General features: G+C 44.3%; 59 protein-coding genes (1 of these 59 only partly in view). 30 read left to right on the top strand and 29 right to left on the bottom strand.

Annotated elements, in window-relative coordinates; all coding sequences use genetic code 11:
• The 5 genes from MHI30_RS10265 to MHI30_RS10245 form a co-directional block, all read left to right on the top strand.
• Positions 1-41: the final stretch of a right-handed parallel beta-helix repeat-containing protein gene (locus MHI30_RS10265; RefSeq protein WP_065643178.1), read on the top strand. The gene continues 1,366 nt to the left of window position 1, outside the view; the window shows 41 of its 1,407 coding nt (coding positions 1,367-1,407); its start codon lies off the left edge, out of view; the stop codon is at positions 39-41.
• Between the two features lie 414 nt (positions 42-455).
• Entirely contained in the window at positions 456-857 is a 402-nt protein-coding gene (locus MHI30_RS10260; RefSeq protein ID WP_011198022.1) for an RrF2 family transcriptional regulator, read from the top strand.
• 104 nt (positions 858-961) lie between these two features.
• Entirely contained in the window at positions 962-1,852 is an 891-nt protein-coding gene (locus MHI30_RS10255; RefSeq protein ID WP_075754623.1) for a class I SAM-dependent methyltransferase, read from the top strand.
• Between the two features lie 48 nt (positions 1,853-1,900).
• Positions 1,901-2,818, top strand: a complete 918-nt coding sequence (locus tag MHI30_RS10250; protein ID WP_075754621.1) for an NAD(P)/FAD-dependent oxidoreductase — start codon at positions 1,901-1,903, stop codon at positions 2,816-2,818.
• 699 nt (positions 2,819-3,517) lie between these two features.
• Entirely contained in the window at positions 3,518-4,660 is a 1,143-nt protein-coding gene (locus MHI30_RS10245) for a choline esterase (protein WP_075754619.1), read from the top strand.
• 348 nt (positions 4,661-5,008) lie between these two features.
• Here the strand turns inward: MHI30_RS10245 and MHI30_RS10240 are convergent, their stop codons facing one another.
• From MHI30_RS10240 to MHI30_RS10225, 4 genes are all read right to left on the bottom strand, one after another.
• The gene (locus MHI30_RS10240) at positions 5,009-5,515 is read right to left on the bottom strand and encodes a GNAT family N-acetyltransferase (protein ID WP_075754617.1); all 507 of its coding nucleotides are present in this window, start codon (positions 5,513-5,515) and stop codon (positions 5,009-5,011) included.
• A gap of 26 nt (positions 5,516-5,541) precedes the next feature.
• Positions 5,542-5,799: a YnfE family protein gene (locus tag MHI30_RS10235; RefSeq protein ID WP_075754615.1), complete on the bottom strand. Its 258-nt coding sequence runs from the start codon at positions 5,797-5,799 to the stop codon at positions 5,542-5,544.
• 98 nt (positions 5,800-5,897) lie between these two features.
• Positions 5,898-7,445 (bottom strand): cellulase family glycosylhydrolase, encoded by a 1,548-nt coding sequence (locus tag MHI30_RS10230; protein ID WP_075754720.1) that lies wholly within the window; start codon positions 7,443-7,445, stop codon positions 5,898-5,900.
• Between the two features lie 427 nt (positions 7,446-7,872).
• Entirely contained in the window at positions 7,873-8,244 is a 372-nt protein-coding gene (locus tag MHI30_RS10225; RefSeq protein WP_020451642.1) for a DUF1360 domain-containing protein, read from the bottom strand.
• Between the two features lie 165 nt (positions 8,245-8,409).
• Here MHI30_RS10225 and ric point away from each other — a divergent pair, with 165 nt between their 5' ends.
• A complete protein-coding gene (gene ric, locus MHI30_RS10220; protein WP_065643182.1) occupies positions 8,410-9,123 on the top strand; it encodes an iron-sulfur cluster repair di-iron protein in 714 nt (237 codons plus the stop codon).
• Positions 9,124-9,167: 44 nt separating this feature from the next.
• Here ric and MHI30_RS10215 read toward each other — a convergent pair whose 3' ends face one another.
• The 3 genes from MHI30_RS10215 to MHI30_RS10205 form a co-directional block, all read right to left on the bottom strand.
• A complete protein-coding gene (locus MHI30_RS10215) occupies positions 9,168-11,522 on the bottom strand; it encodes a nitric-oxide reductase large subunit (RefSeq protein ID WP_075754613.1) in 2,355 nt (784 codons plus the stop codon).
• A gap of 155 nt (positions 11,523-11,677) precedes the next feature.
• Complete coding sequence (locus tag MHI30_RS10210) at positions 11,678-12,427, bottom strand: Crp/Fnr family transcriptional regulator (protein WP_237562724.1); 750 nt, start codon at positions 12,425-12,427, stop codon at positions 11,678-11,680.
• Complete coding sequence (locus MHI30_RS10205) at positions 12,390-12,629, bottom strand: DUF2164 domain-containing protein (protein WP_020451638.1); 240 nt, start codon at positions 12,627-12,629, stop codon at positions 12,390-12,392. Before MHI30_RS10205 ends, MHI30_RS10210 begins: the two co-directional genes overlap by 38 nt.
• A 219-nt stretch (positions 12,630-12,848) precedes the next feature.
• Between MHI30_RS10205 and MHI30_RS10200 the strand changes: the two genes are divergently transcribed.
• Both MHI30_RS10200 and MHI30_RS10195 read left to right on the top strand, forming a co-directional pair.
• Positions 12,849-14,033 (top strand): nitrate/nitrite transporter, encoded by a 1,185-nt coding sequence (locus MHI30_RS10200; RefSeq protein WP_075754609.1) that lies wholly within the window; start codon positions 12,849-12,851, stop codon positions 14,031-14,033.
• Positions 14,034-14,179: 146 nt separating this feature from the next.
• Positions 14,180-14,893 carry a Crp/Fnr family transcriptional regulator gene (locus MHI30_RS10195; protein ID WP_075754607.1) on the top strand — a complete coding sequence of 238 codons (714 nt, stop codon included), beginning with the start codon at positions 14,180-14,182 and terminating at the stop codon, positions 14,891-14,893.
• Positions 14,894-14,938: 45 nt separating this feature from the next.
• Here the strand turns inward: MHI30_RS10195 and MHI30_RS10190 are convergent, their stop codons facing one another.
• The gene (locus tag MHI30_RS10190; RefSeq protein WP_075754605.1) at positions 14,939-15,661 is read right to left on the bottom strand and encodes a YwiC-like family protein; all 723 of its coding nucleotides are present in this window, start codon (positions 15,659-15,661) and stop codon (positions 14,939-14,941) included.
• Positions 15,662-15,810: 149 nt separating this feature from the next.
• On the opposite strand from MHI30_RS10190, the gene MHI30_RS10185 reads away from it, so the two are divergent.
• The 9 genes from MHI30_RS10185 to MHI30_RS10145 all read left to right on the top strand — a co-directional run bounded on the left by MHI30_RS10185 (position 15,811) and on the right by MHI30_RS10145 (position 26,081).
• Positions 15,811-16,278: a transcriptional regulator gene (locus tag MHI30_RS10185; protein WP_075754603.1), complete on the top strand. Its 468-nt coding sequence runs from the start codon at positions 15,811-15,813 to the stop codon at positions 16,276-16,278.
• Positions 16,279-16,390: 112 nt separating this feature from the next.
• The gene (locus MHI30_RS10180; RefSeq protein WP_075754601.1) at positions 16,391-17,494 is read left to right on the top strand and encodes a TIGR04053 family radical SAM/SPASM domain-containing protein; all 1,104 of its coding nucleotides are present in this window, start codon (positions 16,391-16,393) and stop codon (positions 17,492-17,494) included.
• An 88-nt stretch (positions 17,495-17,582) separates the two neighbouring features.
• Complete coding sequence (locus MHI30_RS10175) at positions 17,583-17,825, top strand: DUF1858 domain-containing protein (protein WP_075754718.1); 243 nt, start codon at positions 17,583-17,585, stop codon at positions 17,823-17,825.
• Positions 17,822-19,063, top strand: coding sequence for a DUF438 domain-containing protein (locus MHI30_RS10170; RefSeq protein ID WP_075754599.1), 1,242 nt, complete (start codon positions 17,822-17,824; stop codon positions 19,061-19,063). The genes MHI30_RS10175 and MHI30_RS10170 overlap by 4 nt, the downstream gene beginning before the upstream one ends.
• Before the next feature lie 173 nt (positions 19,064-19,236).
• Positions 19,237-22,923: a nitrate reductase subunit alpha gene (locus MHI30_RS10165; RefSeq protein WP_075754597.1), complete on the top strand. Its 3,687-nt coding sequence runs from the start codon at positions 19,237-19,239 to the stop codon at positions 22,921-22,923.
• A complete protein-coding gene (gene narH, locus MHI30_RS10160) occupies positions 22,913-24,382 on the top strand; it encodes a nitrate reductase subunit beta (protein WP_020451629.1) in 1,470 nt (489 codons plus the stop codon). Before MHI30_RS10165 ends, narH begins: the two co-directional genes overlap by 11 nt.
• A 17-nt stretch (positions 24,383-24,399) precedes the next feature.
• Positions 24,400-24,942 (top strand): nitrate reductase molybdenum cofactor assembly chaperone, encoded by a 543-nt coding sequence (gene narJ, locus MHI30_RS10155; RefSeq protein ID WP_020451628.1) that lies wholly within the window; start codon positions 24,400-24,402, stop codon positions 24,940-24,942.
• Positions 24,939-25,625 (top strand): respiratory nitrate reductase subunit gamma, encoded by a 687-nt coding sequence (narI, locus tag MHI30_RS10150; protein ID WP_075754596.1) that lies wholly within the window; start codon positions 24,939-24,941, stop codon positions 25,623-25,625. The genes narJ and narI overlap by 4 nt, the downstream gene beginning before the upstream one ends.
• 111 nt (positions 25,626-25,736) lie before the next feature.
• On the top strand, positions 25,737-26,081 hold the full coding sequence (locus MHI30_RS10145) for a transporter (RefSeq protein WP_075754594.1): 345 nt from the start codon (positions 25,737-25,739) through the stop codon (positions 26,079-26,081).
• A 44-nt stretch (positions 26,082-26,125) separates the two neighbouring features.
• On the opposite strand, the gene MHI30_RS10140 is transcribed toward MHI30_RS10145, so the two are convergent.
• Positions 26,126-27,538, bottom strand: a complete 1,413-nt coding sequence (locus MHI30_RS10140) for an alanine/glycine:cation symporter family protein (protein ID WP_075754592.1) — start codon at positions 27,536-27,538, stop codon at positions 26,126-26,128.
• Between the two features lie 328 nt (positions 27,539-27,866).
• Here MHI30_RS10140 and MHI30_RS10135 point away from each other — a divergent pair, with 328 nt between their 5' ends.
• From MHI30_RS10135 to MHI30_RS10125, 3 genes are all read left to right on the top strand, one after another.
• Positions 27,867-28,211: a hypothetical protein gene (locus MHI30_RS10135; protein WP_075754590.1), complete on the top strand. Its 345-nt coding sequence runs from the start codon at positions 27,867-27,869 to the stop codon at positions 28,209-28,211.
• 29 nt (positions 28,212-28,240) lie between these two features.
• Positions 28,241-28,366 (top strand): hypothetical protein, encoded by a 126-nt coding sequence (locus tag MHI30_RS10130; RefSeq protein ID WP_020451622.1) that lies wholly within the window; start codon positions 28,241-28,243, stop codon positions 28,364-28,366.
• 309 nt (positions 28,367-28,675) lie between these two features.
• Positions 28,676-29,458 (top strand): (S)-acetoin forming diacetyl reductase, encoded by a 783-nt coding sequence (locus MHI30_RS10125; RefSeq protein WP_075754588.1) that lies wholly within the window; start codon positions 28,676-28,678, stop codon positions 29,456-29,458.
• Between the two features lie 217 nt (positions 29,459-29,675).
• On the opposite strand, the gene MHI30_RS10120 is transcribed toward MHI30_RS10125, so the two are convergent.
• From MHI30_RS10120 to MHI30_RS10105, 4 genes are all read right to left on the bottom strand, one after another.
• The gene (locus tag MHI30_RS10120) at positions 29,676-31,082 is read right to left on the bottom strand and encodes a sugar porter family MFS transporter (protein ID WP_075754586.1); all 1,407 of its coding nucleotides are present in this window, start codon (positions 31,080-31,082) and stop codon (positions 29,676-29,678) included.
• A 279-nt stretch (positions 31,083-31,361) separates the two neighbouring features.
• Complete coding sequence (gene araA / locus MHI30_RS10115) at positions 31,362-32,786, bottom strand: L-arabinose isomerase (RefSeq protein ID WP_075754584.1); 1,425 nt, start codon at positions 32,784-32,786, stop codon at positions 31,362-31,364.
• A 42-nt stretch (positions 32,787-32,828) separates the two neighbouring features.
• Positions 32,829-33,524, bottom strand: coding sequence for an L-ribulose-5-phosphate 4-epimerase (locus MHI30_RS10110; RefSeq protein ID WP_059231093.1), 696 nt, complete (start codon positions 33,522-33,524; stop codon positions 32,829-32,831).
• A 24-nt stretch (positions 33,525-33,548) separates the two neighbouring features.
• Entirely contained in the window at positions 33,549-35,156 is a 1,608-nt protein-coding gene (locus MHI30_RS10105; protein ID WP_075754582.1) for an FGGY-family carbohydrate kinase, read from the bottom strand.
• 353 nt (positions 35,157-35,509) lie between these two features.
• Here MHI30_RS10105 and MHI30_RS10100 point away from each other — a divergent pair, with 353 nt between their 5' ends.
• Positions 35,510-36,601, top strand: coding sequence for a GntR family transcriptional regulator (locus tag MHI30_RS10100; RefSeq protein ID WP_075754580.1), 1,092 nt, complete (start codon positions 35,510-35,512; stop codon positions 36,599-36,601).
• Positions 36,602-36,884: 283 nt separating this feature from the next.
• On the opposite strand, the gene parC is transcribed toward MHI30_RS10100, so the two are convergent.
• The 3 genes from parC to MHI30_RS10085 all read right to left on the bottom strand — a co-directional run bounded on the left by parC (position 36,885) and on the right by MHI30_RS10085 (position 42,017).
• The gene (parC, locus tag MHI30_RS10095) at positions 36,885-39,308 is read right to left on the bottom strand and encodes a DNA topoisomerase IV subunit A (RefSeq protein WP_075754578.1); all 2,424 of its coding nucleotides are present in this window, start codon (positions 39,306-39,308) and stop codon (positions 36,885-36,887) included.
• 4 nt (positions 39,309-39,312) lie between these two features.
• Positions 39,313-41,280 (bottom strand): DNA topoisomerase IV subunit B, encoded by a 1,968-nt coding sequence (gene parE, locus MHI30_RS10090; protein WP_075754576.1) that lies wholly within the window; start codon positions 41,278-41,280, stop codon positions 39,313-39,315.
• A 323-nt stretch (positions 41,281-41,603) separates the two neighbouring features.
• Positions 41,604-42,017 (bottom strand): CoA-binding protein, encoded by a 414-nt coding sequence (locus MHI30_RS10085; RefSeq protein ID WP_075754574.1) that lies wholly within the window; start codon positions 42,015-42,017, stop codon positions 41,604-41,606.
• 178 nt (positions 42,018-42,195) lie between these two features.
• Here MHI30_RS10085 and plsY point away from each other — a divergent pair, with 178 nt between their 5' ends.
• The 4 genes from plsY (at position 42,196) to MHI30_RS10065 (ending at position 45,314) form a co-directional block, all read left to right on the top strand.
• The gene (plsY, locus tag MHI30_RS10080) at positions 42,196-42,789 is read left to right on the top strand and encodes a glycerol-3-phosphate 1-O-acyltransferase PlsY (RefSeq protein WP_025809960.1); all 594 of its coding nucleotides are present in this window, start codon (positions 42,196-42,198) and stop codon (positions 42,787-42,789) included.
• A 102-nt stretch (positions 42,790-42,891) separates the two neighbouring features.
• Entirely contained in the window at positions 42,892-43,179 is a 288-nt protein-coding gene (locus tag MHI30_RS10075; protein WP_020451611.1) for a HesB/YadR/YfhF family protein, read from the top strand.
• 285 nt (positions 43,180-43,464) lie between these two features.
• The gene (locus MHI30_RS10070; protein ID WP_075754572.1) at positions 43,465-44,496 is read left to right on the top strand and encodes a YdcF family protein; all 1,032 of its coding nucleotides are present in this window, start codon (positions 43,465-43,467) and stop codon (positions 44,494-44,496) included.
• Positions 44,497-44,951: 455 nt separating this feature from the next.
• Positions 44,952-45,314, top strand: coding sequence for a YxeA family protein (locus MHI30_RS10065; protein ID WP_075754570.1), 363 nt, complete (start codon positions 44,952-44,954; stop codon positions 45,312-45,314).
• A gap of 191 nt (positions 45,315-45,505) precedes the next feature.
• Here MHI30_RS10065 and MHI30_RS10060 read toward each other — a convergent pair whose 3' ends face one another.
• From MHI30_RS10060 to acnA, 7 genes are all read right to left on the bottom strand, one after another.
• Complete coding sequence (locus MHI30_RS10060) at positions 45,506-45,841, bottom strand: hypothetical protein (protein ID WP_059231077.1); 336 nt, start codon at positions 45,839-45,841, stop codon at positions 45,506-45,508.
• Positions 45,841-46,257 (bottom strand): YbgC/FadM family acyl-CoA thioesterase, encoded by a 417-nt coding sequence (locus MHI30_RS10055; protein ID WP_020451607.1) that lies wholly within the window; start codon positions 46,255-46,257, stop codon positions 45,841-45,843. The genes MHI30_RS10060 and MHI30_RS10055 overlap by 1 nt, the downstream gene beginning before the upstream one ends.
• 104 nt (positions 46,258-46,361) lie before the next feature.
• Entirely contained in the window at positions 46,362-46,598 is a 237-nt protein-coding gene (gene tlp, locus MHI30_RS10050; RefSeq protein ID WP_075754568.1) for a small acid-soluble spore protein Tlp, read from the bottom strand.
• Positions 46,599-46,623: 25 nt separating this feature from the next.
• Entirely contained in the window at positions 46,624-46,767 is a 144-nt protein-coding gene (locus MHI30_RS10045; protein ID WP_003182261.1) for an acid-soluble spore protein N, read from the bottom strand.
• A gap of 68 nt (positions 46,768-46,835) precedes the next feature.
• Positions 46,836-46,961 carry an FbpB family small basic protein gene (locus MHI30_RS10040; protein ID WP_065643189.1) on the bottom strand — a complete coding sequence of 42 codons (126 nt, stop codon included), beginning with the start codon at positions 46,959-46,961 and terminating at the stop codon, positions 46,836-46,838.
• Positions 46,962-47,032: 71 nt separating this feature from the next.
• Positions 47,033-47,539, bottom strand: coding sequence for a redoxin domain-containing protein (locus tag MHI30_RS10035; protein ID WP_075754566.1), 507 nt, complete (start codon positions 47,537-47,539; stop codon positions 47,033-47,035).
• A gap of 69 nt (positions 47,540-47,608) precedes the next feature.
• Positions 47,609-50,335: an aconitate hydratase AcnA gene (gene acnA / locus MHI30_RS10030; protein ID WP_059231069.1), complete on the bottom strand. Its 2,727-nt coding sequence runs from the start codon at positions 50,333-50,335 to the stop codon at positions 47,609-47,611.
• A gap of 234 nt (positions 50,336-50,569) precedes the next feature.
• Between acnA and sspO the strand changes: the two genes are divergently transcribed.
• From sspO to MHI30_RS10010, 4 genes are all read left to right on the top strand, one after another.
• On the top strand, positions 50,570-50,716 hold the full coding sequence (gene sspO / locus MHI30_RS10025; RefSeq protein WP_020451603.1) for a small acid-soluble spore protein O: 147 nt from the start codon (positions 50,570-50,572) through the stop codon (positions 50,714-50,716).
• Between the two features lie 41 nt (positions 50,717-50,757).
• Positions 50,758-50,904, top strand: coding sequence for a small acid-soluble spore protein P (locus tag MHI30_RS10020; RefSeq protein WP_003182250.1), 147 nt, complete (start codon positions 50,758-50,760; stop codon positions 50,902-50,904).
• 134 nt (positions 50,905-51,038) lie between these two features.
• Positions 51,039-51,446 (top strand): Hsp20/alpha crystallin family protein, encoded by a 408-nt coding sequence (locus MHI30_RS10015; RefSeq protein WP_075754564.1) that lies wholly within the window; start codon positions 51,039-51,041, stop codon positions 51,444-51,446.
• A gap of 204 nt (positions 51,447-51,650) precedes the next feature.
• Entirely contained in the window at positions 51,651-52,079 is a 429-nt protein-coding gene (locus MHI30_RS10010; protein ID WP_059231064.1) for a DUF2621 family protein, read from the top strand.
• A 35-nt stretch (positions 52,080-52,114) separates the two neighbouring features.
• Here MHI30_RS10010 and MHI30_RS10005 read toward each other — a convergent pair whose 3' ends face one another.
• The 3 genes from MHI30_RS10005 to MHI30_RS09995 all read right to left on the bottom strand — a co-directional run bounded on the left by MHI30_RS10005 (position 52,115) and on the right by MHI30_RS09995 (position 53,844).
• A complete protein-coding gene (locus MHI30_RS10005) occupies positions 52,115-52,609 on the bottom strand; it encodes a cytochrome c biogenesis protein CcdC (protein WP_116758574.1) in 495 nt (164 codons plus the stop codon).
• A 72-nt stretch (positions 52,610-52,681) separates the two neighbouring features.
• Entirely contained in the window at positions 52,682-53,053 is a 372-nt protein-coding gene (locus MHI30_RS10000; RefSeq protein ID WP_020451599.1) for a response regulator, read from the bottom strand.
• An 83-nt stretch (positions 53,054-53,136) separates the two neighbouring features.
• Positions 53,137-53,844, bottom strand: a complete 708-nt coding sequence (locus MHI30_RS09995; RefSeq protein ID WP_059231061.1) for a cytochrome c biogenesis protein CcdA — start codon at positions 53,842-53,844, stop codon at positions 53,137-53,139.
• A 242-nt stretch (positions 53,845-54,086) separates the two neighbouring features.
• Here MHI30_RS09995 and MHI30_RS09990 point away from each other — a divergent pair, with 242 nt between their 5' ends.
• Positions 54,087-54,248, top strand: coding sequence for an aspartyl-phosphate phosphatase Spo0E family protein (locus MHI30_RS09990; RefSeq protein ID WP_154495889.1), 162 nt, complete (start codon positions 54,087-54,089; stop codon positions 54,246-54,248).
• Positions 54,249-54,328: 80 nt separating this feature from the next.
• On the opposite strand, the gene MHI30_RS09985 is transcribed toward MHI30_RS09990, so the two are convergent.
• The 3 genes from MHI30_RS09985 to tkt all read right to left on the bottom strand — a co-directional run bounded on the left by MHI30_RS09985 (position 54,329) and on the right by tkt (position 57,227).
• Entirely contained in the window at positions 54,329-54,547 is a 219-nt protein-coding gene (locus MHI30_RS09985) for a YneF family protein (protein WP_003182236.1), read from the bottom strand.
• An 84-nt stretch (positions 54,548-54,631) separates the two neighbouring features.
• Complete coding sequence (gene sirA, locus MHI30_RS09980; RefSeq protein WP_003182234.1) at positions 54,632-55,069, bottom strand: sporulation inhibitor of replication protein SirA; 438 nt, start codon at positions 55,067-55,069, stop codon at positions 54,632-54,634.
• A gap of 154 nt (positions 55,070-55,223) precedes the next feature.
• Positions 55,224-57,227, bottom strand: coding sequence for a transketolase (gene tkt / locus MHI30_RS09975; RefSeq protein ID WP_059231057.1), 2,004 nt, complete (start codon positions 57,225-57,227; stop codon positions 55,224-55,226).
• Between the last annotated feature and the right edge of the window lie 97 nt (positions 57,228-57,324).

The raw sequence follows: 57,324 nt of genomic DNA, 5'->3' as shown, positions 1-57,324 counted from the left end.
CATTAGATCCTGATTCACCGGCTTGCTCTGTGATTGAGTAAAGTGCGAAACACCGAACATGCTAAAAGAATTCCCCATACCCCAAAGCTGCTTTCACAGCGTAGCTTTGGGGATTTTTAAACTGCAAAATTAATCTATGGATTGCCTTCTGAATACAGCCAAAAGAGCGGATGAATGTTAGAAAGATACCCGTTCACTAATTTCTTTAATGTCAAACAAGAGAAGATTTTTTCTCACTAGTTGACCCCGAATCATTGTTTCATGTGATAGCCTTTTCAGCTACCTGAAAATCTGGAGTTCCCTTTTATGAATGTTGTACGTAGATCGGGCTTCGGTTGTTTCTTTCCTTTTGATCCTGCAGAAGTGTGGAAAAAAGTATGAAAAACTTGACATTGCCTAAATATAAAAGCTATCATGGATAAGTAAAGTCTATGATTGAGGTGAAAAACTGCGCTATGAAGTATTCGAAAGCAACGAACTATGCCCTTCACACTATGCTCTTTCTTGCAGCAGGCGCCCCAAATACATTTGTCGGTGTACAGCAGTTGGCAGAACGGCAAGAGGTATCGCCCACGTATTTATCGAAAATTTTAACGAAGCTGGCCAAGGCGGGAATGATTGAATCCGCTTCAGGCGCCAATGGCGGATATAGGCTAAAGCGGAATTGGGAAGACATTTCGTTTCTTGATATTATTCACGCAATTGAAGGTACAGCCTCCTTGTTCGATTGCAACTTGAACCATGGATCAGAATGTGTGATTCAGAAGGTGATGGTATCTGCAGAAGATGAAATGGAGAATTATTTGAGACAACAAAAAATATCTGACCTTGCCAAAAAAATAACTGTTGAGTTGTGAACCGCAGTTATTTTTTTAAGACTATCAAAGATATAAAGTGTCTTTAAAGTCTGTTAAGCCTTAATCATTGATTTTACAGCAAAAAATGAAAGGAGTTATGGATCTTGATAAACGAATTTTTTAAAGAAACCGTTTGGGAAGAAGCTTGGAAGGAAGATCAGCAGACAGCGGTTAACAAAATGAAAAAAGCCGGAATGGATAAAGTACACCATTTTGACCTTAGAGCAAAGTCATTCAATGAGCAAGCGTTTAACGAAGAAGGGAGGAAAAGGACAAAACGGATTATGAAATGGCTGGAAGGGCAGGGGGCGACATTTAAAGATACCTCTATTTTAGATATTGGAGCAGCCTCGGGCGGATTTACAGTGCCATTTGCAGAGAGAGGGGCCGAAGTTACCGCCGTGGAGCCTAGTCTTCCTTTAGTCGAGCTGATGAAAGAAAATATAACAGGAATAACAAACGGGAAGGTTAAGATTGTAGCTGAGCCTTTCGAAGACATAGATATCCAAGCAAAGGGATGGGGAAATGCTTTTGATTTTGTATTTGTCTCCATGTGCCCGGCTATTGCTGATTGGGAGAGCGTAAAGAAGGTGCTGAGCTGCGCACGGCAGTTTTGCTATATCAGTCTGTCAGCCGGCTCTCGGGAGCACAGTCTTCTGAATGAGATTTGGCCGCTGGTTTCAGATCAGCCCCTTAAAAATGAACATTCGGAGATGGCCTATTTGCTCCATTTATTGTTTCTAAAAGGTTATACCTATGAATCACTCGTAACCCGGGAAATGAAAACGAGGGAGGTATCCAGGGAAACGGCGCTCAATGAGGTTATGGACTGGTTGAGAATGTTTGGTTTGCCTGCGGACGATCGCAACCGGAAAATCACCGCCGCTTATTTGGAACGGACTTATCCAAACGACAAGGTGGAAATCCGACAGGGCGGCCGTTTTGGAAAAGTTCTGATCCGATTACAGAATCAGAACATGTACATGAATTCATGACGACACAGCAATTATAGATATTAAAGATCTATGGAGGTTCTTAAATACATGAAAAAACAACTTCTCGATGTAGCGATTATTGGCGGAGGTCCAGCAGGGTTGAATGCCGCCCTTGTTCTTGGGCGCGCAAGGAAAAATGTTGCAGTGATCGATGCGGGCCGGCCACGCAACGCCGTTACTCGCAAAGCTCACGGATTTCTTACCCGTGACGGAATAAGCCCAAGTGAATTTCGGCAAATTGCAAAGGAACAGATCAGTGCATATCCCTCCGTGTCTTTTATAGCGGATAAAGCTGTGTCGATTACAAAAACCGGCGGTCATTTTCAAATGACAACTGCGCAAGGAAACACTTTTGCAAGCAAGAAAGTGCTGTTTGCCGTCGGAATGAAGGATCAGCCGCTAGATATTCCAGGGCTGGCAGAGGTTTATGGGAAGAGCGCCTTCGTCTGCCCGTACTGTGATGGCTGGGAATTAAGGGATAAGCCTCTAGTGATCATTACCAAGGGGGACGAGGCCATGCACTTCGCTTCTCTCATATCAGGATGGACGAACCGTTTTACGATTTGCACGAACGGCCCCCATCAACTGACGGACGAGCAGTGCGAGGAGCTCAGCCGGCATCGCGTCCCTGTATTCGAAGCGCCGATTCGATGCATCGACTCAGACGACGGGATCGTGCAACAAGTCGTTCTCGAAGACGGGACGACAATTCCATGTAAGGGAATCTTTTTTAAAACGGAACTTGTGACAGGATCGGATTTACCGCGAGCCATAGGATGTGACATCACAGAATCGGGAACGGTCGTCGTTGATAACTTTGGGAAAACGAATATACCGGGCATCTATAGTGCAGGCGATGCAGCTACGAAATTGCATCAAGCCGTTGTCGCCGCCTCGATGGGTGCTATGGCCGCCGCGGCCATAAACAATGAACTGAATTTGGAGGCTTGGGAGCAAAACGGATGAAAACTTTCTGATACTCAAATGTCCAAAATTAAAAGAGCCATACTTTAGGTCAGAAGAAAATAGGGGTGTATGTTGACATATGTAGAGGTGAAATGCCTGGTAGCTGTTTTTTTATTCGTCATTTGATAAACCGTTCTGTGAACAATAAACTAAAGTTATCGATTAACAGTTCGTTGAAAAACTTGGTGTCATATGTTCAAAAAAACCCTAATTTAATGGGGTTTTTTTATACAAGGAAGTAAACATAGATCCATTTTATGCGTTGTAAACACTAGTCAAATAAGTATTTTATCATTTAATGGATCCACTCTTATGTTCTCTTTACAGAAAGTAAAAGTGGATCCATTATTATTTGGGAAAGTAAAACTGGATCCATTCTGAACGACTGATGCACTATTACTGAGATATTATGAATATTCATAGAAGGTTATTGTAGAACCTTGTCGAAATTTTATAGAAAAATCTTGTTAAAAGAGGTGTGCACATATATTCACCCATTAACATTAAAAGAAGCAGCAAGTTTGGAAATAATTATTGGGAATCATATATCTGAAATTGTTAGCGATCTCAAGAAAGCCAAGGAGTAGATATGATTCACTGAAGATAGGATGTAATAGTTTCACAGTTTTGAAAAGCGCTTATAGCGCAATGTATGTATTTCACATTCGCCACTTTTATTAATTAAGGGGGAATAAGAAAATGAAAACTTATGACGCATTTCCAGAACCAATTGGCGGCTATACTGTCGGTCGAACCCAGATGGATTTTGAGTACACGGCATCAGATCACTCAAAAAGAGAACTGACGGCGTTTGTGTACTATCCGTCCGACAGTAGCGAAGGTAAGACTACATCAACGTACATGTTTCCTGAAGTCTACGAGATGTTTAATGAGCAGCCACTTGTCACTGCGTTGAAGGATGTTTTCTCTATAGATATCAAGACCCAGTGTTACGACGACCTTGCTCTCTCCGGGAAGGAAAAGCGCTATCCGGTATTATTCTATGTTTGCGGCGGGGGCGGTTCTCCAGAATGGGGTACAGTGATCTGTACAGACTTGGCAAGCATGGGATATGTTGTGGTAAGCATCGGCCATCAGAATAGCACGATGTATAAGCGTAAAGATGGGCGCCTGTTTAATGTATCAAAGGATTTTTCGGATGTCATTATGGCGTTTTCTGAAGATCCGGAGATGCTGGCGTTGGCTGGTAAGATGGAGATGCGGCCTGACGATGAAACTGCCATTGAGATGTGCCATAACGTGCTTACACTGCCGATACTTGCCAAGTTAACAGAGTATAGTGAGTTACAGGCAGAAGATGTAAGGTATGTAGCCGATTATCTTTACAAACTGGACTCTGGAGAACTGAATTCCATCTTTAAGGGCAGATTGTTGCTTGACATCGGCATGGGCATAGTCGGACATTCTTATGGAGGGCCTACGACGGCGATTGTTTGCCGGGACGACGACCGGTTCGCCTGCGGGATTGGCTTGGATAGCGGTGCGTTCGGCCTTCTCGACAGCGACCTTAAGAAACCCTTCTTGCTACTGTTTTGTGAACCTAACTATAACATGAATGCGATAATTGGCGCTAACAATAGCATGGAAACCTATTATTTCTCTGTTGATCGTGTTGCGCATTTAGATTACTGCGACATCGTGTTTACCAGTGTTAGTGTTAATGAGGAACTCAGAGGTGAACGGGATGCTATGGAGATGCGAAATCTTGTTACAGACTATACGAAGAACTTTTTTGATCATTACATACTGCTGAAGGCTGCAAGTGTGGAAAGTCTGGCATACGATGGCGTGGACTTGATCAAGAAGACCAGCAACAAGTGACATAACCGAGAGGTTGCTGATAAACGCATGTCAAAGAGTTAGCCGTACAGACACAAAGCCGATAACCCTATTACGCGGTTATCGGCTCTCTCATATTTCAGGCATTGTTTTCTATTCTTTTGTACAAAGATGATCACAAAAAGAGATCAATTTTTATAAGTTAAAGGAGAAGGAGTTTGAGAAGAATGGGTTATGTCAAAGAACCGTCGTACAGGAGGAACATTGTATAATCCTAACCTTCATTTCTTTCTAGTTTACATAATATATATTCTCGGAAGTTAAGGATCGAAAAGAAATTCTGTCTCAATCTCAAAGTATACTCAAGTTAGTGAGACAGAATAAAAAAATTTATCGGTAAACTGAATATACGGCAATTTCTTTTCCCCATTTATGTATCGTTTTTTCTAAAGTCATGCCGATTCGTTCGGCTACTTTTCTGGACGGCAGATTTTTCGCATCAGGTAAAGATACGATTTTTTTCAGATGAAATGACTCAAATCCATATTGTTTACATGCTGATGCTGCTTCGGTTGCATAGCCGTTTTTCCAGACGCTCCGTTTAAACAAATAGCCGATTTCCATTTCGTCCGATCCTTCGACTTCCTGTGGCACGATGCCGCATTGGCCGAGAAATTCGCCTGTTTGTTTATGTTCGGCAACCCACAGGCCGGTTCCGTGTTTTTCATAGTTTTCAAGCGTCCAGTCGATCCATTGCAATGTCTGTTTTTCATTCTTTGTCGATGGATAATATTCCATGGCTGTCGGGTCAGAAAAGATTTCGAGCAGGTTTTCGGCGTCATCGCGCCTCATTTTTCGCAAAATCAGTCGGTCTGTCTTCATGATCGTGTCTTTCATGGTTCTTCTCCCCCTTATTTTATTGATTATGGAGACGTTAATTCCTGATAAACCGTTTCCAATTCTTCCATCGTCAGATCTCCGTATGCGCATTTAATAACGGCATCTGCGAATTCATCATAGTCGTCATCTGTTGAAAAGCCTTGCTGGAGCGTTTTGGCGTAAAGCTCGATTTGTTCTTTTCTCTTTTCAATGTCTTCCTCTTTGCCTGCGTAATCCGATCCATTGATCGTGTCGTAGTGTTCCTTGACGAGCATCATGTATTGCTGCAATGTTTCATTCATACATCCATCTCCTTTCATATTTACAAAAATATTCTTCATTCCTTCCATTATAATATATACGAAAACGGACACCAAATCCGGTGTCCGTTAAAGTGCCGTTATTTAGGTTCAGTACCCCAAATCAGCTTTCCGTTCTCATACAACGTGATTTTTTTCGTATTTTTAAACGTGTTTGAACCTGAAGAAAATGAATAGTCGCCGCTTTGGGCATAATTGCTCCAGTCGTCATTGTGAAGTCGGATCTGGATTTCGCCTGTACTTGCACCCGGCGCTAATGTACCGTTTTTAAATCCTACTTCAAGATACGTGTCTGCTCCGTTTACCGCTTTTTTTAATTGGACGAATTTGTGCGTGATTTTGCTGCAGCCGATTTGGGCATAGTCGCAGTCATAATTTTGTCCTTTGTGATTCGTTTTATACCAGTAGCGGACAGTGATTCGATTTAAAGACACGGTTTTTTTGCTGTTGTTTTTAATGTTAAGCTGAGGGCGGATTTGGTTGCCGTTTACATTGTTGTCCCCCGCTCTGTATTGTACTGCTATCGTGTTGGCTGCAGCGCCGCTGTCTTGACCTGGTTTATCCTGATCCTTTTTTTGGTCTTTTTGATCTGACCCTTTCGAATCCGATCCAGTGTCTCCTGACGAACCGTTTGATCCGCTGCGGATGTTTTCCCTGACGAATTTACCTGATGGGGACAAGTCGGATTGCGACCATCCTCCCTTTTTAGAGGCGCCGGGGTTTAAAGCTGCTGATGACTCTTGTTTGTCGGACAAGTTCCAGTTTACCCAGCTGATTTTTTTGCTGTCTAAATATTTCAGCCACTCCCTGGATTGGTCGAGGTAGACCCCGCCGTTTCCGGAAGCATCGCTCGTTCCCCATTCTGTGACGAAAATCGGCGCTCCTTTGCTTAGTGCATAATCGGCTTTATCCCGCAAAGACTGACCGTGCGTACCCGCATAAAAATGGAGCGCGTACATGACATTGCCGTCTTTCAGCTGATTGTCCGCCGCATCGTTGACATCCTGGCTCCAAGTGCCTGTTCCGACAATCACAATATTGTTCGGGGAATTTTTGCGGATCACGGACAGAATGTCTTCAGCGTAAGGTTTAATGTCACGGTTCCAGTTGACATCGCCGTTCGGCTCGTTGGCAATTTCAAAAATGACGTTTGGCGTCTTGCCGTAAAGCCTCGACATTTCGTTGAAAAACTCTTTAGCTTTCGCTTTGTTTTGGTTTGGATTGCCATCGCTCAGTATGTGCCAGTCGATGATCACATAGATTCCGAGTTCTTTTGCCGCTTCGACGGCTTCCTTCACTTTGTTTTTAACTGACGGATTGTCAATATAGCCGCCTTCAGCAGTATACATAGCCGCGCGGAAAACATTGATGCCCCAGTCGTCTCTCAGCCATTTTAACGAGTCTTTGTTGACATAATCGCCATACCACTGCAGACCGTGGGAACTGATTCCTTTCAGCTGAACCGCTTTTCCGTTTTGATTGACGAGCTGCGTACCTTTCAAGGTGAGCTGCCCGTTTACAGCAACGGGTGTTTGAGAAGCGGCAGACGCTTTAGGTGCGATGATACCGCTGATGCCGAGTGCCGCTACCATGAAACAGGCGATGAAGACAGAAATGGAACGTTTCATATATGACATTCTTTTTCCTCCAATGATGTTATTTTCCAAAAATACTTTCTGGCAGACATTTTTCACCCCTTTCTTGGCTTGTAGCACGAACTGATTGTAAAAAAACTATTCATTGATTGTCTATCAACCATATTTCTTGTTTTTTTCCGTTTTGAAAATCTATCTATTTCCTCTTTTCGTATGAAATGGAAGGCCTGAATGCTACTGATGAAAAGCTAAAGAAAGTATAGCCGGGGACTTTGCGCATCCTTTTTCTTTCAATTCGAAATTTTAAAAACTTGATTCACTTCAACATAACGTCTCCTCTCACCATTAAATGCGGCAGCCGGGAAAAAACCGCTGCAAAAAGTTCATAAAACCGACACGTTCTTTCTGCTGTTTGTGTCACTTTATTGACAAAAAAATAAAACCATCCGCTAGGAATGGTTTATTTCTTTAAATCGGAGAAAAAGCTGACAAGTTTTGTTGCGACACCGACAAACGTTTCAAGAATCGCCTGCCCCCCTGCGACCGATAAAATCAAAATCAACGGGAATATCGTTTTTGGGACAATCAGATACCCGACAGCAATGATCAAAGCGCACCATATCCCTGCGCACCAATAGCAATTCAGCAAATAGCCGAAGTTTGATTTCGGCACTTTTTTCGTTTCTACATGCCCTTGTTCATCAACCGTCTGCTTTTTCTTCATGAACGGTTTCCGGATAAACTCCGTGATCTTGTCAAAAACAATCAAATGAGTTAACCGGTAACTGGCGAGAATCAGCATCGTAAATGTAAGCCAGGATAAATGCTCCATTGCGGGCCTCCAACATGAAAAGTTATCTATAGCTATTTCCCGATTTCTTCTGAGTTATTGCTTTTTCTGTCATTTTTTCCGAATGTGATGTAGATCACGATTTTCCATCGGTGAACCCGTTACATTTAACCCATAGCATAAAAAACACTTCAGGAGGTTTTACAAATGGAAGCAGGATTTGATCAAAACACAAAAACAGGTGATATTGTTACGCGTTTTCCAAGAGCCAGCCGGCTGCTGAAAGAATATCGCATCGACTTTTGCTGCGGGGGCAACCGCCCGATCGGTGAAGCGATAAAAGAACAGGATTTAAATGAAGAAGAAATCTTAGCAAGAATCAATACATTATATCAAGAGACAAAGGCATTGAACGCAAAAGAGACGAACTGGAGTGAAGCCCCGTATTCACAGCTGATCGACCATGTGATTCATACGCACCATGCTTACCTGTATGAGGTGCTTCCTGAACTGTCAGGCTTTGTCACAAAAGTCTACAGGGTTCACGGCATCCATCATCCGGAACTCGCCCAGGTCCATCAATTGTTCCATCAGCTGAAAACTGAACTGGAACATCACCTCTTCCAGGAAGAGGAACTCATTTTCCCGAAAGTGACGGCCTATGAAGAGACGCGATCAATGGACAGCCTTGCAGAAGCGGTTCAGGCGATCGACGTCCTTGAACAAGAGCATGAAGCCGCAGGCAGCATTCTAAAGGAACTGAGAAAAGTGACCAATGACTATACCCTTCCTGAAGGGGCATGCACAACATATACACTGACTTACTTAAAGCTTGATGAATTAGAAACGGATCTTTTTCAGCACATTCACCTGGAAAACAATATTTTGTTCCCGCGGCTTGAAGCGGAAGCCAATCAATAAAACAAAAAGACAGAGGATTTCACTTCCTCTGTCTTTTTGTTTATCTATTCATCTGAAGCAATGTCTTTAACTGGCAGCGCTTCTCCTTCCTGATGCGTCGGTTTGCGGAGATGGAATAATGCTCTGATGCTGAATATGACCAAAATCACGATTCCAGCTAAAAAGATCGTATCCGGCACGGCCCTCCAAGTCAGCAGCGTTTGCACCGTATCCTGCTGTAAAAACTCAGGCGCTCTTGAGCTCCAGTACCCGTCTTCAAACGCTTTTTTCAATTGAAGAAAACCGACCGGCAGCAAATTGATAAACACCATTCCGAACAGGCCGATGTTCAGCGACCAGCAGGCTATTTTCAGCCATTTATCATTCCATGCTTCTTTTTTGGCGATATTGCGCAGCGTATACAGCCAGACGGCAATGGCAAACATGCCGTACACGCCCATCATCGCCCCGTGCCCGTGGGCAGGTGTCAGGAACTGGCCGTGCTCAAAATAGCTGACAGCAGGCAGATTGATCAAAAAGCCCAATACCCCTGCACCGACCAGATTCCAGATCGCCGTTGAAATCAAGAACCAGAACGTTGCTTTATACGGGAAGTGATGGCCGCCGTCTTTCATCATCTTGTATTGTTCATAAGCTTCCAATACAAGCAGGGTAAGCGGGATGACTTCCAGACATGAGAAGACGGAACCGAGGCCGATCCAAACTTCGGAAGACCCGTTGTAATAGTAATGGTGCCCAATTCCGATGACACCGCTCCCCAGCAGAATCGTCAGTTGAAAATAGAGCGTTCTGACGGTCGATTTTTTCGTGACCAGGTTCATTTGCACGAGCAAAAAGCCGATGACCACGACGGCAAAGACTTCAAAAATCCCTTCCACCCAAAGATGGATAATCCACCACCGCCAAAAATCCGACATTGTAATATTTGTGCCGGGATTAAAGAAAAAGGCAGCACCGTAAAACAGCGGAATGGCGATCGAAGAATAAAACAGCAGATGAATCAAACCGCCTTTATCAGACTCCCGCTTGAGACCGCTCTTAATGCCTCTGAAGACGATAAACAGCCATATCAGCATGCCGAGCGCGAGAATGACCTGCCAGAAGCGGCCGAGTTCAATATATTCCATTCCTTGGTGGCCGAATAAGAACCAGTTGTTACCTAAAAGGCCTTTTGCTCCGAGCCATTCGCCGGCCATGCTTCCGCCGACAAGGACGATCAGCGCCCAAAACAGAATGTCGACAAGCAGCCCCTGCCTTTTCGGCTCGCGGCCTCCGACAAGCGGCGCCGCATAAATGCCCATGCCGAGCCATGAAGTCGCAATCCAGAAGATCGCCAGCTGGAGGTGAAATCCCTTAGATATGCTGAATGGCAACAGCTCCCTGATCCAATCGATCCCAAAAAAGCTGTCCGGCTCAATATAATAGTGGGCAAGCAAAGCTCCGAACATGGCCTGAACAAAAAACAGCAGCGAGACAACGGCGAAATATTTTCCGGTTTTAACCTGTGACGCCGTAAGCGGCTGTTTATCCAAATCAAATACCGGAAACGCCCCTTTCTGGTAAGCCTCTTTCATTCCAAGCTTGTAACGGTAAAACACGAATAAAATAATGCCGACAAATAAAATAAGGATGGTGACGCTTGCACCGCTCCACCAAACGGCGGCAAATGACATCGTGTTTCCGGCATCTTCATCATACGGCCAGTTGTTCGTGTACGTAATGTCGTCGCCAGGCCTTAATGTACTGGAAAGCCATGCCGTCCAAAAGATAAAATCGGAGATCTGCGTGATTTGGTCTTCGCTGTCTACCCACGCTCTGTCGTGTTCAGGCATGTGGCTTTCTTTAATTAAACCAGGCTCAAGCCCCCAGCCGTCTCCTTTTGTAAAGACTTTGCGGTAATGATCGCGCACTTGCTGCAATCCATAGACCTGAGCATCTGTCAGCTTCAATGTATCTGACGCGCGATTATAACGGTTTTTTCTCATTTCGCGGATGACTTGATTCCGGATGGTGGACTGCTGTTCATCTGAAAGTTGTTTAAAGCGCTTGCCGTATTTTCCTTCCGCCTTAAAATCCTGCATCCCTTCCGTATAGATTTTCAGAGCTTCGGCCGTGTAATCAGGCCCCATGTAAGATCCGTGCCCCAAAATCGTGCCATAGTCCATCAGCGCGTATTTTTGAAATACGGCCTGACCGCCCGAAATGGACGATTTTGTCATGAGCACCTCTCCGTTTGGCCCGGACACTTCAACAGGTCTTGGTGCAAGTCCTTTGAAGATCCAATAGCCTCCCAGAAGCAGCACCGAAAAACTTACGATTAAAGTAAAGACGAGAACAGATTTCAAAAAACCGTTTTTTGATGCTTTTTTAACGGGCACTGTCTTTCTTTGAACTTCCATTGCGGTTCACTCCTTTTTTGATTTTGCATGTCCTAAGATACTGGATATGCAGCACACCGGTTGTGAACCAGATCACTTAAATGATGGCGGATTTGTGAACAAAATAAAAACAGGCTTTCCATCTGTTGTTCAATGGAAAGCCTTCATCTTATCTTTCAATTGCAGCCGTTCAGCCAGTCTGTATCATGTATGAAAATTCCGCTCCTGTCAGCTGTCAGCAGATTTTTCTTTTTCATTTCATTTAACGTGCGGTTAATCGTTTCCCTTGACGTTCCGACCATGTTCGCAAAATCCTGATTGGTAATGGGCAGGCTGATGTAGACCCCTTTTTCTTGAGGAATGCCGTGTTCTGCAGCGAGCTTCATTAATACATGTGTCAAGCGATGCTGGACATCTTTTGAGATAAAACCCTGGATCCGCTCTTGCAAATCGAGAATCTTTTTCCCCATGATTTGCATCACTTTTATCGTCATTTCCGGATATTTCATCAAAAGTTCATTAAAATCGGCGATGCGGATTACGATCAATTCGGTTTCCTGAACGGCTTCGGCTGTTGCCGGGTATGGGGAGCGGTCAAAAAAGCCGACATGGGGAAACATGTCCCCGCTTTGCAGAATCGAAATCACTTGCTCATTGCCGTCTTCATCGATTTTAAAGGCTTTAACAAGACCGGATTTAATAAAGAATACCGCTTCCCTCTCTTCCCCTTCCATAAAAACAAACATTCTCGGCTGATAGGTGCGCTTGACCGCGATTTGCTCGATTTGTTTGAACTCTTGATCATTCAGCCCGCTGAAAATCATAAATTGCTTCAGAAACTCCATTGGTCTTTCAATCCCTTCGGTTTTGCTAAAGGAGAGCGCGCTGTCACAGACGGCGCTCCAGCGCAAAGAGCTCTTCTTCAATCGCCGCTGCCTTCTCTTCCACGACTCTGCGGCTGTCCTTCAGCGCCTGATTATAAAAGTAAGGGCCCAGCTTTTCCTTTACGAATTCAAACATTTGAATCGCCGCGATGTCTCCAACCTCTTCTCCCCTTTCTTCAACATAAAAGCGTTTGATTTCCTCGATGATCGCTTGTTTTTCTTCTTGCGTCAGCTTTATAAACATAAAAGCGGCACTCCTTTTTTATTTTCATGATAAACGAAAAAGTCCGCAAATGAACCATTTATTTTTTACATCCGTTTACTATACGTCACTTACCGATATTAAACACGAATCAAGCGAATGACCGTGTGACGTAATTCACAATGTTTTAAAAAGACTTTTTGTAAGATAAACATGCTGATTGATTTATTCATTTTTCCCTTTGAAAGGAGCAAAATCGCAATGGTAAATCGTCAAAAAATACAATTACCGCTGCAGTCATTTAGTTTAGTCGCAGGATTTATGGTTTGGGTGTTGATTTCCTCTTTAATGCCCCACATTAAGCAGGACATCGCCCTGACAGACAGCGAGATATCCCTTGTCACGGCCATTCCGGTCATACTTGGCTCGCTTCTGAGGATTCCGCTGGGATACTACACGAACAGATTCGGTGCGAGAATCACGTTCATGATCAGCTTTTTGCTGCTTCTGTTCCCGATTTTTTGGATCAGCACAGCCGATTCGCTGTTCGACTTGATCCTTGGCGGATTCTTCCTCGGCATCGGCGGAGCGGTCTTTTCCATCGGGGTCACATCACTGCCGAAATACTACCCTAAAGAAAAACATGGGTTTGTCAATGGAATCTACGGCGCCGGGAACGTCGGTACAGCGATTACCACGTTTGCAGCTCCTGTCGTGGCAAAGACAGCCGGGTGGGAAAATACGGTGCGGATGTACATCGTGTTAGTCGCGGTATTCGCTTTATTGAACTTTATCCTTGGAGATCGAAAAGAAACAAAAGTTACGGTTTCTGTAACAGAGCAAATGAAGGCAGTCTACCGAAATCAGACATTGTGGTTTTTAAGCTTGTTTTACTTCATTACATTCGGATCTTTCGTCGCGTTTACGATTTATCTTCCGAACTTTCTTGTTAATCACTTCGGGCTTGATCCCGTCGATTCAGGGCTTAGAACCGCCGGATTTATCGCTGTCGCCACTTTTCTGAGGCCTGTCGGCGGCTGGCTCGCGGACAAATTCAACCCGCTGAAGCTGTTGATGTATGTATTTGCCGGCTGTACCTTGTCAGGGATTTTATTGGCCTTTTCGCCCAGCCTCGGACTTTACGGATTTGGGGTATTGACCGTTGCCGTGTGCGCCGGTCTTGGAAACGGGATCATCTTTAAGCTCGTGCCGCTTTATTTTTCAAATCAGGCCGGCATCGTCAATGGGATTGTATCAGCGATGGGCGGCTTGGGAGGATTCTTCCCGCCACTCATCCTGTCAAGCGTTTTTCAGGCAACCGGCCATTATGCGATCGGATTCATGGCGCTGTCAGAAGCGGCCCTTGCCAGCTTTGTGATCGTGGTCTGGATGTATTTTCAGGAAGTGAACAAAGCATCGTCCAAAACGAAGACGAACCATTTATAAACCTTTCCTGCAAAAGGAGCCTTGAGCCGATGTGCTCAGGCTCTTTTTTGGGACTTTATTCATAAGTTCACAATATTGTTTATATTTAAAAGGTCACTCAGCCTTATTTAACGTTAAAATAAGAACTGCAAAAGGGGTGACGCTCAATGAACATTTCTGTTAGAAAATCAGACACAGATTTGCTCTCAGACGATCTGCATCACTTGCTGGAATCGATCAGTACGCGACGAAAAATCAGGCAGGACACATTCCTTTTTCAAGAAGGGATGGATGCGGAGGAACTGTATCTTATTCAGTCGGGACTTGTCCAAATCGGCAAATTGACGTCCGATGGCAAAGAACTGACTCTCAGAATGTGCAAAAAAAATGATATTGTCGGGGAGCTTACGCTTTTTACAGAAGATGCGAAATATATGCTGAGCGCACAGATCCTCTCTGATGGCGAAGTGTTGGTCATCAATAAAGATAAGCTTGAAAAAGAACTCATACAAAACGGTGCACTGACGTTTGAGTTTATGAAATGGATGAGCACGCATTTGCGAAAGATTCAATCGAAAATCCGCGACCTTTTGCTGAATGGTAAAAAAGGCGCGCTCTACTCCACCTTGATCCGTCTCGCAAACAGCTACGGCATCACAAGAAGCGACGGGATTCTCATCAATATTGTGCTGACGAACCAGGATCTGGCGAAATTCTGCGCCGCCGCAAGGGAGAGCATCAACCGCATGCTGAGCGACCTCCGGAAGAACGGTGTCATTTCAATTGAGGACTCGGGAAAAATCGTCATTCATCAGCTCAACTATTTAAAACGCGAAATCGACTGTGAAAACTGCCCGCTCGACATCTGCAATATCGACTGAAAAAGCGAAAACAAACAAGGACATGAAGCACAGTGTCCTTGTTTTTTACGTTTGCAGCAGAAAAACGATTAACACGGCCAAAAAGAAACCGGCATTCACCAGCTCTGAGATTCCGATTGTCTTAATCGACAGTTTCCTCCCATGTAAAAACCACGCTCTGAAACTGCTCGGCACTACACCAAGCACCGCCCAGCCTGCCCCCGCGGCCAGCGAGATGAACGGCAGAAAAACGTGGTATCCCCATGAATAAAGTTTAAACCGATTGTTTTTCTTTTCGCGGATCATCGACTTGACATAAAAGGCGCTCCCTGTGAAAAACAAAGCGGACTGAATAAAAACAAACAATGCTTCACCATCAAGCTTCCCCGCTCCCATCCAGAAGCTCGCAAGCCCGCCCGCGCTGAAAACAAGGATTGCAGCAATATCATTTAAAAGCGCCCTGTCGTTGTTTCTTTTCGCATAATAAAGATTGATGAGAAAGAGCGGAAACAGCGGCAGCCCGAGAAAAACGAGCCGCGGCTCCAGCCAGACCGAAATAAGCAGGAAAACGACGGCCGGAATGCCGTAGATGAGAACCCATTTTTGATAGTAAACGATATTTTTCTTCTTCACCATCATCGTAGCCGGAAATGCCGCAAGATATAGAAACAGCCATCCGCAGAACAGCGGAATATGCTTTACATCCGCGCCCCCGGCGAACATGCCGAGAACAAACGGGATGACAAGCATCGCCCAGGCGCCGTGCTGCTTCGGTATGAACACTTTCATCACGCATCCTCCCTTCTTTTCTATTACATTATAAAAGTTTCGTCTTTTATACACAGTGACATTTTGCATACAGGCGTGTGAAATAAATCACTGCGCCCTCCAGCCCGGCGCTTTATACTAAATGCTAATATAGAGAAGGAGGATATACCATGGACCGGTTTGACTACTTATTGTTTCTGAAAAATCTTCCTATGTTTTTCGGGGTTCCCCTTCCGATCATCAAAAGACTGCTGAAAAACGGTAAGGTGATCGATATCCAGCCATCTGAGCATTCGCGATCGTTCCTTCATTCGCAATCCGTCTATTTTGTTTTAAAAGGGGAAGTTCATTTTTCTGACAGAAGACTTCCAGAAGAATCCCGAACGATCGCCGAGTGGGAAAAAGGCGATGTTTTCCCTATTGATCAAAAAGGGGAACCTTTCGTATCTCCGTTTATTTCAGTCAACACTGCCGCAGAAACCGCCGTACTTGAAATTCCATTTCATACTTTCAAAAAAATGATGACTTATAACCGCCAATTACAGACGAACTTTCTCATGCTGCTTCAGCAGAATTTGTATTTTTCCTACCAGCTTTTTTTGCGTTACCTCAACTCCTCCGCAGAAGACGACGCGTGAGAAGGGCCTCCCCCTTCTTTCTCTTCCTTTTCCAAATGTGATCTACTTAACTTTTTTTCTTTTTTATTTCCGCTACGATACACATGAATGCAAACGAAAGGACAGATGAAAGATGATACATTGCGATTTCGACAAGTCTCCGTTTATCGTCATTTGGGAGCTGACAAGAGCGTGCGAGCTCAAGTGCCTTCATTGCCGAGCATCGGCTCAAAATAAACGCGATCCGCGGGAGCTCACCTTGAAAGAGGGAAAAGATTTAATCGATCAAATTCATGCGATGGACAATCCCCTCCTCGTGCTGACAGGGGGTGACCCTTTAATGAGAGACGACGTATTCGCCATTATTGAATATGCTGTCCAAAAAGGGGTTCGCGTCTCCATGACCCCGAGTGCCACGCCGAATGTTACAAGAGAAGCGATTCAATCAGCAAAAGAAATCGGCTTATCCCGATGGGCGTTCAGCTTGGACGGCCCGACCCGAGAGATTCATGATCATTTTCGAGGAACGGACGGCTCCTTTGACCTGACCATGAAGGCCATACGCTACATTCATGAATGTCAGCTGCCTCTGCAGATTAATACCGTCATATCCGCTTATAACATCGATTACCTGGATGAAATGGCAAAGCTGATCGAAGAATTGAACTGTGTATTATGGAGTGTGTTTTTTCTCGTCCCGACAGGCCGCGCGAAGCGGGAAGATATGATTTCGCCGGTGGACCATGAAAAAGTCTTTCTTTGGCTCAGCCGCTTGGCAAAAGAAGCGCCTTTTGACATCAAAACGACAGCTGCCCAGCACTACCGACGGGTCGTTATTCAGCAAAAAATGCGGGAAGCCAAAGACCCCAACATGAAAATCCGCTATGAACACGCATTGCAGAAAGGGAAAATAGATGCGATCGGCGGATTGGGCCGGGCCCCGAAAGGTGTGAACGATGGCAACGGCTTTATGTTTATCTCCCATATCGGCGATGTATATCCAAGCGGACTCCTGCCGTTTAAAGCCGGAAACATCCGCGAACAGCCGCTGGCTGAGATTTATCGCGAATCACCGATCTTTAAGGATTTGCGAAATCCGGACGGATTTAAAGGGAAATGCGGCGTCTGTGAATTCCGCCATGTGTGCGGCGGTTCGCGCTCGCGTGCCTATGCTCTGACAGGCGATTACCTGGAAAGCGACCCGAGCTGTATTTATATTCCGAAGGCTTTGCGCTGAAAAATGTGATGTACGTCACATTTTTTCCAGCATACTTGTATTACGGTATAGATGAGAATGATCATCACTATCAAAGGATGTGATCCCTCTGCATAAAAAAATTGATTTGAACGATTCCGTATACGAACTTTGCACATCGCATCCTGAACTAAAAGCCGTGATGAAGGAAGCCGGGTTTAAAAACATTACGAAGCCCGGCATGCTGGAAACAGCCGGGCGCATCATGACGATTCCGAAAGGCGCGCGAATGATGCAAATCGAATGGCCGCATGTCTTAGACATATTGAAAGCGCACGGATTTGACCCCGTTTGGAAAGGAGAAAAACAATGAGCGAAATCATTAACAACCGGGAAACGCAGCAAGGCCTGCCAGAGGAAAAAAAGCAGCTTCTGAAAGAAATCATCATCGACCTTCATAAAGGAAAACCGCTTGCCGACGTCAAAGAACGGTTTGAAAAGGCGTTCGGTTCAGTCAATGCTGAAGAAATCGCTCAGCTGGAACAGGCGTTAATGAAGGAAGAAGGCATTACACCTGAAGAAATTCAAGAGCTCTGTTCCGTTCACGCCGCTGTGTTTAAAGGATCGATTGAAGACATTCACCGCGCTGACGCCGATAAGCAGCCAGGCCATCCCGTTCATACTTTTATGAAAGAAAATAAAGAAATCGACCTCCTTTTGAACTTTAAAATGCAGCTTCATTTGGAACGTTTTGAAAAAGAAGATCATCGCGACAACATTCTCAAGCTGCTCGCAGACTTAAACTTGCTCGCCGATGTCGACAAACATTACAGCAGAAAAGAAAATCTTCTGTTCCCCTATTTAGAAAAGTACGGAATTACAGGGCCCAGCCAAGTGATGTGGGCTGTCGATGATTTTATCCGCAAGAGCATTAAAGAAGTGAAGCGTTTGTTGGAAGAGTATACGCCGGACAAAAAAGATGAAGTCATCCGCGAGCTAACGTTTATCATTCAAGAAGGCACGGAAATGATTTATAAAGAAGAAAATATCCTCTTGCCGATGGCGCTCAGAACGCTGACAGAAGACGAATGGCTGAAAATCGCGGCTGAAAGCGACGAGATCGGATATTGCCTGACTGCTCCGGAAACGGTGTGGAAGCCTGAACGCCATCAGCTCAAAACAACAGAAGAGGCGGCTGACGGATATGTCAGGCTCCCTACGGGTATTCTGTCCGTGGCCCAGCTTGAGCACATGATGAACCATCTTCCGGTCGATATCACCTTCATCGATGAAAACGATGTGGTCCGCTATTTTTCACACGGAAAGGAACGGATTTTCGCACGGACAAAAGCCGTAATCGGCCGGACCGTCCAAAACTGCCATCCGCCGGCAAGCGTCCACATCGTCAACAAACTTCTTGACGACTTTAAATCAGGCAAAAAAGACGTTGAAGACTTTTGGATCAAATTTAAAGACAAATACGTGTTCATCCGCTATTTTGCAGTACGCGATGAAAACGGCCGCTATATCGGAACCTTGGAATTCACCCAGAACATCGCCCCGATTCAAGAGATTACCGGGGAAAAGAGAATTTTGAACACGAGCGATTGACCCATTCGACAGCCCGCTTCCATGCAGGCTGTTTTTTTGTCCTCCCCCTCCCCCTCCAGAAAATGTGACAAATTTGTGAAAACCCGAAACCATGTGACAAATTTAACAAGGTCCAGCGCCTCCTCCATATATAGTGAGGGTAGCATCAATGACTCAGAAGGAGTGAACCAGCAATGAAAAAAAAGAAACAGAGTCCCATTTTCAGGAGACTAAATTATTTCTCTCCTATTGAACGCCATTCCAATCAACACAGCCAAACCACTTATGAAGACCGGAATTGGGAAGATGTATACAGAAATAGATGGCAGCATGATAAAGTGGTTCGCTCTACCCACGGGGTGAACTGTACAGGCTCCTGCAGCTGGAATATCTACGTCAAAAACGGGATCGTCACATGGGAAGGGCAGCGACTCGATTACCCTTCGACTGGCCCTGATATGCCGGACTTTGAACCGCGCGGCTGTCCGCGGGGAGCGAGCTTTTCCTGGTATATATACAGCCCGCTCCGTGTGAAATATCCGTATGTACGCGGTGTGCTGATCCAGATGTGGCGCGAGGCGCTAAGCAGCAGCAAAAATCCGCTGGAAGCATGGAAGTCAATTATCGAAAACCCTGAAAAAGCAAAAGCCTATAAACAGGCGCGCGGAAAAGGCGGATTTGTCCGCGCCGAATGGAGCGAAGTCCTGAAGCTGATTTCGGCTTCCCTTCTGTACACCATTGCCAAATACGGTCCTGACCGAAATGTCGGCTTCTCGCCGATTCCAGCCATGTCGATGCTCAGCCACGCAGCGGGGTCACGCTTTATGTCCCTGATCGGCGGGCCGATGCTGAGCTTCTATGACTGGTATGCCGACCTCCCTCCTGCTTCACCGCAAATTTGGGGAGATCAAACCGACGTTCCGGAAAGCAGCGACTGGTACAATTCAGGCTACATCATGACATGGGGTTCTAATGTGCCGCTTACCAGAACGCCTGACGCTCACTTTTTAGCCGAAGCCCGCTATAAAGGAGCAAAAGTGATTTCGATCAGCCCGGACTTTGCCGAGTCCTCAAAGTTTTCCGATGATTGGCTGAGCATCAGACAAGGCACGGACGGCGCACTGGCCATGGCGATGGGCCATGTCATTCTGCAAGACTTTTATGTCAACCAGAAGACGGAGCGTTTTATTGATTATGCAAAACAATATACCGATTTCCCGTTTTTGGTGACTTTGAAAGAGGAAAACGGAACGTTCACAGCAGGCCGCTTCCTCAATGCTAAAGATATCGGGCGTGCGACAGAGCATGATGAGTGGAAGCCTGCCGTTTGGGACGAAGATACAGATGGATTTGCGATTCCGCAGGGCACGATGGGCTCCCGCTGGGACGGCCAAGGAAAATGGAATCTGCGCATGGTTGATGAGGATTCAGAAAAACCGATCACACCTCGGCTTTCTATGCTTGGACACGAAGATATGATCGGCACGGTCAACATTCCTTACTTCTCACATGACGGCAATAAAGTGCTTGAAAGACCGCTTCCGATCAAAAAAATGATTCTGGACGGCGAGGAAGTTTTTGTTTCTACCGTTTTCGACCTGACGCTCGCCAACTATGGCGTCAACCGCGGAATCGACGGACAGACGCCGGCTTCATTTGATGATCCTGAACCGTTTACACCGGCTTGGCAAGAGCCGATTACCGGCATTAAAAGTGAAATGGTGATCAAGATCGCGAGGGAATTCGCGCAAAATGCGATTGACACAGAGGGCCGCTCAATGATCATTGTCGGCGCCGGGATTAACCATTGGTTCAATTCAGACACCATTTACAGAGCTGTGCTGAACCTTGTGCTTCTCGTCGGAGCTCAAGGGGTTAACGGAGGCGGCTGGGCCCACTATGTCGGCCAGGAAAAACTCCGGCCGGCCGAAGGATGGCAGACGATCGCGACGGCGAAAGACTGGGGAGGCCCTGCCAAACTGCAAAACGGAACATCATTTTTCTACTTCGCTACCGACCAGTGGCGCTATGAAGATCAGGAAATCAGCGGGCTTGCTTCCCCTATCGCAAAAACATCGCGCTACAAGCACCATGCCGATTACAATGTGCTGGCGGCAAGACTCGGCTGGCTTCCATCGTATCCGACGTTTGAGAAAAACGGTATCGATCTGTATAAAGAAGCAGAAAAAGCAGGCGCTGAGAACGCTCAGCAAGTCGGAAGCTATATCGCCAGACAGCTTGAGGAGAAAAAGCTCAAGTTTTCGATTGAAGATCCTGACAATGAAAAGAACTTCCCGAGAAATCTATTTGTCTGGAGAGCCAACTTAATCTCGAGCTCCGGCAAAGGTCATGAATATTTTCTGAAGCACTTGCTCGGCACGACGAACGGACTGATGAACGATGATCAGGACAGCATCCGTCCCGAAGAAATCACATGGCGTGACAAAGCGCCTGAAGGCAAGCTCGACTTACTGGTCAATCTCGATTTCCGGATGGCGGGAACAGCCCTTTATTCAGACATCGTGCTCCCTGCGGCCACCTGGTACGAAAAGCACGATCTCAGCAGCACGGATATGCATCCGTTCATCCACCCGTTTAACCCGGCAATCAGCGCGCCGTGGGAAGCAAAGTCTGATTGGGATATTTTCAAAGCATTGGCAAAAGCGGTTTCCGATCTGGCTGAAGAAATGGACATGGAACCTGTAAAAGAGGCTGTTGCGACTCCTCTTCTCCATGACACTCCACAGGAAATGGCGCAGCCGCTCGGGAAAATCAAAGATTGGAGCAAAGGCGACTGCCCTGCCGTTCCCGGCAAAACAATGCCGCAAATTCACGTTGTGGAACGGGATTACAAGCAGATTTTCAATAAGATGACATCGCTCGGGCCGAATGTTGTCAAACAGCCGTTTGGTACGAAAGGAATGAACTGGTCTGTTGAAGCGGAATATGATTCCCTCAAAAAAACGCTCGGCGTCGTAAAAGACGACACGATCGCCAAAGGCTGTCCTGACATCAGTGATGCAAGACAGGCTGCGGAAGCGGTATTGACCCTCTCTTCCACTTCAAACGGGAAAGTAGCCGTTAAAGCGTGGGAATCGCTTGAAAAAATAACGAATCTTGAGTTGAAAGACTTAGCTGAAGAACGGGAAGAGGAATGCTTTACATTTGAGCAAATTTCGGCTCAGCCGAAAACGGTGATCACCTCCCCTGCTTTCAGCGGTTCTGAAAAAGGCGGACGGCGCTATTCTCCGTTTACGACGAACGTTGAAAAACTGATTCCGTGGAGAACGCTGACCGGCAGACAGTCTTTTTACCTTGATCATGAAATGATGACGGAATTCGGCGAGAACATGGCAACATTCAAGCCGATCCTGATCCACCGCCCTTTCTTGAACAAGCGTCCGGATCAGGAAGGAAAAGAAATCGTTTTAAACTATTTAACGCCGCATAATAAATGGTCGGTTCACAGCATGTATTTTGATTCCCTGCCGATGCTTACCCTTTTCAGAGGCGGGCCGACAGTCTGGATGAATAAAGACGATGCGGAAGAAACCGACATTCAGGACAACGACTGGATCGAATGCTTCAACCGAAACGGAGTCGTCGTCGCGCGGGCCGTGACATCACACCGGATTCCAAAAGGAATGGCCTTTATGCACCATGCCCAAGACCGGCATATCAATGTGCCGGGAACAAAGCTGACGAATAACCGCGGTGGAACCCATAACAGTCCGACCCGCATCCATGTCAAGCCGACGCAGATGATCGGAGGCTACGGACAGCTCAGCTACGGATTCAACTACTACGGGCCGACAGGAAATCAGCGCGACCTCAATGTCGTGATCAGAAAATTGAAGGAGGTCGATTGGCTTGAAGATTAAAGCTCAAATCGGAATGGTAATGAACCTTGATAAATGCATCGGCTGCCATACATGCAGCGTCACATGCAAAAACACATGGACAAACCGTTCCGGTGCAGAATATATGTACTTCAACAACGTCGAAACAAAACCGGGCATCGGCTACCCTAAACAATGGGAGGACCAGGATAAATACAGAGGCGGCTGGGAGCTGAAAAAAGGCAAACTTCAGCTCAAATCAGGCGCCAAAACAACGCGGCTCATGAATTTATTCTACAATCCGTACCAGCCGACGATCGATGACTACTATGAACCTTGGAACTATGATTATGAAACGCTGACAAACAGTCCGGAGAAAAAACACCAGCCTGTTGCAAGGCCGAAGTCTTCCATTACGGGAGACTTCATGAACCTTGAATGGGGTCCGAACTGGGAAGACGATCTTGCCGGCGGCCACATTACAGGCCTTCAAGATCCAAACGTCAAAAAAATGGAAGAATCAATCAAGACTGAATTTGAAGACGTCTTTATGATGTATCTGCCAAGGATATGCGAACACTGCATCAATCCTTCCTGCGTCTCCTCCTGTCCGTCGGGTGCGATGTACAAACGCGAAGAAGACGGGATCGTTCTCGTCGATCAAAATGCGTGCCGCTCATGGAGACACTGTGTATCATCATGCCCTTATAAAAAAGTGTATTTCAACTGGCAGACGAACAAGGCGGAAAAATGCACATTGTGCTTCCCTCGCCTTGAAGCGGGACTGCCGACAATCTGCTCTGAGACATGCGTCGGCAGAATCCGCTATCTCGGCGTCATGCTTTATGATGCAGATAAAGTCGAAGAAGCGGCTTCGGCCGAAAATGAAAAAGATCTATATCACTCCCAGCTGGAGATTTTCCTTGACCCGAATGATCCCGCTGTCGCAGAAGAAGCAAAAGCTCAAGGCATTCCGCTGGAGTGGATCGAAGCAGCGCAAAAATCTCCGATCTACAAAATGATCATCGATTGGAAAATCGCTCTGCCGCTGCATCCCGAATACCGGACATTGCCGATGGTATGGTATATTCCGCCGCTCAGTCCGATTATGAATATGTTTGAAGGGAAAGGAACGGCCCAATCAGCTGAAGATATCTTCCCTGCCATTGATGAAATGCGGATTCCGATCGAATATTTGGCAAATTTGCTGACTGCCGGTGATACACACCATATAAGAACGACATTAAAGAAAATGTCTGTGATGCGTATGTACATGCGAGCGACTCAAACGAACAAACAGATCGATTCAGCCCTGATTCAAGATACCGGATTGACTGAAGAGCAGATTGAAGATATGTACCGTCTGCTTGCGATCGCCAAATACGATGATCGATTTGTCATTCCGCAAACCCATCGCGAAGAAGTCGCGGATCTGTACATGGAACAAGGAAGCTGCGGATTATCGTTTGCCGGAGGACCCGGCTCTTGCCAAAACATATAACACTGGAGGGAAGCTTCATGAATGGAACAGACAAACAAACCGTTTTTGCCGCTCTTTCTCACCTCCTCTCCTACCCTGATGAAGAGTGGAGAAAAGAACGTTCCGAATGGCAGCAGATCATCGGCGAAATCGAACATGAAGCGCTGAAAGGGCATCTGCTTGCCTTCTTGGAAAGCGCGGCTTCCTATTCGTCTGAGGAATTGATCGAAACGTACGTATATACGTTTGATTTCGGCAAAAAAACGAACCTTTATGTCACCTATTTCAACTCCGGTGAACAAAGGGAGCGCGGAATTGAATTGCTGCAGCTGAAAGATCTGTATCAGCAGTCCGGTTTTCAGCCGACAGACAAAGAGCTGCCGGATTATCTGCCGCTCATGCTTGAATTTGCTGCAGTCGCCGATCATGAAAAAGCTGCGGCTGTTTTCCAAAAATACGCAGCGAACCTGGAAGAATTAAGATTGCAGCTTTCAGAGAATGAAAGCATCTATACTCCGTTATTGGACGGATTAATGATGATTTTAGAGGAAATTGGTGTTGAAAGGAATGTACAGCCATGATCGAACAAATACTGTGGGTCATCCTCCCCTATATCGTCATCACCATTTTTATCGGAGGGCATATATACCGCTATCAACATGATCAGTTTGGCTGGACGGCCAAATCAAGCGAAATGCTCGAAAAGAAAAAATTGGCGCTTGGCAGCAGCCTTTTTCACTGGGGAATCTTTTTTGTCATCGGCGGGCATGTGATGGGAATTTTAATTCCGGAAAGCCTTTATCAGGCGCTCGGCGTATCAGAGCATATGTACCATAAAATCGCGATCGGTTTCGGACTGCCCGCAGGCATCGCCGCGCTGTCAGGACTTATCATATTGACCTACCGCAGATTCACGGACAAACGGATTCGAAAAACGAGCTCTGCCGGTGATTTCATCACGCTGATCGCTTTGTTATTCGTCATGACGACTGGGCTTGCAGCAACCTTCTTGAACATCGATTCAAAAGGATTCGACTACAGGACAACAATCAGCCCGTGGTTTCGCAACATTTTCTTATTCAAGCCTGATGCCGGACTTATGGCGAGCGTGCCCCTTTGGTTTAAGCTTCATATTATTATGGGCTACGGCATTTTCATCGTCTGGCCGTTTACTCGGCTCGTCCACGTATTCAGCATGCCGCTAAAATATTTGACAAGAAGCTATGTTGTTTACCGAAAACGGGCGCCCCGCAAAAGCATTTAAACATTTTCCCTAAAGCCAAAACGGCTTTAGGGATTTTTTTCTCCAAGGCAAGCTACCCATAGTCCCCATCAATCATACGATAAAGCAAACCATCAGAAAGGAGCGTTTTTATTGTATCCATACGATCCTTCACTATATGATCCGTATCGCCAGCAATTTCCGCCAGGTCCGCCTCCGGGAGCAGGAGGACAGCAGCAACAGCAGTTTCTCCCCCCGCCGCCGAGCCAATTTCCGCAAGACACCGGCCCTTCGGTATTTGCCGTTGATCCTGGCGGAATCAGAAGATGCCTGTTCAGATACACGTTCATCCGCTTGAGAAACGGCAGCCGTTTTTGGTTCTACCCGGTTTTCGTCGGCCGTCGTTCGATTGCGGGCTACCGCTGGAGGCCGCGTCAATTCCGCTGGGTTTACTTCGGTATTGACCTGAACGAGATCACTTCTTTCAGCTGTCAGTAAAAATAAGAAAAAGGCGCCCCCAAGGACGCCTTTTTTCATATTGTTTATTTCGATTGCAATGTTTCCTTCTCGTCTTCCCAAGCCTCTGTGTTTTTCAGACCTGGAATCGAGCTTGCCTTAAAGACAGGGTTCTTTCCTGCTTTGCGCTGTTCAGTATAGTCTTTCATCACTTTCGCAGCAATTCCGGAAAGAAGCAGAATTGCAATCAGGTTAATGATCGCCATTAATCCCATAAATAAATCCGCCATGTCCCACACAAGCTGGAAACCGGATACAGATCCGAAGATGACCATTGCGACAACAGCTGTACGGTAAACGGCAAGCGCCGTCTTGCTCTTTTTAATAAATTCAATGTTCGTCTCACCATAATAGTAGTTTCCGACGATTGAACTGAAAGCGAACAGGAAAATCGCCACTGCGACAAATGCAGGCGCCCAGCTTCCAATGTGATGCTGCATGGCTGCTTGTGTAATTTGAATGCCGTCAAGCTCTTTGCCAGGCGTCAGATTGAACAGCAGGATCATAAAAGCTGTCGCACTGCAGATGACCATCGTATCAAAGAATACGCCAAGCGTTTGGATAAAGCCTTGCTTCGCCGGGTGAGAGACATTGGCAGTCGCCGCTGCGTTCGGCGCGCTTCCCATTCCGGCTTCGTTTGAAAACAAGCCGCGCTTCGCACCGATAATAATGATGCTGCCGAGCGTACCCCCTGCAATCTGCTCGATCCCGAAAGCATCTTTCACAATCATCGCGAAAACGGTTGGTATTTGAGAGATATTTGTAAGCACGACAAATAAAGCAAGCGCAAGATAAATGACCGCCATAACCGGAACGATCAACTGCGTAACTGTCACGACGCGTTTCAAACCCCCGAAAATGATAAAAGCGGTGATCGCAGCAAGGACGATGCCGACCGCTGTTTTATCCAGGTTGAAAGCCCCTTGCATCGAACCGACGATCGTGTTGGCTTGAACTGCATTAAAAATCAAGCCGAATGTAATCGTAATCAAAACGGCAAAGATAATGCCCATCCATCTGGCGCCCAGCGCTTTTTCCATGTAATAAGCAGGACCCCCTCTGAAATGATCGCCGTCTTTGACTTTGTAGACTTGAGCCAGCGTACTCTCCACAAAGCTGGAAGCCATACCGACAAGCGCGACAACCCACATCCAAAAGACCGCCCCCGGTCCTCCTGTTGCAACAGCAAGCGCGACACCGGTCAGGTTCCCCGTGCCGACACGCGAAGCGGCGGAAATAAAGAAAGCCTGCAAAGACGAGACGCCTTTTCCTTTCTCCTCCTTTTGTCCGACGATACGAAACATCTCGAAGAAATAGCGGAATTGAACGAATTTCAATTTAAAAGTAAAGAACAGGCCTATTCCTATTAATATATAGACTAAATAAGTCCAAATAAAACCGCTCGGGACATTGATGATTTCGCTTAAAATTTCTTCCATAGCACCCTCCTGAAAACAAACGAATTTTGTTTTGATGTTAAGTTTTCTAACATGATAGGATTATATCATAATAATGACACAAGAAAAACTAGATAGAATTTTCTGTTTTTTAAACATAAAGGCTGTTAACATCATTATTACTTTAGTCCCAATGCTCATTATAGCAGAGTATTATCTTTATTCATATATAAAAATGCGCTTTCATTCCAAATGCGCTGCGAAAAATCTCATGTTGTCAATAAATATTTGCTAACTGTCACAAAATAATCATCTTTTCTTATAACACAAAATATGCTAAGATGATGAGATACTAAGGGGATGAGATCAAATGAAAAAGACATTGTTTCTCCAACTGTCCATATTCTTTTTAGTCATTGCGAGCCTTCATTCGTTCTCAATGCCCCAGATGCCGGCAAATCACCATACGCAAAAAGCTGCTGTTTCAGGAGATGAACTCCATGAGCTGACAGCCGGCAAATATGGTGAAGAAAAGGCGAAATCATTGTGGAATTCACTCGGCTTCGGAGCTGAATCCATCCTTCTCTTAATCTTAGCTGCGGCTTCTGGCCAGGCGTTCATGATGAACAGGCGGAAAGAGCATCTGAAGGCATTTATGCTCGCGGTGTTCTATCACTCTTCTTATTTCGATAAAGCGCATGTTTTAAAACCATAACCATACGAAAAAAAACGGGAGGTTTTAACATGTTATTTATCATAAGAACAGTGATTATTGGACTATTTTCATTGGCAGCAATCAATTTGTTTGTTTTTCAAGGAATTGAATTCATGCACGCGATTACCGATCTTTTCAATCGCCAGGACAGCTGAATTTGAAGCGATCTGAAAAGCTGGACAATAAAATTTCATGAAGCAGTTTGATTGGCATGAATCCGGATTGCACGGATTCATGCCTTTTCATTTGGTCTTCCTTCGTCTTGCGATTGCAGTAAGGCTTTAAAGCAGAACAATCTACTTAAATACATCTTTTCCACCTTCTTCAAAAACAATTAAATTTTTTCGAAAAATTTTAAACATTTTTTCAACAACTCCCGGGATTTTATTTCAAATCTACAAATATAAGATATAATGTTTCTGTACCAATTAAATACCAATTACTTATAGAAAGAAGATGTTCATATGAGTAAAGTATCCGGAAAAATTGCTTTTGTTACTGGCGGAGGCCAAGGAATTGGCGAAGCAATCTGCAAACGCTTGGCGGAGGATGGGTTCGCTGTTGCAGTTGCCGATTATAATGTAGAAACTGCAACACAAGTTGCTGAGGACATTAACCAGCATAACGGTAAGGCAATTGCAGTTAAAGTGGATGTTGCTGATCGTGACGATGTTTTTAAAGCAGTCGATGAAACGGTTAAACGCCTCGGCGGTCTTGATGTGGTGATCAATAATGCAGGTCTTGGACCAACCACACCTATTGAAAGCATTACATATGAAGATTATCGGAAAGTCTATGATGTTAACGTCGGCGGTACTTATTGGGGAATACAAGCAGCTGTAAAAGCCTTTAAAGAACTTGGACACGGCGGGAAAATCATTAATGCTTCTTCTCAAGCCGGTCAAGTCGGCAACCCGGGCTTGGCAGTTTACGGCGGAACAAAGTTCGCTGTTCGCGGGATTACGCAAACGGCGGCAAAAGATCTGGCTGAATTAGGCATTACTGTTAACGCCTTTTGTCCGGGTATCGTTAAAACTCCCATGATGATGGGGATTGCACAGCAAACCGCTGATGAAGCAGGCAAGCCATTTGAATGGGGAATGGAACAATTCGCTAAAAATATTGCCTTAAAACGCTTATCAGAGCCGGAAGATGTAGCAGCATGCGTTTCTTACCTTGCAGGGCCGGACTCAGATTATATGACCGGCCAGTCTCTTATCATTGATGGCGGAATGGTATTTAATTAATTTTATAATCATATTCAATATGGAGGGCGGAGCTATCCGCCTCCATATTGAATAACAAGCTAGAGCTGATATGGTCACAGTTCGTCCAACCGCGCCCCGTTTAAAAATTTTGACCAAAGAGCGTCTTCCCTTTGAAACCCCTGTTGCACTACTGCGCACAGATTTCCCCTGCGATAAGCGGCAACCAAGATAACTCCTTTCTATTCCGCTCCAAACCTCATAGGTTTATTTGCGCGCTTTTTCCGCCAATTTGTTTATTTCCTCCATTTTTTTCGATTTCCTCTAAACTGCGACCTCGAGTTTCAGGGACGCGTGTCCGGATAAATACAACTCCAAGTAAACAAATAACACCGAAGATTGCAAACACAGCTTCTTGAGACATCGAAGCGGTCATAATAGGAAATAGCAATCCAACCAAGAAAGAGCCAATCCAGTTAAATGATGAAGCTAATCCAGACGCACGCCCGCGAATGACCAGAGGGAAAATTTCTCCAACGATGACCCAAGTTAAAGGAGCCCATGTGAATGAATAAAGTGCTACATAGATACTTAAAAAGACAACCATCATCATCGGATTTGCATTAGGGATTAATATATTCAAGATTGCCGGCAAAATAAAGGACAGCCCCATAATGGTTCCGCCTACTGTTAATAAAGTGCGGCGATTAAATTTATCAGCAATCATGATGAATAGTAATGAACCTAGCACGAGAATAACGCCTTGAATAATCGGCCACATCAACGCTGAACTTGCTGCATTCCCTGTTGCTTTTTCTACAATCAAAGGAATGTAATAAAAAATTGCGTTTGCACCCTGGAATTGTTGAAAGGCGGCAACACCCACACCGGCAATTAATAAAAAACGATATTTATTACTTAAGAGTGTAGCCCATGATGCTTTTTGATTTGCCTTTATTTCCTCTCTGGCAGTTTCTTGAATTTGTGCTATTTCAGAATCAATCTCTCCTTTGTTAGAGCGAATATAGCTCAACACCTTGCGAGCTTCATCAAGTTTATTGTTCTTGATTAAAAAACGAGGTGATTCGGGTAACTTTAACATTCCAACATATAAGATCAAAGCAGGTACGGCAGCCAAACCAAGCATCAACCGCCATGCCATTGTTTCCGGCAAATCTTTCAATAGAAAATCAACAATGTAAGAAAGCAACATTCCAGAACAAATCATGGTTTGATTAATTCCTGACAGCCGTCCGCGTAAACGTGCAGGCGCCATTTCCGACATATAGGCCGGGACCAATGCAGAAGCAGCACCAACGGCCAATCCCAATAAAACCCGAGAAACAATCAAAAACAGGACCCCATTATGAGGTGCTATTCCTGACAAAATGGATCCAACAACAAAAATGACAGCAGAAATTAAAATCATTTTGCGCCGTCCCAAACGATCAGAAAGTTGTCCGGCCAGGGCGCCTCCAAAAATAGCGCCTAACATGACCGAAGAGGTAATCCAGCCAATAACCCCGGCGTTGTCTTGAAGGTTCCAATCATGTTGCAGAAAAGGCAAAGCACCTGTCATAACGCCGATATCATAACCGAAAAGAATGCCGGCAAAAGCTCCGAAAAAATAAATGAAGCCACTTGAGATTTTCTTTTCATTAACCATTAAAGTTCCCTCCTCAAGGTTGAAATGATATTGTGTAATCCAGCCACCAAAATTATCGATGGCTTTTTAAGAACTCATAAAAGTGTTTTCAAACTGCAAATACATCTAGGATATAGGTGGGATGTCTCACTAAACCTCATGGTTTTATTCGCCTATTATTAAACGCTTTCATTTTTTCGGAATATCACGATAACGCTTACAAAATCATGAATATTTTGATATCTGATATCCCTAATTTTCACCTCCAAGGAAGCAGAACCTCCTCGGAGGTTAGAGGCATTACTTAATAACCACATATTCCAGGTCAACCAGCTTTGCATAAGTGATCATTTGGTCTGTTGTTACATTCAACGAAACAACTGTATGGTGACCGCCGCCATTCTCAAGCCACGCTTTCACTCCATCCTGGAAGTTAGGCTTCACTTCCCAAAGCACCCGTGCCACTGGAAGGTTTGGTGCCGGAACAGTTGGTTCAAACGCAGAAACTTCGTTAATCAACAGTTTGTAATGCGTACCAAAGTCTGCCATTGAAACAACCACACCATCTCCTGCTTTTCCGTCGAACACTAAGCGTGCTGGGTCTTCACGATCACCAATACCTAATGGGGATACGATAATTTTCGGTTTGTTGCTTGCTAAAGATGGGTCAACTTCAAGCATATGTGATTGAAGAATTGATTCTTGCCCGGCAGCTAATTCATATGTGTAATCTTCCATAAAGCCGGTTGATTGGTTACGGCTCATCACTTTGAGTAAGCGATCGAGCGCTGCAGTTTTCCAATCTCCTTCACCAGCAAAGCCATATCCTTGGGCCATCAAACGTTGGACGGCAAGACCCGGAAGTTGTTTCATCCCATATAAATCTTCAAAGTTAGTTGTGAAGGCATTATAACCACCATCATCCAGGAAGCGTTTAATAGCGATTTCATAGCTTGCTTGTACTTTTACGCTCTTCTCCCAATCTTCCTGACTGTAAGTACCATAATCAAATTCATAAAGGTCTGCATATTCAGCAAACAAATGATTAATTTCTTCATCTGTAACCGCATTCACGTATTGAACAAGATCACCAATGCCAAAGTAATCAACTGTCCAGCCAAATTGAATTTGCGCTTCAACCTTATCCCCTTCAGTAACAGCAACGTTACGCATGTTGTCACCAAATCGAGCGACCTTGATGTTGAAGCTTTCGTTATAAGCAACCGCTACGTCCATCCATTCCGCAATTTGCTGTTGCACTTCAGGACGCTCCCAATAACCTACGACAACTTTATTTTGTTTTTTCAAACGGGCATTGATAAAACCATATTCACGGTCCCCATGAGCAGATTGGTTTAGGTTCATAAAGTCCATGTCAATCGTTGTCCATGGGATACTTTCATTAAATTGTGTCGCTAAATGAAGTAGCGGTTTTTGTAATAATTTTGTTCCGCGAATCCACATTTTCGCAGGTGAAAAAGTATGCATCCAAGTGATAACACCGGCAACTTCGTCACGATAGTTCACTTCTTTCATGATGCTTGTGATTTTATCTGCACTAACAGCTAAATCTTGCAATACAAGCGGGTATGGCAATACAGCGCTTTCATTTAATGCATCAGTCACGGCTTGCGCGTGCGCTCTGACTTCTTCCAGCGCTTCTTCCCCATAAAGATGTTGTGAACCTACGACAAACCAAAATTCTTTTTTTCCTGTTGTTAACATCATAACCCTCTTTTCTTAAATTAATAGTTTGATAGAATTGATTTACTTTTGACCATAATAAGCATTTTCACCGTGTTTTCGTAAATAATGTTTATCTAAAATACATTGTGGTAATTCTTTTGCAAAATGATTTAATTCTCGTGTGAATAAATTCATTTTCGCGACTTCGTCCAACACCACACTATTCAATACTGCTGATTTTACATCTTTGCCCCAAGTAAATGGACCATGACCATGTAGTAAGACACCAGGGACAGCTAAAATATCTAACCCGCGCTCTTCAAATGTTTCGATAATGACATGACCTGTTTCTACTTCGTAACCTCGATCAACCTCCTCTTGTGTCAAGTAACGGGCACATGGCACGGAACCATAGAATGTGTCTGCATGAGTGGTCCCCATCGCCGGAACATCAAGGCCTGCTTGAGCCCAGATTGTCGCCCAAGTTGAATGAGTGTGTACAATTCCTCCAATTTCAGGGTAATGGTTATAAAGTACCGCGTGAGTCGCTGTATCTGATGAAGGCCTCAGCTCTCCTTCAACAACATGGCCATCTAAATCAACAACTACCATATCACTAGCTTTCATTGTTTCATAATCAACACCACTAGGTTTGATAACGAATAAACCAGTTTCACGATCGATGGCACTTGCATTTCCCCATGTGTATTTCACGAGTCCATATTTAGGCAAGTCCAAATTTGCTTGTAACACTTCTTCTTTCAGTTGTTCTAGCACGTCAACCCCTCCACTTTCCACTCATTAAATCAAATGATCCACAGCGGCCTGCTCAATCATTAAACCTTTTTTGTACCGTTCGATAAATGTTTCAAATCCTTCAACATCTAATTGATCAGGGTAAATTTCTTGCCCGGCATCCTCTTCAAAGACTTTTTTGTCGAGGAAGTCTTCTAAGCTTTCTTCTTGATCTTTGTTCATCATGTAAGAAGCAAGAATAGCCATCCCCCACGCACCGCCTTCTCCGGCTGTTGCCATAACTGATACTGGCGCATTCATTGCAGCTGCAACAATTTTTTGTCCGACAAGTGGGGTTTTGAATAAACCGCCGTGAGCTAAAATGCTATCAATTTCAATATTTTCCTCTTTGGTCAAAATATCCATTCCGATTTTCAAAGCTGCAAAAGCTGCAAAAAGGTGTGTCCGCATGAAGTTTGCTAAATCGAAACGACTCTCTGGTGAGCGGACAAATAATGGCCGGCCTTTTTCTAGTCCTGTAATATTTTCACCGGAGAAATAACCGTAGCTTAGTAAGCCGCCGCCGTCTGAGTCAGCTTCCAATGCTTTATTCAACATCACTTCGAATAATTTATTCATTTCAACCTTTTGTCCCATTGCCTCAAAAAATTCACGAAACAACCCTAGCCAAGCATTAATATCGCTTGAGCAGTTATTCGCATGAACCATTCCAACCGGACTGCCGTTTGGCGTTGTTACCAAATCAATTTCTGGATATACTTTTGAAAGTTCTTTCTCTAATACAATCATGGCAAAAACTGAAGTTCCTACTGAGATGTTTCCAGTGCGTTTCCTCACACTATTCGTAGCAACCATTCCTGTTCCAGCATCGCCTTCCGGCGGACAAATCGGAATGCCTGGTTGTAAATTTTTTGATTGATCCAGAATTTTCGCGCCAATTTCGGTTAATTCGCCAGCTTGCTCGCCTGAAATATAAACTTTAGGAAGAATATCCTTTATCCTCCAAGGATAGCCTTTGTTCGAAATCAGTTCATCAAATTGCTTGACCATCGATTCATTGTAATTTTGCGTTGATTCATCAATTGGGAACATGCCCGAAGCATCTCCAATGCCAATTGCTTTATTGCCAGTCAGCAACCAGTGAATGTACCCAGCTAAAGTGGTGATATAATCAATGCGAGGCAAATGCTTCTCTTCATTTAATATCGCTTGATATAAATGAGCAATACTCCACCGTTCAGGGATATTGAATTGAAATTGATCAGTTAATTCTTTTGCTGCAGCACTGGTTGTTGAGTTACGCCAAGTTCGAAACGGAACAAGCAGCTCCCCTGTGTTGTCAAAAGCCATATATCCATGCATCATGGCAGAAAATCCGATAGAACCGATTTTGCGAATGGTGATGCCATAATTTCGTTCAACTTCATTCTTCATTTCACTATAAGCTGTTTGCAATCCGGTGATAATATCCACTAAGTTGTACGTCCAAAATCCATCTTCCAAGCGGTTTTCCCACTCATAGCTTCCAGATGCGATTGTTTCAAAACTGCTATCAATCAACACTGCTTTAATACGTGTGGATCCAAATTCAATTCCAAGTGATGTTTCTCCCTCAGTTATCGCCTGCTTGATGTTTACTTGATTCGCTTTCACGTTATCCCCCCTCTGATAGCGATTTCAATATTATTCGAAAGAAGGCATTCCCCTTTTCGCTTAACTTAATTACAGACTTAGTATATTTTTTGTACGTACATTTGTCAATCTAGAATATAATATGTTCATATAAATATCACAACGATATTTCTGTCCGTTTTCTCTTAAATGCTTATAATAAAAGGTATTTGTATAACATAAAATCTAAAGAAAAAAATTATAATTACTTGTTCATTTTCACGAAAATAAGGCGAAATCTTTTCATTCATTGAAAGCCATGATAAAATATGTCCACACAAATCATTCAATTAAAAAAAATTAGAATGCGAACAACTATGAAAGAAGTGAGTGAAATGAAACCAAAGTATAAGGTCATCATTAATGATATAAAAAGTAAAATCCTTTCAGGAGTTTACAGGGTAGGGGAACAAATTCCTACTGAATCCGCCATACAAGAAGAGTACAAAGTCAGCCGGCACACTGTTCGAAAGGCCATTTTAGAGCTGGCGAACGAGGGGTTTTTAAGAAGTGAAAAAGGGTCTGGCACTTATGTAAGTAACCAGTATCAATCAAAACCTGGAGGGAATTCCAATAATAAAATAATCGGTGTAATTACAACCTACATTTCAGATTACATTTTCCCCTCAATTATTCGCGGAATTGAAGGGAGATTGAATGAGGCTAATTATTCGTTACTATTAGCTAGTACAAATAATGATGTCGAACAAGAAAAAAAAGCTTTGGAAATGATGTTGTCATTTGGCGTAGATGGTTTAATTGTTGAACCTACGAAAAGTAATCTATACAATCCTAATATTGCTTACTATTTATCGTTTAAGGAACAGGATATTCCTTTCATCATGATCAATGCTTATTATGAAGAATTAGATGTTCCTTTTCTTTGTCTCGATGATGTGCAGTCAAGCTATCTCGCAACAAAAGAATTAATATCAAAAGGACATACACAAATTGGTCTCATTTCAAAAATGGATGATTTACAAGGAAAGTATCGAATGAAGGGGTATATAAAAGCGCTTGGTGAAGCCAAATTACGATTTCAACCAGAGCATGTGCTTTCGTACAATACAGAGACGAAGCTGGATCTATACACAAACCTGAAGAAGTTTCTAAATGAAAAGAGAGACGTGTTGACTGCAATTGTTTGCTATAACGACGAAGTAGGGTTGGAAGTAGCAAATGTATGCAGACAACTTAATATTTCTGTCCCGGACAAATTGTCAATTATTGGTCAGGACAATTCGTATATTGCCAAAAATGCGAATATCAAACTAACAACATTGACACATCCTCAAGAACAAATGGGACACGATGCAGCTGATTGGGTCATCAAGAAATTGCAGGGAAAGAAGGATTTACCAAACGAAACCTACTATCAGCCTGTGTTAATTGAAGGTGAAACCATAAAAGAGTTAGAAATACAATAAAGGAAAACCCAGTCCATGTTCACTAAAGGCGTGAACACGGGCTGGGTTGTTTTACTCTGTTATCAATTAAGCAGCAGAGAACTTTCATGTATTTGACGCTTACTCCAAAAAGAAAGCGAAAATCTCACCGATACGGGAAAAAGCTTGTATCACAAGAAAGTAGCCTAGTGTTTACAAATGAACCTGTTTAAGGTTTATCTGGCATGCTTTTTTCTGCAGCACTCTTCGTTATCTTGCAGAATGGCTCTATTCTTGATGGGCATGTGGTGATAGGAGGTCGATTTCACTCTCGTTCATGTTTGCTGATCCATACATCCGTTACTTCCCCTGCCTCATCTTCGTCGATGATGAAAGAACCGTTGCTGTACCGGTCATGAAGCTTGATATCTTTGACAAGCAGCTCCTCTGTGATGCCTTTTTCGGTTTGAAGCGTGATTTGAGCATGATATGAGCATGCGAGCAGCCCGGTGATGCGGTGAGGTTTTTTCTTTAGTTCCCTCAGCATGAGAACCCCTCGTTTCGCCCGTGACGTTTTTTCAAATTCGGTGCGGTTCATCCGCTTAATAGATCCGCGCTGGGTCACGAGCACAAGCACATCCGATTCCTCTAAAACCTGCCCGCTGGCGACAAAGTCGCCGTCTTTCAAATTGACGCCTTTGACACCGGCCGCCCTTGCGCCGACGACGCTGACCTCATCTTCTGAGAACCACAGACCGTAGCCGGAATGTGTCGCGATAAACAAATCTTTCGTTCCGTCCGTTACATGAACATCGACCACTTCATCGTCGCCTTTTAAGTTAAGAGCGACCAGTGCTTTTGAATAGCGCTGTGCTTTATACTGCATCAGCTGAGTTCTTTTCGCCATTCCGTTTTTCGTAAAGAACAGCAGGTATTCAGATTCGGTAAACTCTCTGACAGGGATCGCCTTGACGATGGATTCATCGCTGTCGATCGATATGATATTCGTGATGTGCTGACCCAAGTCTTTCCATCTGATATCAGGAAGCTGGTGAACCGGACAATACACATAGCTCCCTTTACTTGTAAACAAGAGCAGTACGTCTGTCGTATTCATTTCCAATTGACAGAGCAGACGGTCGGTATCTTTCATGCCGAAGTCCTGGCCGTTTGATGCAGCAAAAGACCGCTGGCTCGTTCGTTTAATATAACCGTCTTTCGTCACGGTCACATAAACGTCTTCAGACGCCACCATCACTTCAAGATTGATTTTGATTTCTTCAATTTTCTCCTCGATGACAGAGCGCCTTTGACCGGCATAGGTTTTTTTCACCTTTTTCAAGCTGTCTTTGATCACTTTCAAGAGTTTCTTGTCATTGGAAAGGATCTCTTCCAGCTCTTTGATCTTCTGGCCGAGTTCTTTTGCTTCTTCCTGGAGAGCCGTAATATCTGTGTTTGTCAGCCTGTATAGCTGCAATGAAACGATCGCTTCAGCCTGCGGCTCTGTAAATGCGAACTTTTCGATCAGATTGTTTTTGGCATCGCGCTTGTCATTGGAGGAGCGGATCGTCGCAATGACTTCATCCAAAATGGACAGTGCCTTCATCAATCCTTCTACGATATGATGCCTTTCCTTCGCTTTTTTCAGCTCATACTGAGAACGGTTGGTGATGACTTCTTTTTGGTGGCCGATATAAGCGTCCAAAATCGATGTGAGATTCATCAGCATCGGTCGTCTGTTATGAATAGCCACCATGTTAAAGTTGTACGGAATCTGCAAATCCGAGTTTTTGTACAAGAAATTTAAAATGCCTTGTGCATCCGCTTCTTTTTTCAGCTCAATCACGATTCTGAGTCCTGTCCGGTCGGTCTCGTCACGGACTTCGGAAATCCCTTCGACCTTCCGTTCAATCCTGAATTCGTCCATTTTTTTCACTAAATTCGCTTTGTTGACTTCAAACGGGATTTCAGTAATGACAATTTGCTGGCGGCCGCCTCTGATGGTTTCGATCTCGGCTTTGCCCCTGATGATGATTTTACCTTTTCCGGTTTCATAGGCTTTTTTTATGCCCTCTTTCCCCTGAATGATTCCTCCGGTCGGAAAGTCCGGTCCTTTTACGAGCTCCATGAGGTCATCCACACTGCAGTTCGGCGAGTCAATCCGCCTTATCACGGCATCGATCACTTCCCCGAGATGATGCGGCGGAATGTCAGTCGCATACCCGGCGGAAATCCCTGTCGATCCGTTGACAAGCAGGTTCGGGAACATCGCCGGAAGGACGACGGGCTCCTTGCTTGTATCATCAAAGTTTGGCACAAACTCGACCGTTTCTTTGTCAATATCTCGCAAAAGCTCTGAAGCGATCGCTGCGAGCCTTGCTTCTGTATAACGCATCGCAGCCGGCGGATCACCGTCGATGCTTCCGTTGTTACCGTGCATTTCAACCAGCACGTTGCGAACCTTCCAGTCCTGGCTCATCCGCACCATCGCTTCGTAAACCGAACTGTCTCCGTGAGGATGATAGTTCCCGATTACATTACCGACCGTTTTTGCGGCCTTGCGGAAATTCTTATCGTGCGTGTTCCCTTCCGCATGCATGGCGTATAGGATTCTTCTTTGAACAGGCTTCAGGCCGTCCCTGGCGTCAGGGAGCGCCCGATCCTGAATAATGTATTTGCTGTATCGGCCGAAACGGTCGCCGATCACGTCTTCCAATGGTAAATCATGATAAATCTCTGGCTGTGCCATTTATTTAAACCTCCTCAGCGACCGATAAATTCTCGTTTTCTAAAATGTTGCTTTCTTCATCAAGTCCGAAGGCGACGTTTTTCTCAATCCATTTTCTTCTCGGCTCAACTTTGTCGCCCATCAATGTCGTTACGCGCCTTTCCACACGGGCTGCGTCATCGATTTTAACCCTGACAAGCGTCCTTGATTCGGGGTTCATTGTCGTTTCCCAAAGCTGGTCAGCGTTCATTTCGCCGAGACCTTTATAGCGCTGAATCGTATATCCTTTTCCGACTTTTTTGAGGACGTCGTCCATTTCTTCATCAGACCAAGCATATTCAATGATTTCTTTTTTGCCCGATCCTTTGCTGACTTTATAGAGCGGCGGCAGCGCGATAAACACTTTTCCGTGCTCGATCAGCGGCTTCATATAGCGGTAGAAAAAAGTCAGGAGCAGCACTTGGATATGAGCGCCGTCTGTATCCGCATCTGTCATGATGATGACTTTGTCGTAATTGATATCCTCAATGTCAAAATCGGCGCCGACCCCACCGCCGATCGCGTGAATGATCGTATTGATCTCTTCATTTTTAAAAATATCGGCCAGCTTCGCTTTTTCCGTATTGATAACCTTTCCGCGCAGCGGCAGGACAGCCTGGAATTTCCGGTCTCTTCCCTGCTTTGCTGATCCTCCGGCAGAGTCACCCTCCACGAGATACAATTCGTTTTTGGACGGATTCCTTGATTGTGCAGGCGTCAGCTTGCCGGAGAGCGTCGCTTCGGATTTCTTTCTTTTCTTTCCGCTTCTTGCCTCTTCTCTTGCTTTTCTCGCAGCTTCTCTTGCCTGGGAGGCTTTAATCGCTTTTTTGACGAGCAATGTTGCCGTTTCCCTGTTTTCTTCAAGGAAATATGCGAGCTGCTCGGAGACGATCGCATCAACGGCTGACCTTGCTTCACTCGTGCCGAGCTTTCCTTTTGTCTGTCCTTCAAATTGAAGAAGCTCTTCTGGTATCCGGACGGAAACGATTGCTGACAGGCCTTCCCGGATGTCCGTTCCTTCAAGGTTTTTGTCCTTTTCTTTTAAAAGGGCCACCTTTCTCGCATATTCGTTGAATGCTCTCGTCATCGCTGTTTTCGCACCGGACTCATGGGTTCCTCCGTCCTTTGTTCTGACATTATTGACGAATGACAGGATGTTTTCGGAATAGCCGTCATTAAATTGAAACGCGAAATCTACCTCGATGCCGTTGTGCTCCCCTTCAAATGAGACCACTTCAGAAAGCGCGTCTTTCTCCTCATTTAAATAAGCGACAAAAGCTTCGATTCCGTTTTCGTATAAAAACGTTTCTTTTGTTTGATCGCGTTCATCGATCAATTCGATTTTTAATCCTTTTAACAAAAAGGCTGATTCTCTCAGACGCTCTGAAAGCGTTTCAAAGTTAAATGTCGTTGTGCTGAACATCGTAGGATCAGGCTTGAAATGAATCAGGGTGCCGGTCTTTTTGGTCGTTCCGATTTTATCAAGGGATGTCACCGGTTTGCCGCCGTTTTCAAAACGCTGCCTGTAAACATTTCCATCCCGCTCAATCGTGACTGTCAGCCACTCGGACAGGGCGTTTACAACGGATGCACCGACGCCGTGCAGCCCCCCGCTCGTTTTATAGCCGCCTTGGCCGAACTTTCCTCCGGCATGCAGCACTGTCAAAATAATTTCGGGAGTCGGTTTGCCGAGCTTATGCATTCCTGTTGGCATTCCCCGGCCTCTGTCTTGCACCGATATGCTGTTATCTTTATGTATCTTTACTATAATATGATTCCCATGGCCCGCAAGGACTTCATCGACGGAATTATCGACGATTTCATATACGAGATGGTGCAGACCCCGGCTGTCTGTCGAACCGATGTACATACCGGGGCGTTTTCTGACCGCTTCAAGGCCTTCGAGCACCTGTATGGAATCATCATTATAGTCAACTTGCTGTTTCTTAACCAAATGCATAAACCCCTTTCAAAAATCAAACATTGCTTATAAAGAATAATACACACTCTGTCATGTAAAGCAAAGTATTATCCGATTCTTTTCCAATCGCTTCAAGCATTGTCGGGAACATGTTAAAATGAAAGCCGCTTTTTTGCACAGCCGTCATTTTACACGATTCGTCCCCTAGAGGACAAGGCTTTCCCACCAGCAATTGGAAAATCATTCTTAAAAAAACTGTCCAAGACTTATTGTAGCCGTTTTTCACAGCAATTCGCAAACATATTCTCGCATAAAAAAGACAAAAACCCTTGAAAAAACAAGGATTTTTGTCTTTTTTATGCCGATTTTGTTAACGCGTGTGCCACTTTTATACACAAATCCATAATCACCGTATAGCCTTTTTCGCTCAGAAGCCGATAAGCTTCTTCGTTTACAAGCCCCTGCTGCGCCCAAAACACATCTGCGTCAATCTCCAGGAATTCCTTTGCGACATCGGGCAGATGTTCGGATCTTCTGAACACATTGACTATATCGACATGTCCTTCAATGTCTTTTAATGATGCCACAGCCTTGACGCCCAGCGCCTCATCTATGGACGGATTGACAGGGATGATGTCATATCCCGCGTCCTGCATCGCTTTTGATACCATGTACGATGTTCTTTCAGGATTGTCGGACAGGCCGACTACCGCGATTCGTTTGCTGTTTTCAAGAATGCTTTTGATTTCCTGTTTAGAAGGGTTTTCCATGGCGATCACTCCTTTTACGTTCAGTTTACACGAAAACAAAGGCGATAATCAAAATTTTCATATGATTAGGACGCATTATCTTGTATGATATATACGGTACTTCTAAAGAAAAGCCGTCATGAAAGGCGCCTCTCATGTTAAAATAAAGAGAAGGGATCATCTAAAAAGGAGAAATGAAATGTTAATTGCTTTATTATTTGTTTTAGCCTATCTACTCGGCAGCATTCCGTCCGGCTTAATTGTCGGAAAGGCCGCCAAAGGAATCGACATCAGGGAACACGGCAGCGGCAATCTTGGCGCCACCAATGCATTCCGGACACTTGGGGTGAAAGCCGGCTCCATCGTGGTGGCTGCGGATATTTTGAAAGGGACGCTCGCCGCCTTTCTGCCCGCCATCCTCCACATCGGCGTACACCCTTTGTTGGCCGGTGTAGCCGCAGTCATCGGGCATATGTTCCCTGTGTTCGCAAAATTTAAAGGCGGAAAAGCTGTCGCCACTTCCGGAGGCGTATTGCTTTGCTATCAGCCTTTTCTGTTTCTCACAATGATTGCGGTGTTCTTTCTGTTTTTGTATATCACAAAATATGTATCGCTTTCTTCCATTTTAACCGGCTTGTATACAACGGTTTACAGCCTGTTTACGAAAGATCTTTTATTGGTGGCAGTCGTCGCCTTTCTAACGGCGTTTGTCGTATACAGACACAGGACGAACATTAAACGCATTATGGATAAAACCGAGCCTAAAATCAAGTGGATGTCCGGCAAAAAATGAGCCTGTCCGAAAAACATTATATTTTCATGATCGGACAAAATCGTTATATACTATAAATAGATTCAGCATGCTTTGAAACAAATGATGAAGGAGTGCTTGCCCGTGAATTTGAAAATTAATGAAGAGGCGCTTAAATGGTATAAGGACGAGCTTGATTTAAAAGAAGGAGATCAGGTTCGCTTCTTTGTCCGCTACGGAGGCTGCAGCAATGTTCAAAAAGGCTTCTCCCTTGGGGTTTCAAAAGATGAGCCGCAGCAAATCGGTGTGAGCGCGGAAAAAGACGGCATTACGTTTTTCGTTGAAGAAAGCGATGTTTGGTATTTCGACGGTCATGATCTGCTTGTCACCTATAACGAATCTTCGGAAGAGCCTGTTTTTGAATATCAGTAAAAAAGAGCATTTTTTTTAGCTTGCAGAGAAACTCTTGTTTTTCTGCAAGCTTTTTTATTTTTCATCTTAATTAAAGTACCGAAAAAAGCCTTCCAACACACAGACTGGGTGTGCGGCACATGCACACCGTGCGCTGCGTACACCTCACGAATAACTGAGTGAGTATAGATTCTGTATATCTAAAATGCAGTTCGTCTAAAATAAAGCGGCAAGGATTTTCCCATTCTTAAAGATTTTTACATACTCTTCTATTATACAGAGTCATTGACATCGAGGTGTTTGGACATGGTTTACGGTGTGATAACCTTTATTTTGCTAGCTGTTTTTCTGATCTTTTATTTAACGGACCGAAGAAGGATCATCAACGGTTTTTTATTCAATCTATTTTTTTGTTCATTTCTTGTTCTATCCTACTATCTGGCATACGTTGTCGGAATCGGATTTTTCAGATTGTTCGTCATTGTACCGCTGCTGATCTTTTTCTTTATCCTAACGTTTGGTCTATTTGCTTTAATGATCGGGTTATTTCTGAATGCGAGAATTCTTATCAAAAGAGAAGGACGACGATTGTCTAATTGTTTGACTTTAATTTCCGGGTTAGGCATTATCATATTTTTCCTATTATCAGTGATTGACCCCGCTCGTTTTTTATCGCCAAATGTTCAGCCATTGTTTGCGGGATCATCGCTTATTACCGTCTATTTCTTTTTTCATTTAACAAACTTCTTAACAGCTTATTTTCTATATCAATTTAACAGACCGAAACTTAATCAGGATTACATCATCGTTCTCGGAAGTGGATTAATTAACGATACAGTACCCCCGCTTTTAGCAAGCAGGATCAATAAGGCTGTCGATTTTTATTGGAAACAGACAGCTGTTGCTTCTCCGCCGAAAATCATTTTCTCCGGCGGGCAAGGACCTGATGAAAATCTTTCTGAAGCCGAAGCTATGCAAAGATATGCTTTAAAAAAAGGGATACCTGGAGAGCACACTTTGAAAGAAGACCGTTCTGTCAATACATATCAAAATATGCTTTTCTCCAAACAACTGATGGACTCATTAACAGACGGCAAATATAACAGCATCTTCACAACAAGCAATTTCCATCTGTTCCGTGCCAGCCTATATGCAAAACGAGCGGGCTTGAAAAGCGATGGCATCGGTTCAAAAACCGCTTTTTATTATTGGCCGAACGCCATGATCCGTGAATATATCGCTGTGGTTGTGATGAATCGTAAACGGCATAGCATTGTCGTAGGAACTATATTGGGTTTTTCTATACTTTTGACCGCATTTAATTTTTTCATTGATTAAAACGTCAAACATGCGTCTTGAGATTTTGGTTTGTCCGGATGGCACCAACAAGAATGCTATTGTTGGAAGTCTCAATGGATTATGATAGGTATTTTCGAAGGACATCTTCACCAGAAAGATGTCTTTTTGCTTGGAAAATATAATTTCACTACACCGATGATTCAAATATCTTTTTAATAGTCGGCATAACAGCGATTGATAGAATGGAAAACGCTTTTATCTGCAACAAGCCACAACTGAAAAGTGATTTTCTCAAATGCTAAAGCCTCAATTGACCCTTATCAGATCTAATGGTGAACAGATTCTTTTTTTTCTCAATGCTGCTCCCTGCTTCAAGTAGCTGTTTTTTTGGTGCGCTTGAACTTTAAATGCTTACAACAGTGAAAGGAATATGTAAGATAAATCAATAGTTTCGTTTGGAGGTTTTATATATGATGGGTTCGAGGTGATAAATAATGAAATGGTTTTTAGGGATTTTAACGGTAGGACTGATGATTTTGGCCGGGGGCTACTTTTTATATTCCGGATATTATTCAACGGAAGATTATTACGTCAAAATTACAACAGATCCAAAAGTCGTGAAAGAAACAACAAGTGATGGATACACATATATAAATTATAACTATGATGTTACAGGTTATGATAAAGATGGAAAACCCAAAAACCTAAAACTCTCTTCTCAGGAAAAAATGCAGAAAGGTCAGTATTATATTATTCATTGGGAAGACAGAAGGGAAATCATATCCAGCAAAGAAAAAGCAAGCGAGAAGCAAATAGATCAGGACATTCTGCACAAATTAAACAATCAAAGTGAATGAGCCGCTCACTCTGCTCCCTAAAATTTCTTGTTTTAGGGACTTTTTTATGAAAAATAAAATGACTTCGGCCTTATCAAGGGATGAAAAACACTGAGGTACGACATCATTGAAACTAAAGATATCGTTCGGTCTTTTTCTCCTTCAATTTTTGCTCATCAGGATGAAACAAGCAAGAACAATGCTTGCTTGTTTCAAGGGTGTCCGGGTTTCTCTAGAACACCGGATGATTCGAGCCTGAAACGCTTGATATGGCTTGAGAGCTTTTCTTGTTTTAAAATCTCGATCTGCTTCTCTCCCAATAAATCAAAGTGAGGAAATTTGCTTCTTTTATGGATCCACTCTTTTTTCAGTCCGTACTGTTTGCCCCACTCTGCAAGCTTATCAATGTTGCCGCATCCTGCTTTTGTCACGGTATTGACATCCGGATACCTGTCATCGAGCCAGTAATGCGTGAGGAACGCAACTTCGCCGTTTAAAACGGCGCGCTTCCATTCGTTCAGCTCGTTTCTTTTAATACCGAACGCCATTACTTTTTGGCCTCTTCATAAGCTTCATGCCACTTTGGATAAAGCTTACGGAACTGAACCGGTTTGAAGCTGTCCCCGTCAACGCAAATATGGGACGATGTGGCCTTCACAGCGGTCTCACCAGCGGAATTGAAGATTTCATACCCATATACCGTTTTAAAGCCGTTATATTCTTCAATCCATGTATGTACCGTCGCGGTTTCACCGTAGCGAAGAGGTTTGACGTAGCGGACATTGATATCCACGACAGGTGACAGGATGCCGTCTTTCTCCATTTCGGCGTAAGAGAAGCCGAGTTCTTTAATTAAAGCCGTCCGTCCTACCTCCATCCAAATCAAATAATTAGCGTGATAGACGACGCCCATTTGGTCTGTTTCGGCATAGCGGACTTCTATTTCTTTTTTTGAGACGTACAAATTCCCTCTACTCCCTTTTCACAATGTATATAATCCAATTTTAGCATATACAATGGGCAAAAACACGACAGACGGCTTCATGCAAAAAACCAGGTCGCCCTGGTTTATTGGTGATATCCGTTTTCGCGGTCTTCCGCCTCGTCATGGATTTCATTGCGCATCGCCTCAATGCTTTCATTTCGGCGTTGATTTTTTTCGCGGATCTGCTCCTGTTCCGCCTCGTTGGCAAAAGACAGCTGCTCTTCAGACTCCTCGATATTTTCGATTGTGTTCTGCACCATGTCTTGAAGCTTCTCCACGTTGTCTGATCTGTCATCCGGATGATGTTTTTGGTGTGTCATGCGGGTCTCTGCCTCCTTTTCTTCTTTACTCGCCTTTTGTCTGCATAATGATCGGCGTTTCTCCTGATTTATCATGCATCTTTTTTCCTTTGTTGCGCTTATATTCTACCGGTTTTGTCCCAAGATGGCTCGGGGCAAATTTAGACTGTTTGTCATGTTCCCTCGGCATGTCTATCCCTCCTTTTCAGCATTAGGATTCTCAAAAAGGAGCGTAAACATGAATCGATTTTTAAAAAGTCACTTCAGCTTAAATTTCTCTTCAAGCTTATCTTCCAGCCGATCAAGAAACTCCTGGTTGGTCATGAGCTCCTTTTTGTTTTCCAAAACAAGTTCTTCAAATGTCCGCCTTTTCGCTTTTTTCATGTTGAATCACCTCCAGCTTGTTTTCATTTTCACCATTTTTTGGGCAATATAAGCAAAAAAGCCGGGATTTTTTATAATCCCAGCTTTTCTTCCATATGCTTTTTCGACATCGTCCCAAGGACGATATCTTTAATGATTCCGTTTTCATCAATAATAAATGTCGTCGGATACGAAAATATCTCGTATTTCGCATTGATGCCCGTTCGGTCTAAGACGATGGGGAAATGTAAACCGTGCCTTTCGGCAAACGTTTTGACCGACTCTTCGTTTTTCTCGGAAGAGGTAAAGTTGACGGCCAAAACAGCAATGTCCTGATTTTCGTTTTGGAGTTCTTCCATTGCAGGCATTTCTGTTTCACACGGTTTACACCAGGTCGCCCAAAAATTTAACAGCACTTTTTTTCCTTTAAAGTCTGATAAAGATACATCGTTTCCATCCTTTAAAGACGGAAGCGTAAAATCAGGCGCCTTGTCTCCTTTCGCAATACCGATTTCGGCTTCCTTTTGCCCTGTAAAGTTCCATACCGCAAGACCGGCCAAAACGAAAAGAAACGCGGCAGCCAGCAATTTTTTCATCATCGGCATCCTCCAGTTCAGGATCACGCTGAAAAAAGAAGAGAAAGCTAAAGGCTCTCTCTCCTCATTCAATTACTGTTTCATTTTATTGCGGAGCACCATTTGCAGGATTCCGCCGTGACGGTAATAATCGATTTCCACTTCGCTGTCAAAGCGGACAACAGCTTCAAACGACTTGACTGTGCCGTCTTCGGCAATCGCTTTGACTTGAACGAGATCGCGCGGGCGCACCGTCTCACTCACATCAACTTCAATCGTTTCTTTCCCGGTCAAACCGAGCGTTTCAGCGTTTTCTCCCTCTTTAAATTGAAGCGGAAGAACGCCCATCAGCACAAGGTTGCTTCTGTGAATTCTTTCAAAGCTTTCTGCAATGACGGTTTTGATGCCGAGCAGATTTGTTCCTTTTGCCGCCCAGTCGCGGGAAGAACCCATTCCGTAGTCTTTTCCGGCAATGACGACCAGACCTGTGCCGTCTTCTTTATACTTCATGCAGGCATCATAGATGGACATTACTTCTCCGGTCGGCCAATACGTTGTAAAACCGCCTTCTGTACCCGGAGCGATCTGGTTTTTGATTCTGATGTTGGCGAATGTTCCCCTCATCATGACTTCATGGTTTCCGCGTCTTGAACCATATGAGTTGAAGTCTCTAGGAGAAACGCCTTTTTCCTGCAGATATTTTCCGGCCGGCGTGTCTTTTCCGATCGCTCCCGCAGGAGAAATATGGTCAGTCGTGACAGAATCTCCGAATTTGCCGACAATGCGCAAGCCTTTAAGCGGTTCAACCGTACCAGGCTCAACTGACATGTTTTCAAAGAACGGCGGGTTTTGAATGTAAGTGGACTCTTCATCCCATTTATACAGGGCTTCATCCGTTGTTTCAATCGCATTCCAGCGTTCATTGTCATCAAACACGCGCTCGTATTCTTTTCTGAACAGCTCAGGAGTAACGGTTTGCTTCACGACGGAGTTGATTTCGTCCATCGTCGGCCAAATATCGTTGAAGTACACGTTTTGACCGTCTTTTCCAACGCCGATCGGTTCGTTTTTCAAGTCAATATCTACCGTGCCCGCCAATGCATAGGCCACGACAAGCGGCGGAGACGCCAGGTAGTTTCCTTTGACAAGCGGATGAATCCGGCCTTCAAAGTTACGGTTTCCGGAAAGGACAGACGTAATCAGCAGGTCGTTTTCGGCAACCGCTTTTTCGATTTCAGGCGCAAGCGGTCCGGAGTTCCCGATACATGTCGTACAGCCGTATCCGACGATGTTAAATCCAAGCTCGCGCATATACGGAAGCAGGCCTGAATTGACTAAGTAGCCTGTTACGACTTTTGAACCCGGAGCCAGGGATGTTTTCACATAGTTCGGTACTTTCAATCCCAGTTCAACCGCTTTTTTAGCGACAAGGCCCGCACCGATTAAGACATAAGGGTTTGATGTATTTGTGCAGCTGGTAATCGCCGCAATTGCGATCGCACCCGTTTTCATGACGGCTTCTTCGCCGTTTTCAAGCTTAAATTTGATTTCTTTGTCAGCCTCACTCGCGTTTAAACCGAATCCCTGGTTCCCCGCAGGGCTTGCCAAATGCTTGTGGAACGTCTCTTTCATGTCAGTCAGCGGAATGAGATCCTGAGGACGCTTCGGACCTGAAAGATTCGCTTCAACTTTTGACAAGTCAATTTCAACGATATCGGTAAATACGGGGTCTTCCTGATCAGGCGTGTAGAACAATCCGTTTTGACGGCAATATTCTTTCACCACATTGATATGTTCTTCATCACGGCCTGTTAAACGCATGTATTCCAATGCTTCCTCATCAACAGGGAAGAAACCGCAAGTCGCGCCGTATTCAGGAGCCATATTTGCGATTGTCGCACGGTCTGCAAGCGGAAGTTCTGCAACACCCGGTCCGAAGAATTCGACGAACTTTCCGACCACGCCTTTTTCACGCAGCACCTGTGTTACTTTAAGCGCCAAGTCCGTAGCCGTCGTGCCGTTCGGCAGCTTTCCGACAAGCTTCGCTCCGATTACTTCAGGTACAGGGAAATATGAAGGCTGGCCGAGCATGCCCGCTTCAGCTTCAATTCCGCCGACGCCCCAGCCGAGAACGCCAATTCCGTTGATCATCGTTGTATGGGAGTCAGTACCGACAAGCGTGTCAGGATAAGCGACAATCTCGCCATCTTCTTCCACAGCATGGACAACGTTTGCCAAATACTCAAGGTTCACCTGGTGAACAATACCTGTAGCAGGGGGAACAGCCTGATAGTTATTAAACGCTTTCTTAGCCCAGCTTAAAAATTTGTAACGCTCTGCATTTCGTTGGAATTCAAGGTCCATATTAACAGTCAATGCATCTTCCGTACCCGCTTTGTCGACTTGTACGGAGTGGTCGATGACAAGGTCTACCGGTATTTCAGGATTGATTTTATCTGGATCTCCGCCGACTGAAGCCATCGCTTTTCTTAATGAAGCAAGGTCTACAACGGCTGGAACGCCGGTAAAGTCCTGCAAAATAACGCGGGATGGTTTGAAAGGAACGTCAATATCCTTTAATTCGGCAGTGCCCCATTTTGCCAAGTTTTCAACGTGTTCCTTTGTAATGACTCTCCCGTCTACTTGACGAAGAACGGATTCGAGCAAAACTTTAATGGAATAAGGCAGTTTTGATACGTTTCCGATTCCTTGATCCTCTAATGCTTTTAAAGAATAATAGCTGTACGTTTTGCCTTGTACTGTAAACGTTTTTCTTGATTGAAAAGCGTCTTTTTTTGCGACTTGTTGCTGATTCGCCATTTCTCCAAAATCCCCCTTTAAAGATCAAGATCATACGCCAGAAAAATCGGCATATTTCACCACAATTTTCTCACAATTTAATCTTAAAACAATTTTAAACATAAGTAAATATCAATGTTTTTATTAAATTCAATAAGAATGCCTTATATACGGAAAAAAGTTTATTTTACTGGAAATACATTTTTTTATACAATACACCCGCTAAGGCTATACTACAGTCTGAGGTGATCGAAATTGGCCAAACGAAAAGCAAATCATGTCATCAACGGAATGAACAATGCTAAACGCCAAGGAAACGGCGCGGGATACATCGAAGATGACCAGCATATTCTCACTGAGGCGGAACGCCAAAACAACAAAAAACGGAAGACCAATCAATAAACACTAAAAATCCTTCATGAATGGCTTAGGAGGCTAAGACATTGACAAATAAAAACGACGGCAAAGATATGCGCAAAAACGCACCTAAAGGAGCTCAGCCTGGGCAGCCAGAGCCCTTGAGCGGAAGCAAAAAAGTTAAAAACCGGAACCATACGAGACAAAAACATAATTCCAGTCACGATATGTAATATTTTCCGCGTCTTTCACGGCGCGGTTTTTACTTTAACTCCTGGCGATGTAACCCCCTTCGAATCACCTCCTTCACATGAATTCACAGCTGTGCATAATCTAACGGTAAGGCTAGGTATGGAGGAATGATCAAATGACAAATGCAAAACGTTTCGATTCCGCAGATTTTGACAAAGAATGGATGAAACAGTTTGTTGACGACCCTTTTCTCCTCTATGATGAGACTTTACCGATTGACCTTTATGAAACGAGCACTGAATATATAATCGAAGCAGATTTAAGCCGCTTGAATGCCCGGCACCTTGACATGACGTTTTCCGGCTACGATTTCAAGCTTGCGGTTAAAACCGATGAACAGCATTACGAAAAATCGCTGATGCTTCCTTTCTTTTTGAATGACAAACAGATCGAAGCGGAATGCGAAAACAGCATTCTTGCAGTTAAAATCAATAAGGAAGCAAGCCAAGATGAAGTTTCGCTTTCATTTCATATTCCTTTTATATCATACATGCACAACAAGCAGAACCCGGACAGCGCTTAAAACACTTTGCCATCCGGGTTTTTTCCGTTCGTTCGTCAAATATCCGCTAGCAATTCTCTATGGCCGATTAGGGAATTGCTATACAATAGATTATGTTCTAGCATCTCTTTTGATCAGGCCGGTGTCCCATTTTATATTATTTTTTCTATGTTCTTCTAAAACGCCTTCATGTAAAATAGGTTATAGACAAAGGAGTGATGAGAGATGCTGGAAGGATGGTTTTTATGGCTGATGCTCGCTTGGATCGTCATCATGATCGTCCTCTTGTCAATCGGCGGTTTTTTCATGTTTCGCAAATTTTTAAAAAGGCTGCCTAAAGAAGATGGGAAATCTGAGCTGGACTGGCAGGATTATTATATTGAACGAACAAGGCATTTGTGGAATGACGAAGAAAAAGAACTGCTTGAAGAATTGGTTTCTCCCGTACCCGAACTGTTTCGCGATGTAGCAAAAGCGAAAATCGCCGGAAAGATCGGAGAGCTCGCATTGAAGGAAAAAGCAGGCGCAATCGACCGGGATTTAATCGTCAGAGGCTATATTATGGCCACACCGAAAAGAGACCATAAGTTCCTCGTGAAGCGTTTAAAAGAAAAGAACATTGATCACTCTTCATATCAAGAGCTTTTTAAATAAACAAAACCTTTCCTGAAAGAAGGAAAGGTTTTGTTTTAATTGACCTGTATGTGATTTGACGCTTCAATCTGGCTTGAAAGCTTTCTGAACGATAAAAACATGGCAATCCGCCAAGGAACGATCATCCCGAAAGCCAAAATCCAAAACATTCCGCTCAGTGCGCCGTAATCGATCGTTGTGCTTAATATGCTCTTCATCACGATCCGGATAACGAGCAGCGCAATTAAAATAAACACAAACGATTTGGAGCGTTTAATATAGATTTTATCATCGCGGATTTCAAATTTTGAGGTTTTAATTAAGAAAATAGAAAAGATCATGCCCACTGTGAGAGCTTCCAAAAATTCGGCACCGGTCACGTGGAACATCGGAAATAAAAACATGAGAGCACCGGTGCTCATAAAAATCGGAGGCAGTATAATTTTTTTGGCCGTAGCCGGTTTTTCAGATGACTTGATTCTGACAGCCATGACAATGACGGCCATCACGACGGCAAGTATAGATGAAACGACGATCATCATACATATCATCCCTTTTTCTAAAGCTAATTTCTCTACTTGTTACTATACTCCAAAACGAAGAAAAAAACCATGTTCAGGTTTTCAGCTGCAAGGATTTCCGAGCACGTGGCGGATCGCTTCGACGACTTTCGTCTCCTCGAAAGGCTTGACGATAAAGTCCTTGGCTCCGGCTTCGATCGCTTCAACAACGATTCGCTTTTGCCGCATGGCCGTACACATGATCACTTTCACCTTCGGGTTCAGCTGGATCATGTCCTTTAAAGCTTCAATCCCGTTTTTCACAGGCATCGTAATATCCATGATAACCAAGTCCGGCTGCAGCTCTTGATAAAGCAAAACAGCTTCTTCCCCGTTCCCGGCTTCACCCGCGACTTGCAAGTCTTCTGTTTCAAGTATTTCTCTGATTTTATCTCTCATAAATTTTGCATCATCAACAATTAAAACCCTTGTCATACTCCCCTCCAACATCATTATTCAATTTTGCTGTGAATAAGTCCTATTGTAACAAAAAACCAAGGCGGTCCTTAGCCAGGTTTCTAAAAGCCTCTGAAATCGCCGAACAGGCCTGACAGTACGATAATGATTTTCGTCATCCAGTCAAAGAACAGCAGGATTCCGACTACAATCATTGCAATTCCGCCGATCTTCATGATGATGAGCTGATGCTTCCGAAGCCATTTCATCTTTGTAATGAAAAAAGACAGGAGCAGAAACGGCAGACTGAATCCGAGCGCATAAAGCACCATATAAGGCACAGCCGACATCGGGTTCGTTCCGGCGAGTGTGATGACCGCTGCAAGAATCGGACCGGTGCAGGGCGTCCAGCCGGCGGCAAATGCCATTCCGATTCCGACAGAACCGAGCAGGCCGCCGGGCCTGTTTTTAAAATGGAGGCGCCTTTCTTTCATTAAAAACTCAGGCTTAAAAACCCCCAGTGTGACAAATCCGAAAAAGATGATAAATACCGCGCCAAGCTGCCTGATGAGCTGATGATAATCCTTAAAAAAGGACCCGACAAGCGATGTGCTGTAGCCGAGAGCCACAAAGATCATCGAAAAGCCAATCAGGAAAAAGATCGTATGTACCAGGCTCCTTTTTTGAAACATAAGTCTGTCAGAATGGATTTCACTCATGCTGACACCTGTAATATATGATAAAAAAGCGGGATACAGCGGCAGGCAGCATGGCGAAATAAACGATAGAAACCCTGCACCGAAAGCGAGAATATAGTTGATATCAGCCATCTCTTTCTCCCTTCTATTTTTTGGAATACCATGAAAGAAAATCATTAGATATGACAATTACATTTCAATTTCCTAACATATCACAAAAAAGGATGTTGGTTTCACGAATTTCTTTATATAATCGATTTTGACAATTTACCCTTATCACCTTCAGAATTGAAAAGGAACCTATATATGGATATAATAACATTTAGTAGGCAACAAAAAGATGATTTTTACAGAAGAAAGGATAAATTCCTGTGATGAAAGAAAATTTGCTTCATGAAATTGAGGAAAAAAGAAAAGAGCTGCTAAAAATCGTCATGACAAACGGCATGACTTCACATATCACCATTCAGCACAGCCAGCAGCTGGATATCCTTCTTTTGGAATACCAAAAACGATCTCTCGGAAATACACAATAATCATAGATCAAAATAAAAAACCCGGAAGCGGGTTTTTTATTTTATAACCATGTTCCTTCTATGTCATAATCGCATTCGTATTATTTCGTTTGATTTTCCATGGCTTTCATCATTTGATTAATTTTCTTCTGGGATGGTTTCATACCCATCTGCATCATCATCATGCGCAGCATTTGTTCATTAATTGGCGGATTTTTTTTCAAATAGTTCATCATATATTTACGAGCAATAAAAAATCCGAGTGCAACACCTGCGAGCAATGCTAAAACGCCCACTAGGATGACAACCCACAAATCCATTTAATTTCCTCCTTCATGTTGTCTCGTATAAAGTGTACTAAACCAAACGCTATTATACAACATTTACAGTCCAAATTCTTTTTTTTATACAAAATTTCTTTCTTTCACAGGGTTCAGCCAGCCGTAACGTTTCATATTAAAATCCATCGCAAGGAAACACGGACTTACTTTCCGCAAAACCTCAAAGAAAACCGTTTCGGCATCGAATGGACCCTTCGCCAAAATCTCAATATGACGGTCTTTGATAATAAAAGAAGCACTTCCTTTTGGAACAATCAATCTGTATACATAGTCAACTTGTGTATAGTCTTCCCGGCAGAGGTTCATTTTCATTCTTTTGTGTATATGGGCTGCGGGAATCGGTTTTGTAATGAACTCGATCTGCTTGGCGGCTAATTGAGACTTTTGATCGGGGCTCGTCCAATGATAATCGTAAAACAGCTTGAACATGACAGACTCTCTTCCAAAATAATGGCTGGCAAATTCCTCTTCTATCAAATACGTATAATAATGGCGTTCCATCACTGTCTCATCCCCCTGTTTCGAAGAATATATGCTTTCTATTATACAAAAGGGGGTTAGAAATAATTGTCTGATGATGATAAAAGAAGCGACTAATTTTGTCGAAATGAAAAAAAGAGAATGACCCGCAGATCATTCTCTTTCATATACCCGATTAGCGATTTAACAGCTTTTTCACCCGATCAACTACATTCGCAGGCGTAAAACCGTATTCTTTCATGATCGTTTCGCCGGGAGCTGAAGCACCGAAATGGTCAATTCCGAGAATGTCCCCGTCAGTGCCGGTATATCTTTCCCATCCGAGCGGCGATCCCATTTCAATTGCGAGACGCTTTGTCACATCAGTTGGAAGAACAGCGTTTTTATATTCGGCCGGCTGCTTGTCGAAACGATCCCAAGACGGAACGCTGACAACGGATACGTCAATGCCTTCTTTTTTCAGCTCGCTTTGTGCGTCAAGCGCAAGGCCAACTTCAGATCCGCTCGCAAGCAAGATCGCTTCCGGTTTTTCGTTTTGGCTTTTCGAAACGACATATCCACCTTTTTCAACGCCTTCATAAGCTGCTTCAGCAGACTGATCGATTGTCGGCAAGTTTTGGCGTGTCAACACAAGCGCAGTCGGCTGATTTTTTGATTGAAGCGCCAGTTTCCAGGCTGCTGCTGTTTCATTTCCGTCTGCAGGTCTGATGACGGACAAGTTCGGCATCGCACGTAGTGATGCCAGCTGTTCAATCGGCTCATGAGTCGGTCCGTCTTCTCCGACGGCAATGCTGTCATGTGTAAACACATATGTGACAGGAAGCCCCATTAATGCCGCAAGACGGATCGCAGGTCTCAGGTAGTCGGAGAAAACGAAGAACGTTCCGCCGAATACGCGAAGGCCTCCGTGGAGAGCCATTCCGTTCAAAGCTGCTCCCATCGCAAATTCCCGTACACCGAACCAGATATTTCTGCCGGCGTAATCTTTCGCTGAAAAATCTCCGCCGTTTTTGATTGTCGTTTTGTTGGAGCCGGCCAAGTCAGCGGATCCGCCAAAGAAAAACGGCACTTGTTGAGCGATTCCGTTTAACACTTCCCCTGAGGATGCACGCGAAGCAAGGCTGCTTCCTTTCTCATACGCAGGTACTTTCTGATCCCAACCTTCAGGAAGTTCGCCCTTCATCGCAAGTTCAAGCTCTTCGGCAAGTTCCGGGTGGGCTTTCTTGTATGCGGAGAACAGCTCGTTCCATTCCGCCTCTTTTTTCTTGCCCGCTTCCTTCACTGTTTCGTTAAAGTGTTCGTACACTTCGGAAGGGACATGAAAATCTTCTTCGTATGTCCACTCATACGCTTCCTTCGTTAATTTCGCCTCTTCTGAGCCGAGCGGAGCGCCGTGAACGCCGGATGTTCCCGCGCGGTTTGGAGAGCCGAAACCGATCGTTGTTTTCACTTCAATTAATGTCGGCTGCTTTTCATTTTGTTTCGCTTTCTCGACGGCCGCCGTAATTTCGGCAATGTTATTGCCGTCTTCAACATAAAGCACTTCCCAATTCATCGCTTCAAAACGCTGCTTCACATTTTCAGAGAATGAGCGGTTTAATTCACCGTCAAGCGAAATGTCATTTGAATCATAAAGCACGATGAGACGGCCGAGTTTCAAATGTCCCGCAAGCGAAGCCGCTTCCGATGAAATTCCCTCCATCAAGTCTCCGTCACCGCAAATGCTGTATGTATAATGGTCAACGACGCGATAGTCGTCACGGTTGTAAGTTTCCGCAAGGTGACGTTCAGCAAGCGCCATTCCGACAGCCATTCCGATTCCTTGGCCAAGCGGGCCTGTAGTCGCATCTACACCCGGAGTATGTCCGAATTCCGGATGTCCAGGCGTTTTGCTTCCCCATTGGCGGAAATTCTTGAGGTCTTCAATTGAAACGTCATACCCGCTTAAGTGAAGCATGCTGTACAGAAGCATTGATCCGTGACCGGCAGACAGCACAAAACGGTCCCTGTTAAACCAATTCGGATTTTCAGGGCTGACATTCATCATTTTTGTCCAAAGCGCATAAGCCATCGGAGCAGTCCCCATCGGCATGCCCGGGTGACCGGATTTAGCTTTTTCAATCGCGTCTATGGAGAGTGTTCGTATTGTTGCGACAGATTTTAATTCAATCGTTTTCATTATGATCCCCTTCCTGTATGGACTCTACTTTCTTATCATAAATCTACCCATCGGTTTTCACAACCATTTCAGCTCAAAAGCAGTGAAAAATGACGAA

Source organism: Bacillus sp. FSL L8-0528, assembly GCF_038593085.1.
Taxonomy (GTDB): Bacteria; Bacillota; Bacilli; order Bacillales; family Bacillaceae; genus Bacillus; species Bacillus paralicheniformis.
This window is presented reverse-complemented; position numbering and strand designations above follow the sequence as displayed.

What these genes read in the sequence shown, in the direction of transcription:
- plsY (WP_025809960.1), top strand. Translation starts at nt 42,196, where the DNA reads ATGTTAATTGCTTTATTATTTGTTTTAGCCTATCTACTCGGCAGCATT.
- MHI30_RS10100 (WP_075754580.1), top strand. Translation starts at nt 35,510, where the DNA reads ATGAAACCAAAGTATAAGGTCATCATTAATGATATAAAAAGTAAAATC.
- MHI30_RS09995 (WP_059231061.1), bottom strand. Translation starts at nt 53,844, where the DNA reads ATGGCTGATATCAACTATATTCTCGCTTTCGGTGCAGGGTTTCTATCG.
- MHI30_RS10085 (WP_075754574.1), bottom strand. Translation starts at nt 42,017, where the DNA reads ATGGAAAACCCTTCTAAACAGGAAATCAAAAGCATTCTTGAAAACAGC.
- MHI30_RS10015 (WP_075754564.1), top strand. Translation starts at nt 51,039, where the DNA reads ATGACAAATGCAAAACGTTTCGATTCCGCAGATTTTGACAAAGAATGG.
- MHI30_RS10135 (WP_075754590.1), top strand. Translation starts at nt 27,867, where the DNA reads ATGAAAAAGACATTGTTTCTCCAACTGTCCATATTCTTTTTAGTCATT.
- MHI30_RS10245 (WP_075754619.1), top strand. Translation starts at nt 3,518, where the DNA reads ATGAAAACTTATGACGCATTTCCAGAACCAATTGGCGGCTATACTGTC.
- MHI30_RS10035 (WP_075754566.1), bottom strand. Translation starts at nt 47,539, where the DNA reads ATGATGAAAAAATTGCTGGCTGCCGCGTTTCTTTTCGTTTTGGCCGGT.
- MHI30_RS10125 (WP_075754588.1), top strand. Translation starts at nt 28,676, where the DNA reads ATGAGTAAAGTATCCGGAAAAATTGCTTTTGTTACTGGCGGAGGCCAA.
- MHI30_RS10130 (WP_020451622.1), top strand. Translation starts at nt 28,241, where the DNA reads ATGTTATTTATCATAAGAACAGTGATTATTGGACTATTTTCATTGGCA.
- MHI30_RS10260 (WP_011198022.1), top strand. Translation starts at nt 456, where the DNA reads ATGAAGTATTCGAAAGCAACGAACTATGCCCTTCACACTATGCTCTTT.
- sirA (WP_003182234.1), bottom strand. Translation starts at nt 55,069, where the DNA reads ATGGAACGCCATTATTATACGTATTTGATAGAAGAGGAATTTGCCAGC.
- MHI30_RS10045 (WP_003182261.1), bottom strand. Translation starts at nt 46,767, where the DNA reads ATGCCGAGGGAACATGACAAACAGTCTAAATTTGCCCCGAGCCATCTT.
- MHI30_RS10060 (WP_059231077.1), bottom strand. Translation starts at nt 45,841, where the DNA reads ATGGCGTTCGGTATTAAAAGAAACGAGCTGAACGAATGGAAGCGCGCC.
- MHI30_RS10065 (WP_075754570.1), top strand. Translation starts at nt 44,952, where the DNA reads ATGAAATGGTTTTTAGGGATTTTAACGGTAGGACTGATGATTTTGGCC.
- ric (WP_065643182.1), top strand. Translation starts at nt 8,410, where the DNA reads ATGGAAGCAGGATTTGATCAAAACACAAAAACAGGTGATATTGTTACG.
- MHI30_RS10180 (WP_075754601.1), top strand. Translation starts at nt 16,391, where the DNA reads ATGATACATTGCGATTTCGACAAGTCTCCGTTTATCGTCATTTGGGAG.
- MHI30_RS10010 (WP_059231064.1), top strand. Translation starts at nt 51,651, where the DNA reads ATGCTGGAAGGATGGTTTTTATGGCTGATGCTCGCTTGGATCGTCATC.
- MHI30_RS10200 (WP_075754609.1), top strand. Translation starts at nt 12,849, where the DNA reads ATGGTAAATCGTCAAAAAATACAATTACCGCTGCAGTCATTTAGTTTA.
- narJ (WP_020451628.1), top strand. Translation starts at nt 24,400, where the DNA reads ATGAATGGAACAGACAAACAAACCGTTTTTGCCGCTCTTTCTCACCTC.
- MHI30_RS10205 (WP_020451638.1), bottom strand. Translation starts at nt 12,629, where the DNA reads ATGTTTATAAAGCTGACGCAAGAAGAAAAACAAGCGATCATCGAGGAA.
- acnA (WP_059231069.1), bottom strand. Translation starts at nt 50,335, where the DNA reads ATGGCGAATCAGCAACAAGTCGCAAAAAAAGACGCTTTTCAATCAAGA.
- MHI30_RS09990 (WP_154495889.1), top strand. Translation starts at nt 54,087, where the DNA reads ATGAAAGAAAATTTGCTTCATGAAATTGAGGAAAAAAGAAAAGAGCTG.
- MHI30_RS10120 (WP_075754586.1), bottom strand. Translation starts at nt 31,082, where the DNA reads ATGGTTAATGAAAAGAAAATCTCAAGTGGCTTCATTTATTTTTTCGGA.
- MHI30_RS10040 (WP_065643189.1), bottom strand. Translation starts at nt 46,961, where the DNA reads ATGAAAAAAGCGAAAAGGCGGACATTTGAAGAACTTGTTTTGGAAAAC.
- tlp (WP_075754568.1), bottom strand. Translation starts at nt 46,598, where the DNA reads ATGACACACCAAAAACATCATCCGGATGACAGATCAGACAACGTGGAG.
- MHI30_RS10250 (WP_075754621.1), top strand. Translation starts at nt 1,901, where the DNA reads ATGAAAAAACAACTTCTCGATGTAGCGATTATTGGCGGAGGTCCAGCA.
- MHI30_RS10190 (WP_075754605.1), bottom strand. Translation starts at nt 15,661, where the DNA reads ATGAAAGTGTTCATACCGAAGCAGCACGGCGCCTGGGCGATGCTTGTC.
- tkt (WP_059231057.1), bottom strand. Translation starts at nt 57,227, where the DNA reads ATGAAAACGATTGAATTAAAATCTGTCGCAACAATACGAACACTCTCC.
- MHI30_RS10185 (WP_075754603.1), top strand. Translation starts at nt 15,811, where the DNA reads ATGGACCGGTTTGACTACTTATTGTTTCTGAAAAATCTTCCTATGTTT.
- MHI30_RS10230 (WP_075754720.1), bottom strand. Translation starts at nt 7,445, where the DNA reads ATGAAACGTTCCATTTCTGTCTTCATCGCCTGTTTCATGGTAGCGGCA.
- MHI30_RS10140 (WP_075754592.1), bottom strand. Translation starts at nt 27,538, where the DNA reads ATGGAAGAAATTTTAAGCGAAATCATCAATGTCCCGAGCGGTTTTATT.
- MHI30_RS10005 (WP_116758574.1), bottom strand. Translation starts at nt 52,609, where the DNA reads ATGATATGTATGATGATCGTCGTTTCATCTATACTTGCCGTCGTGATG.
- parC (WP_075754578.1), bottom strand. Translation starts at nt 39,308, where the DNA reads ATGGCACAGCCAGAGATTTATCATGATTTACCATTGGAAGACGTGATC.
- narI (WP_075754596.1), top strand. Translation starts at nt 24,939, where the DNA reads ATGATCGAACAAATACTGTGGGTCATCCTCCCCTATATCGTCATCACC.
- MHI30_RS10000 (WP_020451599.1), bottom strand. Translation starts at nt 53,053, where the DNA reads ATGACAAGGGTTTTAATTGTTGATGATGCAAAATTTATGAGAGATAAA.
- MHI30_RS10225 (WP_020451642.1), bottom strand. Translation starts at nt 8,244, where the DNA reads ATGGAGCATTTATCCTGGCTTACATTTACGATGCTGATTCTCGCCAGT.
- MHI30_RS10070 (WP_075754572.1), top strand. Translation starts at nt 43,465, where the DNA reads ATGGTTTACGGTGTGATAACCTTTATTTTGCTAGCTGTTTTTCTGATC.
- MHI30_RS10235 (WP_075754615.1), bottom strand. Translation starts at nt 5,799, where the DNA reads ATGAATGAAACATTGCAGCAATACATGATGCTCGTCAAGGAACACTAC.
- MHI30_RS10215 (WP_075754613.1), bottom strand. Translation starts at nt 11,522, where the DNA reads ATGGAAGTTCAAAGAAAGACAGTGCCCGTTAAAAAAGCATCAAAAAAC.
- MHI30_RS10195 (WP_075754607.1), top strand. Translation starts at nt 14,180, where the DNA reads ATGAACATTTCTGTTAGAAAATCAGACACAGATTTGCTCTCAGACGAT.
- MHI30_RS09985 (WP_003182236.1), bottom strand. Translation starts at nt 54,547, where the DNA reads ATGGATTTGTGGGTTGTCATCCTAGTGGGCGTTTTAGCATTGCTCGCA.
- MHI30_RS10240 (WP_075754617.1), bottom strand. Translation starts at nt 5,515, where the DNA reads ATGAAAGACACGATCATGAAGACAGACCGACTGATTTTGCGAAAAATG.
- MHI30_RS10170 (WP_075754599.1), top strand. Translation starts at nt 17,822, where the DNA reads ATGAGCGAAATCATTAACAACCGGGAAACGCAGCAAGGCCTGCCAGAG.
- araA (WP_075754584.1), bottom strand. Translation starts at nt 32,786, where the DNA reads ATGTTAACAACAGGAAAAAAAGAATTTTGGTTTGTCGTAGGTTCACAA.
- MHI30_RS10165 (WP_075754597.1), top strand. Translation starts at nt 19,237, where the DNA reads ATGAAAAAAAAGAAACAGAGTCCCATTTTCAGGAGACTAAATTATTTC.